Raw genomic sequence first — 55,568 nt, 5'->3', positions numbered from 1 at the left:
AAAAGTAGGCAAAAGAAAGCCGCTCACACCGCTAATTCTTGTATTCGCCCAGGGGCTCTCAACGTCTCCGTCCTTCGTGCGGCAATACACTTTTTCGTGCCCGTTGCCAGCGTGCTAACTGCACGCCTCACCCGCTTCGAATGCCCGCGTCACGAATTGCGTTACCAGAAAGTCCACGGCCGCCCAGGTGGCAAACGGTGTGTAGGCCGTCGCGACGGAAATGCACCACTCCGGACTGAAAAGCGGATCGGTGTCGTAGAAGCGCCAACGCATGCGGTGCGCCAACCGACACACAGTTTGCCACCTGGGCGGCGCAGACGAGTCGCTGCCGCTGGCTGTTTTACGAGCGATTGAAGTGGGTGATGCGCCTGTTAAAGACGCTGGCAACGCGCATGAAAAAGTGCGATGCCGCGTGGAGTGCGGGACCCGTTGAGGGCCCGCAGGTAAACACAAGAATTGGCGGTGTGAGCGGCTTTCTTTTGCCTACTTTTCTTTGCCGCTGCAAAGAAAAGTAGGTGCCGCCCCGCACAGGGGCGACGCTAGCAAACCGACATGAAATCGCGGACGCCACCGCAAAGCAAAAAAACCGTCACTCACAAAGTGACGCCAAGTCCCATCGAGGCTTAACGGTAAAAGCATAATCACTAACAGCCTGCGCGGGCCAGCGCTTCAACCTCAACGCACCGGCGAGAGCAATCATCGCCCCATTATCCGTACACAGCGACAGATCCGGATAATGCACATCAAACCCGCGCTTCTTCGCGGCAGAAGACAAAGCCTCCCGCAACTGCCGGTTGGCACCAACACCACCCGCCACCACGAGCCGCTTGAGCTTCGTTTTCTTCAAAGCCGCCAACGACTTGGCGGCCAGCACCTCGACGGCTGCATCGACGAAACCCCGCGCGAGATCCGCCTTGGCCTGCTCGCAGACATTGCTGCCCATCTTCTTCATCTGCGTCAGCACAGCCGTCTTCAGCCCGCTGAAACTGAAATCGAGGTCGCCGGAATGCAGCATGGGACGCGGCAGCACGACGGCGCCCGGCGTGCCGAATTCCGCCATCCGCGATACTTCCGGCCCGCCCGGATACCCAAGCCCGAGCAGCTTGGCGGTTTTATCGAAGGCCTCGCCCGCGGCATCATCGAGCGTTTCGCCCAGCGTCTCGTAGACGCCGACATCCGTCACGCGCATCAACTGCGTATGTCCGCCCGACACGAGCAGCGCGACGAACGGAAACGGCGGCGGCGCGTCGACCAGCAGCGGCGACAGCAAATGCCCTTCCAGATGATGAATGCCGATGGTCGGCTTGTCCCACGCCATCGCCAGCGAATTGGCGATGCTCGCGCCCACCAGCAACGCGCCCGCGAGCCCCGGACCCTGCGTGTACGCGATCGCGTCGATGTCGCCGCGCTTGCAGTCCGAACGCTCCAGCACTTCTTCGAGCAGCGGCAGCGCGCGCCGGATATGGTCGCGCGACGCCAGTTCGGGCACGACACCGCCGTACTCGCGATGCATCGCGATCTGCGAATGCAGCGCGTGCGCAAGCAGGCCGCGTTCCGTGTCGTAGAGCGCGAGGCCAGTTTCGTCGCAAGAACTTTCTATGCCGAGAACGAGCATGATTTCGACCGCCGATCGGGTGCCTGAAATGCCGCCCGAAACATCAAAAAGGAACCTGAAAGTATAGCAGCGCGGGCAAAGCGCCGCCGGACGCGCCGGTTACAATGCTGCCCCATGGAATCCTTCGATATCGCCGTAATCGGCGCGGGCGCGGCGGGCATGATGTGCGCAGCGGTGGCGGGGCAGCTCGGCCGCCGCGTCGTGCTGATCGACCACGCGCAGCGGCTCGCCGAGAAAATCCGCATCTCGGGCGGCGGCCGCTGCAACTTCACGAATCTGTACGCCGGTCCCGCCAACTATCTGTCGGCGAATCCGCATTTCTGCCGTTCCGCGCTGGCGCGCTACACGCCGCGCGATTTCATGGCGCTGCTCAAGCAGTATCGCGTGACGTGGCACGAGAAGCACAAAGGCCAGCTGTTCTGCGACCAGTCGAGCGACGCCGTCATCGACGTGCTCAAGAGCGAGTGCGACGCCGGCAACATCGCGTGGCGTCGGCCGCTCGCCGTCGAACAGGTGCGCCACGCCGACTCCGACGGCTTCGTGCTCGATACCCACGCCGGGCCGATCCGCGCACGCGCGCTCGTGATCGCGACGGGCGGGCTGTCCATTCCCAAGATCGGTGCGACCGATTTCGGCTACCGCGTCGCCAAACAGTTCGGCCACAAACTGATCGACACGCGCCCCGCGCTCGTGCCGCTCACCTTCGCCGCCGCCGACTGGCAGCCGTTCTCGGAGCTGTCGGGCGTATCGCTGGAAGTGCATCTGGCGACGGGCGCGAAGAAGACGGGCGGCGAGTTCGTCGAGGATCTGCTGCTGACGCATCGCGGGCTGTCGGGCCCCGGCGTGCTGCAGATTTCGAGCTACTGGCAGCCGGGCGAGCCCGTGCACATCAATCTGCTGCCCGAGCGGGACGCCATCGACGCGCTGCTGGAGGCGAAGAGCACGACGAAGCGCCAGATCGGCAGCCTGCTCGCCGAATGGGTGCCGACGCGCCTCGCGCACGTCTGGCTGCAGACGCATGGCGTGCCCGCCGACGCGCGTCTCGCCGATCTTCCCGACAAGGCACTGCGCCGCGTCGGCGAGGCGCTGTCGCGCTGGACGCTCACGCCGAACGGCACCGAGGGCTACAAGAAGGCCGAGGTGACGCGCGGCGGTGTCGATACGCGCGAGCTGTCGTCGGCGACGATGATGAGCGCCCGCGTGCCGGGCCTCTATTTCATCGGCGAGGCCGTCGATGTGACGGGCTGGCTGGGCGGCTACAACTTCCAGTGGGCGTGGGCGTCGGGCGTCGCGGCGGGGCAGGCGGCGGCGGAATTCGCGGGTGCCGCGTAGCCGTGCGCGGAGGGCCGCACAGCCTTGTATTCAGGGCTTGACAGTGTCATACGATTGTGCGAAACAGCTGCTATACTTTCCAATCTTTGCCACGCTCCGTTATTGAAAGATGACGACTATCCGCGTAAAAGAAAACGAGCCTTTTGAAGTCGCGATGCGCCGCTTCAAGCGCACGATTGAAAAGAACGGGTTGCTGACCGAACTCCGTGCGCGCGAGTTTTACGAGAAGCCGACATCCGAGCGAAAACGAAAGAAGGCAGCGGCGGTAAAGCGGCATTTCAAGCGTCTGCGCAGCCAGCAACTGCCCAAGAAGTTTTACTGATTCAACGTGAAGTCGTGGCTCTCGCACACTGTTTCCAGCGAAAGCGGCGGCTCACACAAGGTGACGGCGCGGGAGCTGGCCGGCGCTTGCGGTAATCGGCTCCGTAAGGCCGCATCCAGATGCACGGTTCATCGCGTATTTGGCACTAACCCGCTTGAGGAATCATCCCAAGCGGGTTTTTGCGCTCTGCACCGCGTCTTCACCCGTTTTTCAAACCTCCATGCATTCAGGTGAACGATGAGTCTCAAGGTCCGAATCAACGACGATATGAAAGCAGCGATGCGCGCACGCGAAACCGAGCGTCTCGGCACGATCCGTCTGCTGCTCGCTGCCATCAAGCAGCGTGAAGTCGACGATCGCGTGGAACTGGACGACGCCGCCGTCACGGCTGTCGTCGACAAGATGATCAAGCAGCGCAAGGATTCGATCGCCCAGTTCGAAACGGCTGGCCGCACGGATCTCGTCGACAAGGAAAAAGCCGAGCTCGACGTGCTGAGCGCGTACATGCCCGAGCAGCTGTCGGACGCGGAAATCGCCGCCGAAGTGCAGGCGGCCGTCGCGCAAGTCGGCGCCGCCGGCCCGCAGGACATGGGCAAGGTAATGGGCGTGCTCAAGCCGAAACTCGCCGGCAAGGCCGACATGACGGCCGTGTCCGCGCAGGTCAAGGCCGCGCTGTCGAAGTAAGCCGGTTATCGCCATTCGCCGTGCGCGCGCCCGTTCCGGCGTCGCGCATGGCCGGGTGCGGTCCGCACCCATGCCTCATCCCTTATAAGGCCGCGTCTGCACTGTGATTCCGCATTCCTTCCTGCAAGACCTGCTGAACCGCGTCGATATCGTCGACGTGGTCGGCAAGTACGTGCAGCTGAAAAAGGGCGGCGCGAACTTCATGGGACTCTGCCCGTTTCACAACGAAAAGAGCCCTTCGTTCACCGTTAGTCCGACTAAGCAGTTCTATCATTGTTTCGGCTGTGGCGCGCACGGCACGGCCATCGGCTTTCTGATGGAGCACGCGGGGCTGTCGTTCCCCGAAGCCGTCAACGACCTGGCGCAATCCGTGGGTCTGACCGTGCCGCAGGAACCTTCGCCGATGCGTGGCGGCGTTTCGGGCGGCGCGGGCGGCGAAGGCTACGCGCCGGCCGTATCGAAAGCCGTGACGACGGCGCTGTCCGACGTCATGCTGACGGCCAGCGATTTCTACAAGGCGCAGTTGCGCGGCGCGCCGAACGCGATCCAGTACCTGAAAAAGCGCGGGCTCACGGGCGAAATCGCGAAACGCTTCGGCTTGGGTTACGCGCCCGACGGCTGGCAGAATCTCGAAGTCGCATTCCCCAACTATCGGGACGATGCGCTCGTCGAATCGGGCCTCGTGATCGTCAGCGAGAAGTCCGACGCTCAGGGTCAGAACCGCCGCTACGACCGCTTCCGCGAGCGCGTCATGTTCCCCATCCGCAACGTGAAGGGCCAGGTGATCGGCTTTGGCGGACGCGTGCTGGACGGTGGCGAGCCCAAGTATTTGAATTCGCCCGAAACGCCTTTATTTAACAAAGGCAGCGAACTGTACGGCCTGTTCGAGGCGCGGCTCGCGATTCGCGAGCAGAAGTACGTGCTGGTCGTCGAAGGGTATATGGACGTGGTGGCGCTGGCGCAGTTGGGCTTCGAGAACGCGGTCGCGACGCTCGGCACCGCCTGCACGCCGATTCATGTGCAGAAACTGATGCGGCAGACGGATACCGTGGTGTTCAGCTTCGACGGCGACTCGGCGGGCCGGCGTGCGGCGCGCCGCGCGCTCGATGCCTGTCTGCCGCATGCCGCCGACAACCGCACTATCCGCTTCCTGTTCCTGCCGGCCGAACACGATCCCGACAGCTACGTCCGCGAATTCGGCACGCAAGCGTTTGCGGAACAGGTGCGCCGCGCGATGCCGCTGTCGCAGTTCCTGCTGAATGAAGTGCTGGCCGGCAAGGAACTCGATCAGCCGGAAGGCCGCGCCCGCGCGCTGTTCGACGCGAAGCCGCTGCTGCAGATGCTGCCCGCCAACGCGTTGCGCGCGCAGATCATGCATATGTTCGCTGACCGGCTCGACGTGCCGTTCGAGGAAGTCGCGGCGCTATGCGAAGTCGATGCGCGGATCGCCGCTGTAGCACGCAACGCGCCTGCCCGCAAAGATCGGCGCAGCGTCACGGGTCTGGAGCAGCGGGCGCTGCGCAATCTGGTCATGCACCCGCGCATCGTCGCTGTGCTGGACGAGGAAGAAGAGAAGGCGCTGCTGGCCGTCACGCGACACAGCGAGCTGTTCGAGGAAGTGACGACGCATGCCCGCGGGCTCGGCGACACGGCCGAATTCCAGTTGCTGTCGGACCTGTTGCGAAACGGGGCGAATGCCCCCACCTTCGAGGAAATCTTCCGGGAAATTCTGGACTATGATGAAAACGTCCGGGATCTGCTGTTGAAGAATCCCGAAGACGCCACAGTTGTTGAAGAGCGCCGCGAACACGAGCGCCTCGCCGGGGAAGAATTGAAAGCAGCCATTCTGAAGATGCGCTATGACGCATATAGCGAGCGGCTGACTCAACTCTCTCGCCAGTCGAGCCTCACTCCGGAGGAGCTCAGGGAGTATCAGGAACTGGACAGGACGCGTGCCGACATGAAGCGTCAGCGCGGGCAGTGAACGGAAAGGGCTGAGACCCCAAATGCTATAATTATAGGATTTCAGCGGTTTTGTTTTTCTCCAGGCAAAGGCGATAAAAGGCGATTGCAATGGTAAAGACTACAGGCGGAAAAATGGCGACAGGCAAGGGCTCCGAGGAGCCGAACAAGACCAGTGAGGTCAGTGCAGCCAGGTCCAGTTCTTCCGCCCGTACAGCGTCAGCCGAGACCGCCACGCCAGTTGCCCGGAAAAAAGCCTCGACCGCTTCGGCCGCGCGAGCGGCATCGGTGACCTCGAAGTCGGTGGCATCGGTCGCGAAGCGGCAGGGAGTCAGTAGCGAAAGGGAAGCGGATGTCGCGCAGGACGATGCGGCTCCCCGCGAGTCTTTGGTATCCACGGTTCAACCGGCTGTTGTCCAGCAGCCGGCAGTCGAGACTACAGCCGGTATGGCGAACTCCATGACGAAAAAGCTGAACGAAGTATCCGTCGATGACGACGCATCCCAGAGCGAAGAAGCTGCAGCAACCCCTGCTCCGGGCAAAGGCGAAAAGGCCAAGGCACGCGACCGCCGCGCAAAGGAGAAGGCGCTGCTCAAGGACGCGTTCGCGTCTTCGCAGCCTGGCACCGTCGAGGAGCTTGAAGAGCGTCGCTCGAAGCTGCGCGCGCTGATCAAGCTCGGCAAGGAGCGTGGCTTCCTGACCTACGGCGAGATCAACGACCACCTCCCGGACAACTTCACGGAAACCGAGGCGATCGAAGGGATCATCAGCACGTTCAACGACATGGGTGTCGCCGTCTACGAGCAGGCGCCGGATGCCGAAACGCTGCTGCTGAACGACAACGCGCCGAACGCTTCGTCGGACGACGAAGTGGAAGAGGAAGCCGAAGTCGCGCTGTCCACCGTCGATTCCGAATTCGGCCGCACGACCGACCCGGTGCGTATGTACATGCGCGAAATGGGCACGGTCGAACTGCTCACGCGCGAAGGCGAAATCGAAATCGCGAAGCGCATCGAAGACGGCCTCAAGCACATGGTGATGGCCATCTCCGCGTGCCCGACCACGATCGCCGACATCCTCGCGATGGCTGAGCGCGTCGCGAACGAAGAGATCCGCATCGACGAACTCGTCGACGGCCTGATCGACGTGAACGCCGAAGATACCGACGGCTTCTCCGAACAGGAAGCCGAAGCGATCGAAAGCGAAGACGAAGAAGAGGAAGAGGCCGACGAGGAAGAAGAGGAAGACGACGATGGCTCCGCGCAAGCGACGGCCAACGCCGCCCAGCTCGAAGAACTGAAACGCCTGTCGCTGGAAAAATTCGCGATGATCAGCGAATGGTTCGACAAGATGCGCCGCGCGTTCGAAAAGGAAGGCTACAAGTCGAAGTCTTACCTGAAGGCTCAGGAAACGATTCAGGAAGAACTGATGATGATCCGCTTCACCGCGCGTACGGTGGAGCGTCTGTGCGACACGCTGCGCGCGCAGGTGGACGAAGTGCGTCAGGTCGAGCGTCAGATTCTGCATACGGTCGTCGACAAGTGCGGCATGCCGCGCGCCGAATTCATCGCGCGCTTCCCGGGCAACGAGACGGATCTCGAATGGGCCGACAAGATCGTCGGCGAGAATCATGCGTACAGCGCGATCCTGTCGCGTAACGTGCCGGCTATCCGCGAACAGCAGCAGCGTCTGCTGGACCTGCAGGCGCGCGTCGTGCTGCCGCTCAAGGACCTGAAGGAAACCAACCGTCAGATGGCGGCGGGCGAACTGAAGGCGCGTCAGGCGAAGCGCGAAATGACCGAGGCGAACTTGCGTCTCGTGATCTCGATCGCGAAGAAGTACACGAACCGCGGTCTGCAGTTCCTGGATCTGATCCAGGAAGGCAACATCGGTTTGATGAAGGCCGTCGACAAGTTCGAATATCGCCGCGGCTACAAGTTCTCGACGTACGCGACGTGGTGGATTCGTCAGGCCATCACGCGTTCGATCGCGGACCAGGCGCGCACCATCCGTATTCCGGTTCACATGATCGAGACGATCAACAAGATGAACCGCATTTCGCGTCAGATTCTGCAGGAAACGGGCCTCGAGCCGGATCCGGCGACGCTGGCCGAGAAGATGGAGATGCCGGAAGACAAGATCCGCAAGATCATGAAGATCGCGAAAGAGCCGATCTCGATGGAAACGCCCATCGGCGACGACGACGATTCGCATCTCGGCGACTTTATCGAAGACACGAACACGGTTGCGCCGTCGGATGCCGCGCTGCACGCGAGCATGCGCGATGTCGTGAAGGACGTGCTCGATTCGCTGACGCCGCGCGAAGCGAAAGTGCTGCGCATGCGTTTCGGCATCGAAATGAGCACGGACCACACGCTCGAAGAAGTCGGCAAACAGTTCGACGTCACGCGTGAGCGTATCCGTCAGATCGAGGCGAAGGCGCTGCGCAAGCTGCGTCACCCGAGCCGTTCGGACAAACTGAAGTCGTTCCTCGAAGGAAACTGAGCGAGTCTGCTCGTACGCAATACCGGGGCTTCCCGATCGCTTTGTTCAGCGAAGCGATCCCGGAAGCCTCTTTTTTCGTGTAGTATGTCGGCCAATCGACGAACAGGCCCGGCCTTCAGACCGGGTCTTTTTGTTGGTCTTTCTCGTTGTTCATTGTTGTTTCCCCGCGCGCTTCCGTCGCGAAGCATCGTTGGGCCGGACGCCGTGCTGGTTGCAGGCAGCGGACTCATAATCCGCCTCCGAAAGGACATCGTGGGTTCGAATCCCACCCGGCCCACCAATCCCTTTTATATCGCGGATCCAGAATCGTCAGATCTGCTGTTCCCCGTTATCAGGCATCAAGCGCTCTCTGCATGAAGTCCCGAAAGCGTGACAGTCAAACCAGAGCGATCGACATTGTTTGCCATCCAAAGCGTTGCGTGATGCCGTTGCGCTATCTTTAAAGCGATCGCCAGGCCAAGACCGCTGCCATGTTCCTTGGTGCCCGTGCTGCGATAGAAGCGATCGAACACACGCTCACGCTCTTCGTCTGGAATGCCAGGTCCGCTGTCGGAAACCGCAACGCTGATCTGCTCGCCCTCGCGCTTGAGAACGACATCTATCTTTCCGCCCTTTGGCGTGTAGCGAATCGCATTGTCGATCAGATTGTTCAGCAACACTTCAATTCCCCCGGGCTCTGCATTCACTCGATATAGCTGATCCAGTTTCGCCGGTGTGCTGAACTCAAGGCCGAGGTCGATCTGTTTTGCCTCCGCGAGTGGCGAAATATCTGCGACTACCCGCTCGCATAATCGGCGCAGGTTGATCGGCTCGAATCGGCCGCCTGTTTGTGCTTCTTCACGAGCGAGCGTCAACAGTTGATTCACGAGATGGATGAGTCGATTCAACCGTCCCTCGATACGCTCGAAGGTTTGCTTGCTGCCAACCAGCGATCCATCCAGCTCGGCAGATTGCAACTGGAGCTTCAACGCGGCCAGCGGTGAACGCAATTCGTGCGCGGCATCGGCGACAAAGGTGCGTTGCGTTTGCGATGCAACGTCCAGTCGATGCAGCAAGTCGTTCAATTCATCGACCAATGGCGTGATTTCGACCGGCGTGCCTTCGGTGAGGTGCAAAGGCGCAAGAGAATCGAATGAACGCTTCGCTAATGCGCGCGAGATTTCCGAGAGCGGCGCCAGCCCTTTCCCAACGACGAACAGGACGATAGCGATAATAGTCGGGATGAACAGCAGCAGCGGTGCCAGCGTGCGTAAGGCGAGCCGTAGCGCGAGTTCCTCGCGCACCGATATCGGTTGTGCGATCTGAATGAAGCGGCCGTCCTGCCGGGTGCCGTACACGCGCCAGTGATATTCATCGTGTTCGATCGTGCGGAGCCCGGCAGGAAAGCGCGGAAGATCAACCCGTCCCAGTGATTTATAAACGCTGCCGCCTTCCGGATTCCAGACCTCGATGAAAAGGCGGTCCTCCGACAAACCTTCGAAGTCTGGTTTTCTTGCGAGCGCGGCATCGGTTGCACGAATATCGGTGGGTAGCGAATCGGCCACGGTGCGTAGCTCGTAGTCGAACAACTCGCTGGCTTCGTCGTGCGCCGTATAGAAAATGGCGTAGCCGGCGGTCAACGTCGATACAGCCAGTCCGGCGATCAACCATCCAAGCAGCCACCGCCGGATCGATGTCATTCGCATCGCATGAGGCGGTATCCGACGCCACGCACCGTCACGATCTGAGTAGGGCCGAGCTTGCGACGCAGGCCGTGCACATGCACCTCGATCGCATTGCTGCTGATTTCATCGCCCCATCCGTACAACTTGTCTTCGAGTTCCGACCGGGTAAAGACGCGCGTCGGCGCCTCGATAAGTGTCTGCAACAGGCTGAATTCTCTCGGCCCCAGCGCGAGCGGTTCACCGTTGAGCGTCGCTTCCCGGCTCGCGGGGTTGAGTGTGATGTTTCCGTGTGAATAGACTGGATTACCTTGTCCGGCGCGGCGACGCAGCAGCGCACGCACCCGCGCCGCCAGTTCATCCACGTCGAACGGCTTGACGAGATAGTCGTCTGCTCCGCCATCGAGTCCTGCAATACGGCTTTCGACAGCGTCGCGCGCCGTCAGGATGAGGACAGGCGCGCTTCCTCCGTCACGACGATAGCGACGAAGCACGTCGATTCCATCGGCTTTCGGCAATCCAAGATCAAGCAGGACGAGATCGTATAGATCGTGACTGAGCGACAACTCCGCTTCGCGCCCGTCACGCGCCCAATCGACCGCGTAACCGGCGTGCCGCATTGTTGTCGCAACCGACTCACCGATCATCTCGTCATCTTCCACCAGCAACAATCGCATTTCGCAAATTCTCCTAGATTGCTGGATTGTCGCGATCCTTTGCTTATCGATGGCTTAAAGGGAGAGATCACTGACTCGTCAGCTTTTCGAAGATCATTCTCTCGATGCAAAGCTTAAGAGTCGCTTAAGGTCGATGCGGTGCGCGCTTACCGGGTTGCGTCAGCCCTTTCCGCTCATGCGATCGAACATCGCGAGAAGATCGGTTAGCGTCTTCTTGCACTTTGCCTGGCTCGGCGAGCTTTCGCGCAGCGCTTCGAGCGCGTCGTCGATCGACTTGTCCAGTTTGTGCCAGTCAGCGGCCGCTCGCGGCTTCAGCGCGGGCTCGGCATCGTCCCAGCTTGTTTCGAGATCCTTGATCCGTTTCTTTGCGCCGGTCAGGTCGTTTGCATCGACCAGCTTCGACGTGTCGGCAGCAATGACGCGGAACTTCGAAAGATCGCCCAGCTTCGAGGTTTCTGTCGCTGCATCGGCGGACGAGACAGGCGATAGCGCGGCGACCCATTGAGGGACATTCGCGGTGAACGAGTGGCCTGCGATGACGACCGCGGTCGTTGCGATCAGAAGTCCGGATTTGATAATGGTCTTCTTCATTGTTGAAACCTCCATGTTGTAGACGACGTGCTTGAGTAAAGTCGCTCAGGTAGCGCTTGCCTTGCTGTGCCGCGTCCTCGTTGCTGTGTGCAGGATGACGAGAATGACGATCACCGAGAGAAAGACGACGCTGGTAACGATAGTCCCCATACCCATCCCGCCATATTCCCGGGATTGCGAGAGAAGATCACCGAGCGAGGCGCCAAAAGGTCGGGTCAGGATGTAGGCAAGCCAGAACGTCAACACGCGATTTGCGCCGAGGTAAGCGGCCATGCCCATCATGACAAGCAGAAACCCGAACACCAGCACGCCGAGACTGAACCCCAGGCCGATTGCTTCCGTTGCAAGATCGCCGGCTGCCGTCCCGAGCGCGAAAGTGACGAGGATCGCGGCCCAGTAAAACAGTTCGCGCTTGCGCGTCACGATGGTGTGAATGGAGAGGGTCTTTTCGTTCCGGTACCAGATTTCGAAGATCAGGCCGAGCAGGACGCCGAATACGGCAGTGCTGACATACAGGCTCACACCGAGAACATCGGTGAGTACGTCGGTCAGTTGCGTGCCGACGACACTGACCAGCACCACGGTCAGCCAATATATCCACGGAACATAAGCTCGCTGCTTCAGTTGAGTGACAAGCGCGGCAGCGAGTAACGTCAGCATGATCGCTATCGTTACGGTCGTGCCCAGACCGACATGGACGGCGAGATAGTCGGCGCCCGTTTCGCCGACAGTGGTGGACAGGATCTTGATTGTCCAGAACGCGATCGTGACTTCCGGGACCTTGTTCTGCAACAGTGCGTGATGTTCACGTGACATTCCTTTGCACCCCTTTTCCTCATAACGAGTTGTTCGACACGATCCAAAAAAACGCTGGATATTCGTGGCGAATCATGAGGGGATGCACCTTATCGAATGCTTAGGGAAACACAGGATTTGCACGTTGTCTTCGCGGGAGACTCATTCTTCCTTTCCTTATGTGATGCTTAAAAGTCGCGGAAAAGATCTGTGCGAATGGCAAGTCCGTTAGATAACGGAATCGTAATTACATCGCCAGCGTGCGGTTATCGTCGTATCGGGACAATTGATCCTGTCGTTCAGCCACTAGCTGATTCCAGCAGATAAGGATTCTTTAAGTTGACCGACCTAATCTGAAAGTGCAGCTGCATCGTTTCAATTCGATCGCAGATATCTACGTGTCCACTTATTGCTCACCATTGGAGAGTTCGATGAAAACTTCATTCACTATTTCACTGATCGTTGCTGCGCTCACGATGCCGATGATCTCTTACGCCAAGGTCGATTCGAATGGAACGACCCGCGATGAAGTCAAGGCGCAGGTCGCACAGGCGGAGAAGGACGGAACGCTGCATCAATCGAAGGTGCACTATCCGCAATATGATCAGAATGCGTCCGCGGCGGGACGGCAATCCTCGAGCGAATACGGAACCATGCCGTTGAACTTCTCGCAGTCCGGATCGCCGGCGAAGGCCGCAACAAACAGCAAGCTGTTCGAGCACCACTGATGGTGCAACGTCCGCGCAAGTGAGTGCTGCTGGCACTCACTCAGCGGATCGTTTAGCGCGCGATAGCCCAGTCGATCGCAGCGTCGAAGAGCCGCTGACCTGCCGAAGAGAGATTCGCAAACGAGTCGTTGCTCATGAAGAACATCACACGTCTTGCGGGGGCGAGCGTTTCGTAGTCCATTGTTGCCCCTGTTTCGTACGTGAAAATCGCTGCCTTGTCGGGCTGACCATACACGGTTGCGATGATTGACGCGCCGAGTCCTGGCTTGCCCCAACTCATTGCAGCCTGTTTTCCGTACACGTTGATTGTTCCGGCCGGCAGGCCCGCTGAAACAGGGTGAGGCGCATTCACCATCCACAGATAACGTTCTTTATCTGTCTCGCCGAAATCGACGTCGTGGCGCTTGCCGCTCATCGCGAGATCGTCGAGCAGATCGTTTTCCCATGTGACGAGCGGCACAGGTAGTGCGCGCCATCCAGGAAGCACATCCTTGGACGAAACCGTCGACGAGATGATGATCAGACTGGCGTCGCGCGCGAGATCCGGCCGAAAGTTCTGGTCGACGAGTTGAACCGAATAGCCTCGTGCGTTGAGATGTGCAGCAATCCGCTCGTCGACGGCGATGTTGGGGCCGTTGAGTTGAACGACCATGACGATCTTGTTGCGCGCATCGTCTGCCTTGGCGCGAGCCATACGCGGCATGATGGATGCGGCTGCCAGGCCGAGCGCGGAGAGAAGCGCAGTTCTACGTTTCATCACAGGTTCCTCGCGCGTCAGAATTCGAGCGTGGAGAGGAGCGACACTTGCCGCGCATCGCCGACTGCAACGAAATAGCGGTTGGCGCTCGACGGGTAATAGGTTTTGTTGAAGAGGTTCTTGACGTTCAACTGAAACGATAGATTGCGTCCGCCCCACTTCGTGTTGTACGTCGCGAATGCATCGGCGACGGTGTAGGCGGGCAGCGTGAAGCTGTTCGCGGAATCACCCGGACGCTCGCCCACGTAATGCGCACCCGCGCCGACGCGCAACTGGTCTCCGCCAAAGATCGCGCCGAAGTCATAGACAGCAGCAAGCGACGCCGTATGCTGCGCGACGTTCCACAACCGGTTGCCGGCATAGAGCGGGTCTTCCGTCGTTTTGGCGTCGATATACGCATAGCTGGCAATGACGCTCCAGTGCTGTCCAATCTGTCCCGCGACATCCAGTTCGACGCCACGCGAGCGCGCCTTGCCGGAAGTGCGCCAGTCGGTCTGCTTGGTCGTGTCGTTGTATTGCGAAACCAGCACGTTCGATTTATCGATGTTGAAGAGCGCGAGCGTGCCTGTCAGCCCTGCGGGCATCGCGACTTTCGCGCCGACTTCCCACGATGTCGCCTCTTCAGGCAGCACAGACGAATTGATCACGACGCCCGAGCTGAGCGGCGCAATCGTCGAAGTGGGTTTCAGCGATTGCGTATAGCTGCCATAGAGCGAGAAGTTCTCCGTCCACTTGTAGACGATGCCCGCACGCGGCAGCCATTTGGTGCCGTTCAGGTCGGTGTTGATCTGGAACGGACGGCCGCGTCCCGCGACCTGGTTATACGACATAAAGCGCGCGCCGCCGACGAGTATCCACTTGTCGGTCAGATGCAGGCTGTCCTGAAGGAATAGCGATGAGTCATGCAGCGTGTCGGTCTGATCGCTGTCGCTCGCGGAGACGGTCGTGGATGGACTTTCAAGCCCATACACAGGGTGCAGATAGTTGAACGTGTATTTCGTCGCCTGCCGCAACAGGTCCTTGCGATAGATGCGCCGGTACTCGTCGTCGACGCCGATCTGCAGATCGTTGCGCAAGCCGGCAACGTTGAAATGCCCATCGACATACGCGATCGCATAGCTGTCCGTGCTGAGCGCGCCGTGAGTGGCGTCGTTGCTGCGCGAAAGCACGCCCGTCGTGCTGTTGACGCCCTGCACGCGCAATTGTCCGGCGTCGTAGGTTTCGCGGTTGTAGCTGTAGCCGAAATGCGCCTTCCAGTCCGCGTTGATCTGGTGATCGACAGTCAGTTGCGCGAGATGCGATTCACCGTCCATTTCGTTGAACGGTTCGTCGAGGCGTTCGCGCGCGGGAATCGCCAGAGGTTCATTTGTCTTCGGATCGAGCGCGGTGCCGCGATCGAACGGATAAAGAAACTTTCTGTACTCGTACGACAGCACGATCTGCGTATCGCGTCCGTACCAAGCAAGCGACGGCGCAACGAGGGTTTCGCGATGCTCGCCGAAGTTGCGCCAATACTGTTCGTTGGTGTGGTCGACGATGAGGCGGTACGCGAGACCCGAATCGCCGATTGGACCCGTCAGATCGACCGTGCCGCCGCCGCCATTGCGGCCGTGGCCATACGTCGAACCGAGCACCGAGACGGCATGATAAGGCGTGAGCAGCGGCTGCTTGCTGACCACGTTCACGACGCCGCCGGGATCCATGATGCCGTAGAGCAGGGACGCCGGCCCTTTGAGCACTTCGACGCTGTCGGCGGCCGCGTTGAGGCCGCGGCCCTGCACGAGCGGCATGCCGTTGTGCATGATCGAGCCGTCACGATTGCCGCCAAAGCCGCGCTTGAGCAGCGTGTCCTGAGTGCCCGCGAGCGTGTTGCCCTGGACGATGCCGCTGACGTTCGCCAGTGCATCGTCGAGGTTGCGTGGGCGCTGATCGTGCAGCACTTGCGCGGGTACGACGTTGATGGCTTGCGGCGTGTCGATGACGGGGATGTCGGAGCGCGTCACGTTCGCTTCGGGCGGCGGCCTGTAGCTGCCCGCACTGATGCCCGTCGAGCTGACCTTCATGACGGGCAGCACCGTGCTGTCGTCCAGTTCGACATTGCTCGCATCTTCGACGAGCGTGTAGCTGCCGTTCGTCTGCTCGACAGCCGATACGCCCGTGCCGCGCAGCAGTTGCGTCAGGCCCTGCTGCGTATCGTATTCGCCGCGCAGACCCGCGCTGTGACGGTTCGCGGTGAGCGCACTCGGGTACGACAACATGATCCGCGCTTGCTGGCCGAACTGATTGAGCGCACTTTCGAGCGGGCCGGCAGCGACGTCGAACGTCTTGCGTGTGATGGATTGCGTCGTTTGAGTGGCATCGGCGGCGCGGACTGCGGGCGATGCAGCCGACGCAAAGATCGCAGCCGCAGCGAGGCCGATGACATGCCTGTTGCGGGTTCCTGTAGAAAATCCCATGTTTTACGAAGCTCGAGGAGGTAGATGATCTGGTGTTCTCATCTGCCTTGTCCCGCGAGAATCGAAAACAGCTCAAAACCTGCAAATATTTTTTGGCGAACGGCTCGTCAAGTTACGAATGCGCTGGCTTCACCGTGACCCAGTAGCGTGTGACGTACTCCACTCGGACGGGCAGCGAACTCGCTAGCGCGCCGAGTACGCGGTCCGTGTCTGCGAGCGGGTAGGTGCCCGAAAGACGGAAATCGGCGATCGACGGATCGCAGCGCAGATAGCCGTCGCGATAGCGCCCGAGTTCCGATAGAAAATCGGCAAGGCGCATGTTGCTCGCAACCAGCATCCCTTGTGTCCACGCGGCTGCGTCGGCGGTGATCGGCTCGATCGGCATGGTCTGCGTCGCCGTGAAGCGCATCCGCTCTCCCGCGCGCACGACCTTGAATTCGGCTGGCGCCTGGGTCGGCCCGGCTTTGACGGCGCCTTCGTACACGTCGAGCCGTGTCGTCGCGCTTTCCTGTCTGAGCGAAAAGCGTGTGCCGAGCGGGATCGAGATGCCTTCCGCAGTCTGCGCGACGAACGGGCGCGGAGTGGGGCCGTCGTCGTGTCCGGTGACGATCATGATTTCGCCGCGGAGCAGAACGATGCGCCGCTCCGTCTGCGAGAAACGGATATCGACTGCACTCGCGGTATTGAGCGTGAGCCGCGTACCGTCAGTGAGCCTGACATCGCGCTGTTCGCCCGTACCTGTACGCAAATCGGCGCTCCAGCCGCGCCACGCGATCTGATCGCGCGCAACCCACGCCGTGCCGCCCGCAAAGAAAAGCAGCATCAGCGCCTTGACGCCGGCGCGCCGTGCACGCGAATGCGGACGCATCAATGCAGCGCGCGCCGCGCCCGTTCCTGGACCTTCGTTGAGCGTCTGAAAGCGCTGGCTGACAGACTGAATGTGCTGCCACGCGCGGTCGTGATCGACATGCTGCACGCGCCATTGTTCGAATGCGCGTCGCTGCGACTCCGTCACTGTGCCGGACTGCAGATCGAGCCACCATTCGACCGCGCGTCGCGCGACCGTGGGTTCGATGCCGTGTGGCGTACCGACGTTCATCGCTTCAATCCAGTTGCATCGCGAAGAAGCACTGACCTGCTGCCTTGAGCAGATGGCGCTTCACGGTCGCGATGGAAATGTGCAGCGCGGCGGCGATTTCCGCGTGCGTTGCGCCGTCGAGTTGCGACATCAGAAATGCGCGTTTGACTGGCACGGGCAGACCGTCGAGCAGGGCGTCGATTTCACACAACGTTTCGAGCAGTATCGCGCGCTCTTCAGGCGACGGCGCCAGTGATTCCGGCACGAGCGCGAGCGCTTCGAGATACGCGCGCTCGATCTGCTCGCGGCGCCAGTGATTCGCGAGGACGCGTTGCGCGACGGTCGTCAGGAACGCGCGCGGCTCCAGCAGTTCAAGCGGCTCGTCGCGCGCGAGCAGACGCATGAACGTGTCATGCGCAAGATCGGCGGCACGATGCGCGCAACCCAGCTTGCGCCGCAGCCACGTGTGAAGCCAGCCGTGATGGGCGACGTAGAGGTCTTCGACCTCAAGGCGCAAGGAAAGGTTATCTGCCGACATTCGCGATCTTCCGCACGAAACGGTAAGCGGAAATTAAGCTGGTAAATGAGAACTATTCCTATTATGGCACAGGATGGATGCGCGCTGCATTCAATCAACGACGACGTATCGTCGCGATGCAAAAAAAAGGGCCCGGCAATATTTCCGGGCCCTCGAAGAGGTAGTTGGGGCGAGCGATCGGAGCACAGACGTACCGTCGATGCCCGCTAATCAACCACCTGCGTGGACGGTGTGCCGAAGCAGTGAGACAAGCATAACGGCCGATCCCTTATAAAACTCTTAAGCTTTCCGGCGCGGCAACCCGTGCGCTGTCCGCCAACGCTCCTGGTTCACCGCGTCCGGCCGACGCCTGAACGCAGTCGGGTCCATGCCGTGCATCGCATGGAAAGCCTGTGAGAAGTTGCTTCGACTCGAGAACCCGACCATCCTCGCGACCCCTGCTACTGGCAGCGTGGTCGTCGCCAGCAATTCGGCTGCTTTTCGTAGCCGAACGAGCTTCAACATGCTCATCGGCGGTTGCCCGAACGCTTTCATGAACTGGGCGGCAAAGGCCGACCGGCTCATCCCTGCGATATCGGCCAGGCGCTCTACAGTCCACGGCGATGCCGGGCGTTCAAAGATTGCTTCGAGCGCGCCTGCGAGCCGCTTGTCGGCAAAGCCGGTTGCCCACGGAAGTTCTGCGCCCCCAGCGTCGATCTGTTGCCGCATCACCATGATCAAACACTGCTTGAGCAGTGCCTCTATCAGTGCTCGCGAGCCGAGCCCAGGCCGCGCGGATTCCGCCAGCAGCAAGACGAACTGATTCTTCAAACTCGAGCGCCCGTCGAACTGTGCGATCAGCGGTCGACGTGTCGAGCCGAACGGATCCGTGCCGTGATTCGTGTCGAGTTTCAATTCACCGCATGCCGTGGCGACGCCGGCGACGCCTTCACCCGTCTGGATGGTCGGCACCGTTTCTCGTGAAGGCCAGTCGGTCAGACGCCCGTGGTTCGTTTCGCTGCCGGGCAATGGATGCCCGCTTTCGATCGCGTAGGCGATGCCAGGCGGCAATAGAACGAAACTGTGCGAGCTGAGTGCAATGCGTTCGCCGCTTTGCGTCACGAGTGCGCCGCTGCCTTCCATGCAGTAGTGAAGGCTCGCCGTTGCACAGGCGTCGAAGCGGGCACTCCATCCGTCACGGATATCGCAGAGGGTGAAATTCGCCACGCCGATGTCCATTGCGGCAAGGAAGCGTTCGAGGACGGGAAGCTCGAAAATCGCGCGACTAGTCATGGATGAATTCGAACCAAATCGAGACCAAATGGAACGGGCGTCTCTCTACTATAAGCATGCAGGCCATTGATTACAGGAGAAACCCATGTTCGATATGAAGCATCTTAGCCGACTCAAGAAGCTGGACGAAAACGCACCGGAAGCGATGAAAACCTTCTGGGCATTTGACAAAGCGGTCTTTGCGGAAGGCGCATTGAGCGTACAGCAGAAGCAGCTGATTGCCGTCGCGGTCGCGTTGACGACGCAGTGCCCGTACTGCATCGAACTGCACACAAAAGCGGCGCGCGATGCGGGCGCCGATGAAGCGCAACTGTCCGAAGCTGCGCTCGTGGCTGCGGCCATCCGCGCAGGCGGCGCCGTGACACACGCTTCGCATCTGTTCCGCGGCTAAGGCCGGTAGGGAGTCCGGTAGGGAGTCCGGTTGTGGACCGGACTCCCGAATCGGCATGAAGCGTCGTCGTTGCCTGGGACTAAGCCTCTCGCGATGTACGCGCACGAAACGCAAACCAGCACGCCGCAGCACCCAAACCGGCGATCATCCCGCCGAACGTTCCGATCCACGCTATCCCATAGTCCCTGGCAACATGATTGCCGAACAGCGCACCCGCACCGATCGCCACGTTGTACAGCCCGGAAAATATCGAAACGGCGAGATCGGTTGCATTGGGCGCGAGTCGTAATACCCACGCCTGCATGCCGAGGCCGAAGCAGATAATCGCGCCTCCCCATACGAAGGAATGCACGGACAACGTCACGATGCTCAACGAGCACGGGAAAAGTATCAGCAGACATGCAGCGATCGTGATCACGGCGCCTTGCATGAAGCGGTCAGGTTGATCCGGATAGAGCCGGTTGAAGCAGAGAGCGGCGGGAATCCCGGCCGCGCCGAACAACGTCAGGATGAAGGTGATGCGGCTGTTGCTCGCGTGATTGACGTGCTGGATAAACGGTTCGACGTAGGTGTACGCGGTGAAATGCGCCGAGACCACCAGCAGCGTGACGAGATAGAGGCACATCAGCGTCGGATTTCTGAGCAGAACGGGCAGACTGCGCAGCGAGCCGGCCTGTTCGCTTGGAAGCTGCGGCAGCGTGGCGCGCAGCAACAGAAGGACGGCAACGGCCGCGACGGCAATCACCTGGAACGTCATGCGCCAGCCCAACGCTTCTCCGATCATCCGTCCGATCGGGATGCCCGCCACCATCGCCAGCGACGTCCCCGTTGCAAGCAGTCCGAGCGCGCGGCTCTTCTTGTCGGGAGGCGCGAGTCTGACGACCAGCGAGACGGATATCGACCAGAAGATCGCGTGCGCGCAGGCAATGCCCAATCGTCCGATGACGAGCACGGAGAAATTCCATGCGATGCCCGTCACGATATGGCAACCGACGAAAAGCAGCAGCACCCACGTGAGCAGTTTGCGACGCTCGATATGACGCGTGAGGATCGTCAATGGCAGCGATACGAGTGCGACGGCCCAGGCATAGATGGTCAGCATCACGCCGACATCGGTCGGCTGCATGCCGAGACTGTCGCCGATCGAACTGAGCAATGCGACGGGAACGAACTCCGTGGTGTTGAAGATGAAGGCTGACAGCGCAAGCGCCATCACGCCCCACCACGAATGTTTTGCTGCGATGGAATCAGAAGTTGACATTGCCGGTTGGGCAAACGGGACCGAGTAATACCAAAGAATGGCCGTAACCGCGGATGATCTGCGGTTGCGCCATCCATGAAAAAGCCCGCACTGTGGCGGGCGAAATCCATATCAGGAAGATACGGAGGAGACGGGGTTAAGTATAAACCCGTATCTTACGGATGCAAGCGGGCTTCTTCTTCGGTCCAGGAGAGAAGCGCGCTTGCCGTGTGCCTTATGCTCGCCGCATCACGATCTCGGCGGCGTTTCAACCGACACGCCCGTCTCCGGATTGAGGAACAGCTTGCGCGGATAGCGGCTCTCGCCCCGGCGATTGAAGTCGAACATGCCCATGATGCTGCCTGCTTTGGCGTCGAACGAGCCGCCGCCGATACGTCGCCCGTCGAGCCAGTTGTCTTCGATAAAGCGCACCACCGACGACTGATCGATCAGCGTATGGTCGACGAAATTTTCCTTTGCCCACGGCGAAATCACGATAAACGGCGTGCGCGTGCCGGGACCGCAACGGCCGTTCACGGGCTTACCGCTCACGCCGTCCATTGCCGCGCCCGTTCCGCAGATGCCCGAGCCGTTCAGCTGGTCGGCAACGGAGTCGTACGATGCGCTCGTCGGCATCGTGTACGCATGGTCGTACCAGCCATCGGAGTCATCCCAGGCGACGATCACGGCGGTCGATTCCCATTCCTTCTGCTGCTGCAGGAAGTTGAGCACCTTCGTCACAAAGGCCTGCTCGTCGAGCGGGTCCGAATAGCCGGCATGGCCGTCCTGATAAGCGGGCGCTTTAAGAAAGTTCACTGCCGGGAAATTGCCTGCCTTGACTGCGTTGAAAAAGTCGTCGGTATCGTACTGATGGTTGGCGGGATCCGGCGTGCGGCCATCGCGTTGCGTGCTGTGTCCGATCGCGGCGATCGAGCTCGGGCGCAGATGCTTCGGATTCGATGTGGACGCGTAATACTGGAACCAGTTGTGATGCGGGATGTAGTCGGCGGTGGCCGAGTTCACGACGTTCGATAGCGTGCTGCGCTGACACCCCGTCGTGCCGTTGCTATTCTTCGTCGCCAGGTTGAATCCGCCCATGAAGCCGCCCCACGAAATATTGCGGGCATTCAGCAGATCGCCGATGTTCTTGCCGGTCATCAAGGCCGTGTCGGTCGCGCTCGAACACAGGTCGTTGGCGGGATCGACGTCGTTGATCATCGTGAATCCGCCCTGGCCGTCGTTGACGTAATACGAACCCGCCACCGAAGGTTGCTTCGTCGTCAGCACAACCTTCATGCCGTTCGTCTGTCCCGAGACGACTTCGAGTGCGCCCGGCGTCGACGGTCCGTATGTCGACGTGTACGCGTTGTCGCTCATCGCGAACCGCTGCGCGTAGTTCCACAGCGCCGTGACTGTGTTGCCGTCGAAATAGCCCATCACCTGGCCAGCCGTGCCGAACGCGCCCGCGCCGCCCGTCGACCCTTTACCCGTGTACTTCGGGAAGAGATCGGCTGCGCCATTGTCATAGGCTTGCTGCTCTGCCGTGTACGCGTGATTCTGGTCGGCGGTCGCGGCCTGCGTACGGTCGAGTCGGAACGGGTTCGACGCCGCCGCGCCGTTCGCCGTATTGGTCGCATTCGGATTGTTGTTCAGCAGCGCTCCCGAGAGCCCGTTGACGTCGGGCGTGCCCGGCGAAGCCCTGAATGACGGCTCGCCGCGCGGATTGGTTGCATGCGGGTAGGTCGCGAAGTAGTGGTCGAACGAAATGTTCTCGCCATAGATCACGACCAGATGTTTGATTGGCGTAGCGGTGTGGACTTCGTCGTGGTGATTGTTCTTGTCATGCCCGTCTTCGTCTCCCGCGCTCCATGCGACGGATGACGCGAATGCGGCCATTGCGATTGAACTGAGTGCTATCTGACGCCATTTCATATACGGCTCCTGTGGGGGGATTCGTATTGCGGGAATCACCGCGTTGCCCTGGCATGGGGCAATCGAACGCATCACGTCATGGATGTCGCTGACGATTCGGCCGGCTACGCGGCATTGAGTCGAGACAAGCGAACTGATTAAAGCATCGACGTGTGAAGGCTCGGCGTCAGAGTCCTTACGAAATATTGTCGCGAGTATTGAGGTATGTGACGGACCGCAATCTGCGATCTGGCGGTGAATGAAGCCTGGGCGTCGGACGGCACGCCCGAGCTTTCAGATCTCGCTCGACAATGCGACCGCGCGATCCACCATCTGCGGCGCAAGTCCAAGGTAGTTGGCGGGATCGGTCATACGGTCGATTGCCGCGCGATCGAAGTGCTTCGTCACCTCGGGCAGTGCGGCGAGCGCTTCGGCGAGCGTGCCGCCGTGTTCGTTGACCGTCCGGCACGCATCGTACACGATGTCGTGCGCCTGCTGACGTCCTGTATATGGCGCCATCTGCATCATCACGGCTTCGGCAACGATGAGTCCCTTGCTGATGCCGAGGTTGTGTTTCATCCGTTCTGTATCGACGATCAGTCCGCCGAGCGCGAACTTCGCCTGATGCAGCGCGCCCGACGTCAGAATGAAACTCTCGGGTATCGCGATCCATTCGGCGTGCCACGGTCCCGTCGCGCGCTCGAAGTCCTGGATCATCGCGTCGATCATCAACCCTGCTTGCTGGCGCACCGCTTTGGCTGCGGCGAGCATGAGTTCGCTCGAAATCGGATTGCGCTTTTGCGGCATCGTGCTGCTCGCGCCGCGTCCTTTGACGAACGGTTCGTACACTTCGCCGAATTCGTTCGACGCCATGATCATGATGTCGGTCGCAATCTTGCCGAGCGAGCCGGTGACGAGCGCGAGCAGATTGACGGCTTCCGCGAATCCGTCACGCGCGACGTGCCATGTCGTCGCGGGCACGCCGAGTCGCAGCTCGGCGGCGAGCGCACGCTGCACGTCGAAGCCCTTGTCGCCGAGCGACGCGAGCGTGCCCGCTGCACCCGCGAACTCGACGACGGCCACGCGCTGGCGCAATTCGCTAAGGCGCTGCTGATGACGGTCGAACATCGCGAGCCAGATCGCCGCCTTATAACCGAACGTAACGGGCAAGGCTTGCTGCAAATGCGTGCGGCCTGCCATCGGTGTATCGCGATGCTTCTTCGCGAGATCGACGAGAATGCCGCGCAATTCGCGGATGTCGGCATCGATCGAATCGAGCGCGTCGCGCACCTGAAGTGCGACGGCCGTATCCATGATGTCCTGCGTCGTCGCGCCCCAATGCACGTAGCGCCCTGCATCGCCGCACATAGCGACGAGCTGACGCACGAGCGGCAGGATCGGATAGCCGACGATATCCGTCTCCTCGCGCATATGATCGAAGTCGACGCGATCGATCTGCGATTCGCGTGCGATGGTTTCGGCGGCATCGGCGGGAATCACGCCGACGTGTGCTTCGGCTTTCGCTAGCGCGACTTCGACATCGATATAGCGCTGAATCAGCGCGTGATCCGAAAAGATCGCGCGCATTTTTGCGGTGCCAAACGCGTCGCGAAACAGGATCGAATCGACGACGGTACTGGAAAAGGGAACGTTACGGCTGTTCATGACGGTCCTGGTCTTGCAAGAGAAGTGGGTCGAATACGATGCGCGCGCGATATCAGCCGGCAAGCTGTGCAAGCCAGGGACGCAGTCCGTCCTTCTCTTCGAGCCCGAAGCCCGGCGCATCCGTCGGACGCACGCGGCCGCCGCCGACGCCGCAGCGATCCGGATAGCCGCCGAACGGCTGGAACACGCCGGGATAAGCCTCGCAGCCGCCGAGTTCGAGTCCTGCTGCAACGTGCATGTTGATCAGATGTCCGCCATGCGGATGCAGCTGATTGCGGTTGAAGCCGCGCTGCTCCATCACGTCGATCATCCTGGCGAATTCTGTGAGGCCATAGCAAAGGCCCGTGTCCATCTGGAAGATATCGAGGCCGGGACGCATGCCGCCGAACAGCGTCAGGTTGTTGACGTCCTGCACCGAGAACAGGTTTTCGCCCGTCGCAATGCGGCCTGAATACGCTTCGGCGACTTGCCGGTTGAGGTCGTAATCGAGCGGATCGCCGATCTCTTCGTACCAGCGCAGCGCGTAAGGCGTGATGGCTTTTGCGTAGTCGAGCGCAGTCTGCAGATCGAAACGCCCGTTTGCATCGACGGCCAGCCGTTGTCCATCGCCGACAACTTCGAGGGCCGCTTCGATACGCGCAACATCGTCCTCAAGTGAGGCGCCGCCGATTTTCATCTTGAACGTTTCGTAGCCCATCTCCTGATAGCTACGCATTTCGTCCTGCAAGCGTTTGATGCTGTCGCCCGGATAGTAGTAGCCGCCCGCTGCATACACGGTCACGCCTTCGCGATTGCCTTTGCGCTTGAAATGGCGGGCAATCGTCACGTGTGCAGGCTCGTCGGCGAGCTTCGCGTTCAGATCCCACACGGCAAGCTCGATGGCCGCTGCCGCCGCCGCGCGGTCGCCATGACCGCCCGGCTTTTCGTTGCGCATGATGGTCTGCAGCACTTTGGCCGCATCGAAGAACTCGCCCGATTTATCCAGCAGCGATTCGGGCGCAGCGGCTTCGAGGCGCGGCATCATGCGGTCGCGCAGAATGCCGCTCTGTGCGTATCGACCGATCGAATCGAATGCAAAGCCCGTGACGGGTTTGCCGTTGCGGATCACATCGGTTTGCAGCGCGACGAGCGACACCGTGTGCTCCGAAAAATTGACGTACGCATTCGCGACGTTGCCTTCGAGTAGAACCGACACTTCCCTGATAGCCGTAATACGCATTGCTTTTCTCCGCTGATACAAGAATTCAGATGACTTTGCCGACGGTCGTCCCGAACACGCGGCGGTATTCTTCGCGCGCCGCATCCGGATCGAATTCGCCCGTCGACTTCGCGATGACGAGCGTGGCGACGCTGTTGCCCATCGCGTTGCAGATACAGACGGCCTGCGACGTGAAGCGATTGATGCCGAACAGAAGCGGCAAGCCTTCGATGGGCAAGAGGCCCGATGCCGTCACGGTGGCGGCGAATACGATGAACGTGCCGCCCGAAACCGTCGCTGCGCCTTTCGATGTGAGCAACATCAGGACAAGCAGCCCAAGCTGCTGATGCAGATCGAGAGGAATGCCGTACGCGTTCGCCAGAAACATCACGCACAAAGGCATATAAACCGAGGTGCCGTCGAGGTTGAATGCGTAGCCTGTCGGCAGCACGAGCCCTGTGGTTTGACGCGAGCAGCCAAGGCGTTCGAGCTTTTCGAAGAAGCGCGGCAGCGCGCTTTCCGACGAAGCCGTCGCGAACAGCAGAAAGATTTCGTCCTTGAAATAGCGGAGAAATCTGAAGACATTGAAGCCATAGAGCCGCAGCACGATGCCGAGTACGACCACGACAAAGAACGCAAGCGACAGATACAGCACCAGCAACAGATAACCGAGCGAGAGAACGGCATTCATGCCGCTGCTGCCGATAGCGAATGCAATCGATCCAAACGCGCCGAGCGGCGCAAACTTCATGATCACGTCGACGAACTTGAAGAAGAGATCGGACATCCGGTTCAGCGCGCCTTCGACGCTCGCACGCTGCTCGTTGTTGAGCATCAGCAACGCTGCGCCGAGACCGATCGAAATGACGAGTACCTGAAGCAGTGAACCGTTCGCGAACGCGCCGACGAAGTTGTCGGGGAAGATCGTCAGGATGAAATGCTCGAACGACGTGAAGCCGCCTTTGCCGTATTGCGCGTGCGCTGCCGCGGCGGCATCGGCGTTTTGCGTCAGATGCATGCCCGTGCCGACGCCTGAGAAGTTCGCGATGACCATCGTGATCGCAAGCGCGATGGTCGACACGACTTCGAAGTAGATCAGCGCGCGCAACCCGATGCGGCCGACGTTCTTCAGATCGCCGGCCGCGGCGATGCCGAGCACGACGTTCAGGAACACCAGCGGCGCAACGACCATCTTGATCAGCCGCAAGAAGATATCGCCGAGGATCTTCATATCGACGGCAAGCTTCGGCGCGATGAAGCCGAGCGCCAGCCCCAGCACGATGCCCGCCACGATCTGAAAACCGAGCCTCAGATAAATGGGCGGCCGGCGTTTGGCTGGCGCGCTGTGCTCCATGGTCGGGCTTCCTGCAACTTCGCTGTGCTGGGCCATTCGTGTCTCCGTCTGGACGGCGAGCCGCGCCGGATCGCGCGCCCTATATTGTCCGTACATATTCAATAAGTACGGACAATATGCCTCGTCCTTGGGAGCGTCAACCCAGGGTTACAACGGATGCCGCGCATCCGCCGACGCCCGAGCCCGGCGCGGGGCGCCAACGCATAAGGCTCGCGTTACAATCGCGCCGTGGCCCGAAACGGCATGGCTGAGGCGAAAGAGCACACGCATGAAACCCCGATACGCGGAACTGGCCGAGGAACTGATCCAGGCAATCGGCGCAGGAAAGTTCGAGGTTGGATCGTCACTTCCGAGTGAAGTCGACCTGTCGGAACAGTACGGCGTCAGCCGTGCGACTGTTCGCTCGGCGCTGGAGCGCGTTCAGGAACTCGGGCTGATTTCGCGCCGCAAGCGTGCGGGCATTCGTGTCGAGTCAGCGAAACCGAAGGCGGCGTTTTCGCACAATATGTCGAGTGTCGAAGACCTCGTGCAGTTTGCGGTCGTGACGGAGCGGCATGTGCGCTCCGTCACGGAACTGTCGGCGAGTCCGTCGCTTGCCGGCAAGCTCGGTGTCGATGCGGGCACGCGGCTGCTGCGCGTCGAAATGCTGCGCGTCGATCCGTCGAAACCGGATGCGCCGCTGTGCTGGACGGATGTTTATCTCGAGGCCGCACTGGGCGCCGGCATCAAACGCGAATTGCGCAACAGCACGGGGTTGATCTGCGACATGGTGGAGCGGCGCTTCGGGCGCTCGGTGCACAACGTGCGGCAGGAAATCAGGGCGATCGGCGTGCCTGACAATCTCGCCGAACCGCTTGGCGTGAAGCCCGATTCTCACGCGCTGGAAATCGTGCGGCGCTATCTGGATTCGCGCGGACTCGTGTTCGAAGCGACGGTCAGCGTGTTTCCCGCCGACAGATACTCGTATGCGCTGGAATTGATGAGGCAGGGTTAGCGCGGCCCTTTGCACCCGACCATAACAATGCAAGCGCCCAGCGCCACCGTCCCCATCTCGCTCGTCAACGGGTTTCTTGCCGCCGCCGGCGCGCAACCCGATGTCGTGCAGCGCTATCTCGCGCAGGCCGGCATCACGCCCGAACTGCGTAGCGCATCGGGCGCGCGCGTGACGGAAGAGCAGTTCTCGACGCTCTATCGCACGCTCGCCATCGAACTCGACGACGAAATGCCCGGCATTTTCAGCCGGCCGCTACGCAGCGGCACACTGAAATTTCTTTGCCTGAGCCTGCTCGATGCGTCGAATCTGGACACAGCACTACATCGCTTCTGCCAGTTCTTTCATATCGTGCTCGACGACTTCCGTTTCGAGTCGCGTCGTGACCATCTGATGGCGCAGGTCGAACTGCGTCCGAACGCGGCGTTTGGCGGCATCGGGCCGCTGGGCCAGGAACTGATGCTCAAGCTCGCGCATGGCGTCGCTTCATGGCTGATCGGACAGAAAATCCCGCTCCTGCAGGTCGATTTCGCGTGTCCGCAGCCGCCGCATGCATTCGATCACCGCTATTTCTTTTCCGGGCCGGTGCGCTTCGGCTGTGACGCCACGCTGATGCGCTTCAGCGCCGCGTTTCTCGATATGCCGATCCGCCAGAGCAAGCGCAACCTGCGCAAATTTCTCGCCCGTTCGCCGGGCGAGTGGATCTTCGAATCGTTCAGCGAGCAACGCGTGAGCCATCGCGTGCGGCAGTATCTTGCTGGCGAATTGCCCGATCTGCCGACCATCGACGAGGCCGCGAAGAATCTGAATTGCTCGGTGCGCACGTTGTGCAGACGGTTATCGTCGGAAGAAACGACGTTTCAACTGCTCAAGGACGAACTGCGTCGCGATATCGCGATCCAGCGTCTGACCGACACGCAGGACGCGATCGCCATGATCGCGGGCGATATCGGATTCGACGATCCGAGCGCGTTTCATCGCGCGTTCCGTCACTGGACGGGCAGCACGCCCGGAACCTATCGGCGGCCTGTTCAGGCTGGGTAAACCCAGGTGGGACGGGCATCCCCCCAATCGAAGTGGCCAGATTTGTCAGTACCCGGGCCGGTTTGGACAGTCAGCGCGCGGGATATGCCGGTACGATCGACACGTACTGTCACCGCTCGGTCTCTCCTGTTTCGGGCGTCGTGGCACTGATCCACTGAATGCCTGATTGGAAGAATCACCATGACTTACATCGCCCCCGTCAAAGACATGCTGTTCGTGCTCGAAGAACTGAGCGGCATCGACGAAATTGCGAAACTGCCCGGCTTCGAGGAGGCGGGTCTCGAAACGGCACAGGCCGTGCTCGAAGAATCCGCGAAGCTGTGCGGTGAGGTGCTGGCGCCGCTGAACGTTGAAGGCGACCGCAATCCGAGTAGCTGGAAGGACGGTAAGGTCACGGCGACGCCCGGTTTCGCCGATGCGTTTCGCCAGTTCTCCGCGGGTGGTTGGCAAGGCGTGCAGCACCCTGTCGAATACGAAGGGCAGGGGCTGCCGAAGCTGATCGCGACGGCGTGCATCGAAATGCTCAATGCGTCGAATCTGTCGTTTGCGCTGTGTCCTTTATTGACCGACGGCGCAATCGAAGCGCTGCTCACCGCAGGCAGCGAAGCGCAAAAGCAGACCTACGTGCCCAAGCTGATCTCCGGCGAATGGACGGGCACGATGAATCTCACCGAGCCGCAAGCCGGCTCCGATCTCGCGATGGTACGCACGCGTGCCGAGCCGCAAGGCGATGGTTCGTACAAGGTGTTCGGCACGAAGATTTTCATCACGTGGGGCGAACACGACATGGCGGACAACATCGTGCACTTGGTGCTCGCGCGCACGCCCGATGCGCCCGAAGGCGTGAAGGGCATTTCGCTGTTCCTCGTGCCGAAGTTTCTTGTGAACGAAGACGGCTCGCTCGGGGAGCGCAACGATGTGCATTGCGTGTCGATCGAACATAAGCTCGGGATCAAGGCTAGCCCGACTGCTGTTCTGCAGTTCGGTGATCATGGTGGCGCAATCGGTCATCTGATCGGCGAAGAGAATCGCGGCCTCGAATACATGTTCATCATGATGAACGCGGCGCGGTTTGCGGTCGGCATGCAGGGTGTGGCCGTCGCGGACCGTGCGTATCAGAAGGCCGTCGCGTATGCGAAAGAGCGCGTGCAGAGCCGTCCCGTCGATGGTTCGGCGAAGCAGGCCGTGTCGATCATTCATCACCCCGATGTGCGCCGGATGCTCTCGACGATGCGCGCTTTGACGGAAGGCTCGCGTGCGCTCGCGTATGTCGCCGCATCGCACAGCGACGTCGCGCATCATCACGCCGACGAAGCGAAGCGCGCAGAGCATCAGGCAATCTACGAATACCTGGTGCCGATCGTGAAGGGTTGGAGCACGGAGCTTTCCGTCGATGTGGCGAGCCTCGGCGTGCAGGTGCACGGCGGCATGGGTTTCATCGAGGAAACGGGTGCGGCGCAGTACTACCGTGACGCACGTATCCTGCCGATTTACGAAGGCACGACAGCGATTCAGGCGAATGATCTTGTTGGTCGAAAGACTTTGCGCGATGGCGGCGCGGTTGCAAGCAAGCTGCTCGCGGGCATCGCACAGACGGTCGAAGCACTGAAGCAGCAGAAGGGCGCAGCATTCGAGTCGATGCAAAAGCATCTGTCGCGTGGACATGATGCGTTGCAATCGACGGTAGCATTCGTCGTGGCGAATGCGAAGAGCGATCCGAACGCGGTGTTTGCTGGCAGCGTGCCGTATCTGAAGCTCGCGGGGATCGTGCTGGGCGGCTGGCAGATGGCGCGCGCGATGCTGGCCGCGCAGGCGAAGCTCGACAACGACAGCTCGTTCTACGGCGCAAAAATCGCAACTGCGCAATTCTTTGCGGAACACGTGCTGCCGCAGGCAGTGGCGCTCGAAGCATCGATCGTCAGCACGAAGGGCGGCGAAGGCGTGCTGGCGCTGCACGAAGACCAGTTCTGAAATCGGAGAAGCCTTGTTCAGAAGACCCGCAGACCGAAGCGCGTCAGACCGGAGTCATCTGATGCGTTGAACTGAACGCATGCGAATTCGATGCGAGTCAGTCCGACGCGCCGTCAAGCTTTGTCAAGAGTGCATCTGTAATGTGTACGTCAGCATGCAGTGACCGTAGACTTGAATCACGACGCGTCGATCAACGGTTCTGTTTCTGTCTACCTGAAAGGGCAACTCAATGAAAAGGTTTGCTGTCGTAGCTTTGCTCGCGTCGTCGCTTCTCTCTTTTGCGCAGACGGCTTTCGCCGATTCGGATTCCGAGTGCACTTATTCCATGCGCTGTGACAAAAGCGGCTGCCACCCGAGCCAGTCCTGTCCCGGCGATATCTGGGCTCTCTAACTCGCCGAAAAGCTACATCGCGGAATGATTCCGCGTTCACACCAGGCCGCCGATACACCATCGGCGGCCTGGTCGTTTCGATAACGGCTTCATCATTCTGAGCAACGCGGCAGCTTGTTCGACTGCCTCATCGTCGCACCTCAAAAGCGCACTCACTCCACCTTCGCGCTCAATCCCTTCAAGCCCTTGATCACGACGAGCAACGCGCGGCCGTGCTCTTCCGAGCCGTCCCACGCGTCGACGATCGCATTGCGCAGCAGTTCGTTGTAACCGCCTGCTCGCGCGCCCGCATGGCGCGCCTCCACACCGTAGAAACTGCATAGCTTATTGAATGACGCGCTCCGGCGTATGCGTCGTCCTTTCGACAGCCGCAATCGCGATACGGTCGGCTGGCTCACCCCGGAAAGCCTCGCAATTTCGCTGGACGAGCGCGTGTCCGCCATCAACCGGCGTAACAGATCCTGTACGGGAAATTCGCTCTTCGGGGCTTCCATTCCATGCATTATATCTATACATTAACGCTTGTTGAATGGATGTCACCTATCGCCGATGGCTCGCGAGGTTGCGAGTCGAAAGGCCGTCCCGAGGAAGTTGATGACACTGAAGCACCTACCGCCCACGTTCTGCTGGATCAAGACAGGCACCGAATCCAGCGAGGAACTCCCCACCATCGTTCTCCAGAAAGAATGGGAGCGGCGGCTGGGTGGCGGGCGCTTTCTGTGGGGCGTCGGCCAGCCGCTCGGCAATAGCGCGCAGGTCGCGGCGCATCGCACGGGCTCGCTGCTCGCGCTTTTTTCTCCGGCATCGAGCAAGCCTCGTCCCAGCGGACGCAAGCGCGAAGACATGGTGTTGTGGAATGCGTGGGTCGACAGCGCGGGCCAGGTGCGGCAGTTGCCGCCGCATGCGTTCATCGTCAGCCGCTCGGTGCTGCCGTCGGGAAGTAAGAGGGAGCAGCACTACGCACTGGTTTGCTCGTCGCCCACCGAACTGAGCATGGGCACGCGGCTGCACGTGTATCCGGAGCATCTGCGCAGCGTCAGCACGGGCAAGCCGCTCGGCGCCGCGCAAGCCACGGCCGTCGTCGATTGCATCGCGCGTGCGGGCGAGCAGAGCGGCAAGCGTTACCCCGTCGCTCTCGCGGTCGAACTGGATGCGCCGTATGTCGTGCGCCTCACGCAGCCTTGCGTTCTCAAGGCGCGCGATTTCGCGGAGGTCAACAAGGCCACGCGCGACGGCGACTTTGCCGCGTTCATCGAGCTGGTCGGACGCTTGCGCACGCGCCCGCCGCAAGAGCGCGTGCGGGGCTTCACGCGCGACCTCTTCGAGACGCCGCCCGTCGAAGCCATGGCTGCATTCAACGCGGCGCATGCGCAAGGAAGTTTCCCGGAGAATACTGCCCGCGCGACGGGCGCATAAAACCTGGGAACACTGAATATGCGGTACTCGCGCATAAAAAATGCGCACATTTGTTGCAGTTCAGACCTGGCGTTCTGCGGCGTGCGGAGAGAAAATCGATAGCGCACGGCTGCGGGTCACGGTCGTGCATCAGGTCCGATCAGAGTCGTCGGCGCGCAGCGTTCCGCAGGCGCGCAATCCACGCTTTCGCAAGCTCAAACCAGATGGAGGAATGCCTATGTCGGCAGTCTTGCACTCGCGGCAGGCTCAGGCCGCGAAGCGTTTTGTCGAAGCGACGCGAAATGTCGATCAGGCGTTTCGCGCCGTGCGCCGCGATCCCGAAGATGGCGTGTCCGCCGACGAACACGCGGCCGCTGTCGCGCAACTCGATCGCGCGCTCGACGAACTTGCCCGCGCGCAGGCGCTGTTCGATTCGGTGGTTCGCATCGACGCGCGGCGGCGCAATTGAATCCGCCCGTCATGGCTTCGCCCGTACGAATGGATTGCTGATCTCGTCACACTTCGAATCGCACGAGCAATGTCTACTTCAATCGCAAAACTCGATGGCCAGGCGCGGGAACGCCTGATCGCGTGGATCCAGCACCGGATGGAAGAATTCGGCATCACGGTCGACGCGCTCCAGCGCTCGCTTGCCGAGGACGAACAAAGCGTACGCGCCATCCGCTATCAGGATGCAATGGGCCATGTCTGGGACGGACAGGGCGATCTGCCCGAATGGCTGCGCCGCGCGGTCGCGTCGGGCCAGAGCATCGACTTCTTCCGCTGCGAAGGCTAGAGCGACCGCCTGAGCATCAGGCTGCGCCGCCGTCGTCGTGACCTTCCTGCGGCACGACTTCCAGCCGATAACCCACGCCGTAAATCGAACGGATCATGTCGTGATCCGGCCGCACCGTCTGCAACTTTCGGCGCAGATTCTTCACGTGTGAATCGACGGTACGATCCGCGACCACGCGATGATCGTCATACAGCTGCCGCAGCAAATGGTCGCGCGAATAGATGCGGCCGGGCGTCGAATGCAGCAGGGCCAGCAGCCTGATTTCGATCGGCGTGAGATTGAGATCCTTGCCGTCGAGCGACGCGACGTGCCGGTCCAGATCGATCGACAAACCGCTCACCGCCGGCTCCGCACCCGCGCCGCGCGGCGCGCCCGACAGCGCATCGATCCGACGCAAAATCGCCTTCACGCGCGCCACCACTTCACGCGGACTGAACGGCTTGCACACGTAGTCGTCGGCACCGAGTTCGAGGCCTAGCAAACGGTCGATTTCATCGACGCGCGCCGTCAGGATGATCACAGGCACATCCGAAAACGTGCGCAATTCGCGGCAGATTTCGAGTCCGCCGCGCCCCGGCAACATCAGATCGAGCAGAATCAGCGAAGGCGGATTGGCGCGCACGGAAGCGATCACGTCGCGGCCGTCGGCGATCACGTGGGTGTCGAAGCTCTCGGCGCGCAGATAGTCGGTGAGCAGCGCGGACAGCTTCGGCTCGTCTTCGACGATCAGCACCGAAGCGGGTGACCGGGCAAATGAATGGGCAAGTGAATGGTCAGTCATCTTTGGCTTCAAACGTAGCGAACCGCACGGCGATCCACAGTCCTCCGAGCGGCGAACGCAACGCGTCGATCGTGCCGCCATGCTGGCTCACGATATGTTTGCACAACGCGAGCCCGAGTCCGGCGCCGCCGCTCTGGCGGCTGCGCGACGCATCGACGCGAAACAGCCGGTCGAACAGATGCGGCAGCAAAGGCTCGGGCACGGCGGGATGCGAGTCCTGCACGTCGATGTGGATTTCGCGCTCGTGCCGCGCGACGGCGACGCGCACCTTGCCGCCTTCATCCGTATAGCGCAGCGCGTTTTCGAGGAGGTTCTTCATCAGCTGCGTCAGACGGTACGGGTCGCCGAGCAGGACGACGCTCGCTTCGCCGATATCCGTTTCCAGCGCGATCTTCTTGTCGGCGAGACGGTCGCGGAACGATTCGGCGGCCGCTTCGACGATGGGCGCCACGTCGAGCCTGACTTCCTCGAATGACAGCTCGCCGATATCGGCCAGCGACAGTTCGTACAGGTCGTCGATCAGCTGGCTCAGCAGCGCGACTTCCGCCTGCAGCGACGCGAGCGTCGTGCGGTTCGGTTTGCGCACGCCGTCTTCGATCGCCTCGAGTTCGCCGCGCAGCACGGCGAGCGGCGTGCGCAATTCATGCGAAATATCCGCGATGAAATTGCGGCGCGAGCGTTCCGCATTGCCGAGCGAGATCGCGAGACGGTTGAAGTCGGCGGCGAGATCGTGCAGTTCGTCGCTGCCCGTGTCAGGCACGCGAATCGAATAGTCGCCGCTCGCGAGGCGATGCGTCGCGAGCACGAGGCGGCGCACGGGCGCGAGCAGCACGCGCGCGAGCACGACGGCGACACACGCGGCCAGCAACGCGGCGAATCCGACGATGATCCACGTCGTGCGAACCTGCTGCGCCTGAAATTGACGGTCGGCGGAATGAAACAGCACTTCCGGTCCGGCGACGACCAGCCAGCCGATCACCTTGCCATCCACCGTCAGCGGTTCGCGCGGCGTATCGGGCGGCGGCGGCGGGCCCTTTTGCAGCACGCTCTGCAGGTTCACGTCGTAGACCCGGAACGGTGGATGACGTCCGCCCTGCGGACCCATATCAGGGCCCATGCCCGGACCCTGGCCCGGCCCCGGCATGCCGCGCATGTCGGGCGGCGCGCCGGGATCGCCGGGCGGCGGGCCTTGCTGTGCGGCGTTGCCGGCGTTCATGCCCGGCGCGTCGTCGGGCGGCGGGCCATCGTGCGGCGCGTTCATGTCGGACGGACCGGGCGGCATGCCTGCGTCGGCGAGTTCGGGAATGGTGGCCACGGCCGTTGCCTGGGTTCTGGCGAAATCCCAGCTACGGTGTTGAGTCCAGGCGGTTTCCAGTTCCTGCTTCAGGCGTGTGGAATTCGAATGCGACTGGCGCTGCAGATAGCCGAGGAAGCCCTGTTCGAAGCTCCAGCGCACGGCGAGACCCATCGTGACGGCCACGAGTATGCAGGCCGCCGAAATCGCGACGAAGAGCTTCGACGTGATGCCGACTCTCATGGCGAGTCCCCACGGCCGCCGCTTTTCATGCTTCACACCTGTTTTTCCCTGTCGACCAGATCGGACGTCGCGGCGAAGGCCGGCGCCCGTAGGCTGGTTGCTGTCGAATTAGCCGTCGAACTAGCTGTCGATTAGCTGTCACGCCGCTATTGTGACGCGAGCGGCGCAAGTACGGACGACCGTTCGGCAATCTCCACACATTCTCCTTATTTTTCACCGTCTTGCCTCCACAGTTGCTCTCTATCATGGGCACCGTTCAAATGGGAGAAGGACGGAGTACACCATGACCATCCATCTGCTCGTCGTCGAGCCGAATCAGGAAAGCCGCGACGTGCTGCGCTCGCATGTGCAGCAGCACAAGATCGAGATGTCCGTCCTGTACAACACGGAGTCGCTCGAGCGGCGTCTCGAAGTGGAAGTGCCTTCGTTGATTGTCATGCGTCATAGCTTGCCGGAAGTGGACGGACTGGCTGCGCTGCGGCGCGTGCGTTCGCTGGGCTACGATCTTCCCGTGATTATCGTCAGCAAGTCCGACGATGTTGTCGACAAGGTGCTCGCGTTCGAACTCGGCGCAAACGACTATGTTGTCGATCCGCACGATCCACGCGAGATGATTGCGCGAGTCCGCAACGCGCTGCGTTCGGGCGCGCCGTCGCATGCGCCGCTGAATATCGAGCGCGAGCCGATCTCGTTCGACGATTTCGACGTCGACGTTGCCGACCGCGTGCTCACGCGCGGCGGCGTGGAAGTGCCGCTGCGCAGTACGGAATTCGCATTGCTCGTGGTGCTCGCTTCGCATCCGATGAAAGTGCTGTCGCGTGTGCGTATTCTCAACATGTTGCGCCGACATTGCAGCGTGACGGAACGCGGACTCGACGTCGTCGTGTTCAGATTGCGGGCCGCATTGAAACTGTCGCCGACGGGGCGTCAGTACATCAAGACGTTGCGCGGCGAGGGCTATATGTTCGCACCGGATGATGCGCTGCCGAAGCACGCATCGGATGAGCATGCGCACAGCGAAGACCATACGCGCATGCTCGATCTCGCGGGGCCTGTGATTGTGGATGAGCGGATGCGGTTTGAAGGTGCGGCGCGGCTTGCGGTGTAGAGAGCATTTCTTCGTATCGTTTTGCCAGAAACAAAAAAGCCCGCTCGAAAGCGGGCTTTTTTGCATCGCTGCATTTCAAAACGACGTCCCGATCTGAAACTGGAACACCTGGTACTTGTCATTCTGATGCCGCACGAGCGGGAAGCCGAGCGAGAGCTTGAGCGGACCAATCGGCGAAATCCACTCGAGTCCAGCGCCATAGCTGTATCGCAAGCCGTTCGCGCCTGTGCTGTTGCCTTCGTTGCCCCACACGTTGCCCGCATCGAGGAAGGTGAAGACACGCAGCGTGCGATCCCAGCCGCTGCCCGGCAGCGGGAACGTCATCTCGACATTGGCGACGACCATCTTCGAGCCGCCGATCGAATCGCCCGTCGACGAATCGCGCGGTCCCAGCGAACTCGATTCATAGCCGCGCACCGAACCGATACCGCCTGCGTAGTAATTCTTGAAGATCGGATACGCCTTGCCCGCGAAGCCGTTGCCGTAACCGGCCTGCAAATTGAGGCCCAAAATGAAGCCGCGCGCGAACGAGTAGTAATACTGGCTTTGAATATCGGCCTTGTAGTACTCGGTTTCGCCCGCCGGAGTGCCGACTTCGCCATTCGCCTGCAACATGTAACCGCGGCTCGGCACGAGCACGCTGTCGCGTGCATCGCGTGACCAGGCCGCCGTAACGGGCACGTTGTTGACGACGCGGCCGAATTCCTTCACGTAGTCGAGATACGCTTGCGGCGTCGACGAATCGGTATTGAAGCGATCCTGCTCGATGCCGAGCCCGAAGTAGACGGTATCGATCTCCGAAAACGGAATGCCGAACTTCAGGTCCGCGCCGAGCGAGACGATACGAAAGCTCTCGTCATTGCTGTAGTACAACGGATAACTCGTGCGGTAGTAAACATCCGATATGCGCTTGATGCCGTCGACAGTGAAGTACGGATCCGTCTGCGTGACGGACAGCGTGCGATACGTTTTTGCCGTATTCACGTTGACGGCGAGACTCGTGCCCGAGCCGAACACGTTGTCCTGCGACACGCCCGCCGACAGCACTACCTTGTCCGACGAAGAAAAGCCCGCGCCGAGCGTGATCGCGCCCGTCGGCTTTTCCGACACCTTGACGTCGACATCGACCTGATCGTCCGAACCCGGCACGGGCACCGTCGTCACGTCGACATCGGTGAAATAGCCGAGACGGCTCACGCGATCCTTTGACAGCGTCAACCGGTTCGAATCGAACCACGAGCTTTCGAGCTGGCGCATTTCGCGGCGGATCACTTCATCGCGCGTGCGCGTGTTGCCTTCCACGTTCACTTGCCGCACATACACACGCTTGCCGGGATCGACCTGCAACGTGAGATCGACGGTGTGCTTATCAGGGTCGATCTGCGGCACGGCGTTGACGGTCGCGAAGGCATAGCCGTATTCGCCGAGCCGATCCACGACGGCCTTCGTCGTCGCCTTGAGCCGTTCTTCCGAGAACTTGTCCCCGGGTTTGATGGCGACCAGTGCCTTCAGTTCGGCTTCGCGATTGAGCATATCGCCCGCGAGACGGATACCCGTGATCGTGTACGGCTCGCCTTCGTGCAGGTTGAGCGTCAGATACATCTCCTTCTTGTCGGGCGTCAGCGAGACCTGCGTCGAGTCGATCCTGAACTCCAGATAGCCGCGATTCAGATAGTACGAACGCAGCCGGTCGAGATCGGCGCCCAGTTTCTCTTTCGCGTAGAGATCGTTCTTCGTGTACCAGGAGAACCAGTTCGGCGTCGACAGTTCCATTTCGTCGCGCAGCGTGCTTTCCGAAAACACGTGATTGCCGATGAAATTAATCTGCCGGATCTTCGCGTTCGGTCCTTCGATGACGGAGAACAGCACCGACACGCGTCCGCTGTCGATCGGCGTCGTCGTGGTCTGCACTTCTGCTGCGTAGTAGCCGCGCGTCAGATATTGCCGCTTCAGTTCCTGTTCGGCCTTGTCGATCAGCGCCTTGTCGAAAGGACGGCCGCGCGACAGACCGACGGCACGCAGCGCCTTCGTCAGATTGTCTTTCTCGAACTCGTGAATGCCCGCGAAATCGATGTCTGCGATCGCAGGTCGCTCGATCACGCGCACCACGACGACATCGCCATCCAGTGACACGTTGACGTCGTTGAAGAGACCCGTGTCGTAGATCGCGCGCACGGCTTGTGAGGCTTTGTCGTCGGTGAAGACGTCGCCGCGCCGGATGGGCAGATTGGCGAGCAGCGTGCCCGCCTCGATGCGCTTCAGGCCTTCGAGCCGGATGTCCTTCACGACGACGGACTCGTCCGCATGCGCGAGCGAGGGTGTCAGTGCCGTTGCATAGACCGTGATCGCACTGGCGAGACAGATAGTTGATGCTCTTTGTTTCATCGAAGATCTTGTTGAGAACCCGCTTGAGTAGCGACAGGGTTCGATGCGCGCGAGGGCAAACCGGACGCGACCGACTGTGGAAAGCCGCGAGTATAGGAACGGGACCCCTTGCGCGGGGTTACGCCGAACTTTCTGAATATTTGTTGCTTCGTGAAAGGAATGACGCAACGCCAAGCACGGACGCGTGCTGCAATGGAGATGCCGTGCAGGCGAGGAAAGTTGCCGCTAAGAATCGGTAGGGTCGCGGTAACGCGTTGAAGGCGAAGGTGGCGGTATCGTGCCGTCTCCACCAACCTTCGCCTCTTCGCCATGCTCGAACATATCGATCCCGCCGTACTGGTTGCTGTGTTGCGCGCCAGCTCCGCACCGCTTTTCTCCGCCTGGATGGCACGGGCCGCTTCGTATGAACCGTGGGTCGAAGACACGCGTGCGCAACCTCAAGGCGAAACCGACGTGAACGCAAGTGCGGCCGAGGTGCTGCATGTCTGAGAACACAACACACGTCGTCGACACGATCACCGATCTTCAGTTGACGGAAGACGGCCTCTATCTGCTGCTGCACGGCAATCAGCCGACGACGGCGATTCATCGTTCCGTGCTCTATCATCTGCTGGTCGCGCTGCCGAATGCCATCGAACATTCGGACCGCGTGATCAACAGGAACGATCACACGGCCTTCGCGTATCAGAGCTATGGCTGGGAGATCGGGCGGCTCAACGGAACGGAGGTCGCAGTTCTTCGCTTCCGGCTCGCGTCCGCCCGTCAATCAGACGCCACGATTTCGCTTTGATATTCCGACGAGAAGTCCAGGGCCTCGCAATCAGGCCCATTGCCGCATTGGTGTTCTGCCTGCTGGCGCCCATGCCCGGTTACGCGCAACTTGCCGGCGACGCTGCCAGCGCCGAACGTCTGTCCGATGCATGGAGCTTGCGGCTCGCGCCTCAACTCGCTGAAACACCGAATCAGCCGGATGTGAAGCCGATAACGTTCGCACTGGGCGACAACGTGACAGGTACCGTCGACACCGACGTATCGCTGAAGGGCGACGCCGAACTGCGCCGCTATGGATTCGTCGTCAAAGGCGATGCGCTGCATTATGACGTCGACCGTGATACAGCCGACGCGGTTGGCCACGTCGGCATTGTGTCGAAAGGGGACGAGTTTAATGGGCCGTATGGTCAACTGCATGTCGATGCAAACGAAGGCTTCATTGCGCAGCCGAAGTACCGCTTCTATCTGAGCGGCGGTTGGGGCAGCGGCGCGCGCGCGGATCTGCTCGACAACGAGCGCTCGAAGATCGTAGACGGCACGTACAGCACCTGTGCATGCGAGACGAACCCGGCGTGGTACATCCGCGCGTCACAGTTCACGATGGACAGCGGCGCGGACGAAGGCGTCGCGCACAACGGCGTGTTGTACTTCCAGAACATTCCCTTGCTCGCGAGTCCGTGGCTGTCGTTTCCGCTCGATGGCGCGCGACGCAGCGGCCTGCTGTCGCCGACGTGGTCGATGAGTTCGAAGAATGGCGTGGACATCACCGTTCCTTACTACTTCAACATCGCACCGAACTACGACCTGACGATAGCGCCGCGCTACATGTCGAAGCGCGGCGAAATGCTGAGTGCCGACTATCGGTATCTGACCAGTACCTCGGCCGGTTCGCTTTCCATCGCGTGGCTGCCGAACGACATGATCACGCACGAGCGCCGCTATTCGATCGACCTCGATCACGTCTGGAACATCGGCTCCGGCTTCAGCGCGTACGTGAATTACAACCGTGTGTCGGACGCGAATGTCTCGACCGATCTCGGTTCGGGCAGCGCTTTTCCGACCAGTTCCACCACGCTCTATCAGCAGGAAGCGGGCGTCAGATACAACAGCGGACCGTGGTCGGTGCTGGCACGCGAGCAGCACTGGCAGTCGTTTTCCAGCGATACGACGTATAACCGCGAGCCGCAGGTCAACGTGCATTACAACCGCTACGACGTCGGCGGCTTCGACTATGGATTCGAGGCCGATGCAACGCGCTTCACGCTTTCTTCGGACGATGCGACGCAAGGCACGCGTTTCGTGTTCAATCCTTTCGTCAGCTATCCGATCGTGCGGCCGGGCTGGTTCTTTACGCCGACCATCAAGTGGCATTTCGCGTCGTACGATCTGACTTCGATTGCATCCGACGCGCCCGCAGGCCAGCCGCGCAATGTGAACGTGAGCATTCCGACGCTCACGCTCGATTCGGGCATGACGTTCGAACGCGCGGTGAGTCTCTTCGGCAGGTCTTATATCCAGACGCTCGAGCCGCGCCTCTTCTATGTCTATACGCCATATCGCGATCAAACCTATGTGCCGCTGTTCGATACGACGGAAGCCGATTTCGGTCTCGGCGAGCTGTTTCGCGACAATGCGTTCGTGGGCAATGACCGCGTGTCCGATGCGAACCGCGTGACGGCCGCGTTGACGTCGCGCTTCATCGATGCGGCAACGGGCGACGAGCGCGCGCGCTTCGTCATTGCACAGCGCTACGATTTCCGTCAGCCGCGCGTGACGCTCTACGACACGGAAAGTACGGCGAACGTCGCGCGCACCAGCCTGATACTCGGCAGTTCATTGAAGGTCGCGACGGACACGAACATCGAGAACGCGCTGCAATACAGCCAGGCGAACAACTATCTGACGCAAGGTTCCGTCGGCCTCGCGTGGTCGCCCGCGACGGCGCATGTGTTCAACGTCGCGTACCGCTACACGCGTGCGAACACGACGCTCGATTATCAACCGGTGAACCAGATCATCGTATCGGGTCAATGGCCGTTGATGAAGAACGTGGCGAGCGTCGCGCGCGTCAATTACGACATGAGCACGCACCGCCTGATTGCGGGCCTTCTCGGGGTGCAATACGACGCGCAATGCTGGTCGCTCGCATTGGCGTTCGAAAAGTACACGAACTCGACGGGCAGCACGACGCCGAGCACCGGCACGCGCGTGATGATGCAACTTCAGCTGAAGGGACTGTCGCGCAGCGATCGCGGCCTGCTGGATCAGTTCAAGGCCGACGTGCCCGGCTATTCGTCTGCGCCCGCCGATGATGCGCCTGTTTCGCGCTTTAGCGACTATCAGTAAACAGCGAGTCAGCAGCGCGCCAGGCGGCGGAAATTTTGCGTAAGGCGCGCGACGGATACAAGACCGTTACGGCATGCGAATTTGATGCAGTATGTGACGCTTTCCAAAGACGTCAATTCGCCATGCAAGTCGTCGTCTGCCTGACTTCGTTCAATCGCACGGACTGCGCGCGCATTTCGATGGAAATCGTCAAGCTGAACTGGCCGCGCAAGTGGCCTGTCGTGCATGCATGCGCGGACCCGGCCTATACGCGCTACATCGAAGACATTCTGGTGATGCGCGAGCCCAAACCGCTGACACGCGGCGCGCTCGATCTGCTCGTTGCATCGATGCAGACAGCCGTCGAGAAGCTCAAGGCAGACTACATCGTTCATCTCGAAGCCGATACGTGGGTCTTCGATCAGAACGTGATCCTGCGCTATCTGGAAAGGCTGGATGAAGATCCGCACGCGATGATTGCCGCGTCGTCGTGGAGCACGGATCGCGTGCCCGAATGGAGCCGTTCACACGATCCACGGCGACGCTTGCGCGCCCGTCTAGCACTGCTGTTGAGGCGCGTGGGATCGCGTTATGGCATTCGCGACCGGAAGTCTCTTTCGACGCAGTTCTTCATCGCGAAGAGCACGCCCGCCATGCTCGATCTGCTGCTGTCTTTGCGTCCCGACGATGGCGACATCCTCGAAAAGCTCCTGTATGAAGCGGTAACCGGGCGCTTCGGTCATCGCGCGGTGCTGGGCATGCACGAACGTGAACCCGTGCACCCGCAATTCAGGGACGTGTGCGAACCGCTGAGTCTCGTGTGTCATCACTGGCCGAGTGCAGCCGACGCGCCCGGTCCTGATGCGTTCGACCGCTTGCGCGGCAAGAAGGAATGGCTGCAAGCCGCCAGGCTGACCACGCATGGACCGCACATGAAGCGCCTTTTGTCGGAAGCGGATCTGCGCTACTACAACGGCGACGCGAAGCGCACGTAGTGCACGTGCGCTGCTTGCCGGGAAATGCGCAGAAAGTTTTCATGAATCTCATGTGACAAACGCAAACCTATAATCGCGCTGAAATCGCATTGACGTCATGGACAGCAAGGTCTGTGACGTCGCGGCAAGGATGTCATCCGGGCGTCGGATCCACGTCATTCATTGAGAGCAACAACCATGCAGCACGCTAACGAGCCGGTTTTGAACGTAGCGGTGACGTCGTCACCTGCGTTGGGCGACTCGCTGCTGCTGATGACCGTCGCGCGCAATCTGCAATTGAGCGGCAAGCGGGTGACCGTCTTCAGCGCGCACATGAACGCGTTACGCGCATGGTTTCCGGGAATGGACATCCGGCCTGCTCTCAACGACGACGATGTGAACACGCTGCTGCCGTCATTCGATACCGTCATCCAGCTTCACGCCGACCGTCCTGTGCTGCGTCTCGAACAACGTCATCCGAACGCGATCGTGCTCGAACATCTGTGCCGCGCGCGTTCGCCGGAAGCGATGGCGGCGCGTCTTGCGCACTATTGCCGCGAGTCGCTGCGCCTGCATCACGCAGAGGCGGGCAACGGTCTTGCGGTGCCGGCGGGGCTGAAGCATCGCAAGCATGCGCTGCGTGTCGCGATTCATCCGACGGCCAGTACGGACGACAAGCGCTGGCTCGCGCCGCGCTTCCTGAGCCTTGCGTTGCGCCTGAAGTCGAAGGGCTTCGAGCCGCACTTCATCGTGAGCGACGGCGAACGCGCCGACTGGGAACACGTTCAGCAATATGGCATCGGTTTGCCGCGCCTCGGTTCGCTCGACAACGTTGCTGCATGGCTCGTCGAATGCGGCTGGTTCATCGGCAACGATTCGGGCATCGGTCATCTCGCCTCGTGTCTCCAGGTGCCTACGTTATCGCTATTCATGCGCAAAGGTATCGCGCGAACGTGGCGTCCGGGTTGGGGCGCAGGCAAGGTGCTGGTCGGCGGCGCGTGGCTTCCCACTGGTCGTCTCAAGGAGCGTTGCTGGAAATACGCGCTGTCGGTGAACCGCGTGCTGCGCGTATTCGATCAGCTTCGACGCGAGGCGGCCTGATATGGATGCACAGTTGCCGGCGTGTGTGCGCATCGCGTCGATCAGGCGCGTCGCGTTCATGATGTCGAATGCGATCGGCGATACGCTGATCTCGATGGTGATCGTGCAGAACCTGCGCGCGAGCGGCATCGACGTCTGCGTGTTCGGCACGCATGTTCATGCATTGCGTCACTGGTTTCCGCATGTCGAGATTCATCCGCTGCCGCATGAGGCCGATTGCGCAGCGCTGCTCGAACCATTCGATGCCGTCGTGCAGATGCACAGACATCAACCGTTTGCGCAGCTTGCCTATGCGCATCCGCATGTGATCGATCTGCACGATGTCGAATACGGCACCTGGTCCGGCTGCATGGCCGAGCGCTTTGCGCAGTTCAGCCGCACGCAGTTCGGCGTCGCGGCGAGTACGACGAACAACGGCATCGTCGCGCCCGCGACGCTCAAGCATCGGCGGTTCCGGCATCGCGTGGTCATTCATCCGGAAGCGAGCACCGACGACAAGCGCTGGTCGCGCGAAAGCTTCATCGCACTCGCGAGGCGTCTGCAAGCGCTCGGCTATGAAGTGTGTTTCGTGATCGCGCCCAGTGAGCGTGCGCGCTGGAGCGGGCTCGAACAACGCGGCATCGCGGCGCCCGAATTCGACGATCTGCATGCGCTCGCGTGCTGGCTCTACGAATCTGGCTGGTTTATCGGCAACGACTCGGGCATCGGCCACCTCGCGTCGAATCTGTCGATTCCCACCGTGAGCCTGTTCAGGCGTCGCGCCGTCGCCGAGCGTTGGCGGCCCGCGTGGGGCACCGTGCGCGTCGTGCTGCCTCGGCAATGGATTCCCACTGCGCGGCTCAAGGAAAAGTTCTGGCGTCAGGCGTTGACGTGTCGACGCGTTGTCACTGTATTCAGGCAATTGGCGGAGCAGGCCTAAAGAACGCGCGATGTGTCCTGACATCGGAAGCGCGATGACTTGCCAGTGCCGTTTGGTGAAGCTCGAAAAGAAGCATGAAAATCGGATTGTCGTGCAATGCACTGAAGTACAGCGGGGGCCTCGAACGCTATGCGATCGAGGTGACACGGGGACTCGTCGCCGCCGGGATCAAGCTGGCCGTGTTCGGCCGCGCATTCGATCCCAAGTTGCCGGAAAGCCGGCTCGTCGAACCGCATCGGATCAACGTTTCGTTTCTGCCGGGCAAATGGCGCGACGAATGGTTTTCGCGGCGCCTGAGCGCGATGCGGCGCGACGCGAAAGTGGATGTGCTGATCGGCTGCAATCGCGTCGAAGCGTCGGAGATCGCGATTTGCGGCGGCACGCATCTGGGTTTCCTCAGCGCGACGGGACGGCGGCCATCGTTCTTCGACCGCCGGCAGATTGCGCTGGAGCGCCGTCAATACCGGCGGGCGCGCTTCGTCGTCGCGCATTCGCCGCAGATGCGCGATGAACTGCGGCATCTGTACGGCGTCGACGATGCGAAGATCCGCGTGCTGTATCCGCCCGTCGACAACGGCCGCTTTTCGCCCGTTACCAGTGACGAGCGCCGCGCATTGCGCAAACGTTTTGGCTTCGCCGACGACGAAATCGTATTGCTGTTTCCGTCGAGCAGTCACGAACGCAAAGGCTTGCCGCTGATCGAAGCCGCGCTGCGCGATCTCGATCTGCCCATCGTCGTGGCCGTAGCGGGTCGTCCGCCCGAGCGCACGTCGAAGCGGCTGCGCTACATCGGCTATGTGAATACGATCGAAGAAGGCTACCGCGCGGCGGACTATACGATCCTCGCGTCGAGCTACGAACCGTTTGGACTCGTGGGCGTGGAATCGGTGATGTGCGGCACGCCCGTGATTCTGTCGTCGAACATCGGCTGTCATGACGTGATCGCGCCGGAAGCCAAGCTCGTCTTCGCACCGAACGATGTCGACAGCTTGCGTCGCGTGCTGGCGCAGGCGGTGTCCGACGCACGCGGAGAAAGGCCGTCGACGCCGGCGTTTTCGCGCGATGCCGTGCTCTACGATCCGGGCCTCGGCCGTCATGTGTCGGATCTGCTCGCACTGGCGGATCAGGCTTGCGAGTGGCCCTGACAGGAAGCTAGCGGGCGTCCGCGACCCGGCGCGTGGACGGCGACACGCGCAGACTGCGCAGCGTCAGCACGATCAGCGCACCCATCACGACGGCCGTGAACAGATAGAGCCCGGCGGGGCCCGCGAACGCCATCATCGCGGACGCGAGCGTCGGGCCGCCGCTCGCGCCCAGCGAAAAGATCAGCAGCAGTCCTGCGCTGACGGCGATACGTTCGTCGGCGGGAATGCAGTCGTTCACGTAGGACGTGACGACGCCATACATCGAGAACGCGATCGCGACGTACAGATAGCCGAGCGCCTCGATCAGCACGCCATCGCGCAACACGAACAGCAGCACGCTCAGCAAACCCGCGAGCGCGGCGAGAGATAGCAGCACCTTGCGCCGGTCGAACAGATCGGCGAGCCGCGCGACGGGCCATTGCGGCACGAGCGCCGCGAGCAGCGCGAAGCCCATGAAGTGCGACACGTCCGGCACCGAATAGCCGACGCGTCGCATGAACACCGGCTGCATCGTGTAGAACGCGCTGTTGAGCAGGCCTGCCGCAAGGCACGCGACCACGCCGAGCGGCGCCCAGCGATAGATGGTCTGCAAGCCCGACAGACCGCGCGCGAGACGCGAGCGGCCCGAGGCGCTCGCGTGCGTGGCGGGCGCGGCGACGGGACCGGGCGCCGTGCCCGCAAGCGCAACGGGAATCAGCGACGCGGTGAACAGCGCAGCGACGGCGCTGAAGAGTTCGAAGCCGGATGGATCGGCGAGACCGATCAGAAACTGACCGATGCCGACGCCGAGATAGTTGGTGATCAGATACGCGGAAAACACGCGTCCGCGCTGTGCATTGCTCGCCACCTGATGCAGCCAGCTTTCCACCACCGTGAAAATGCCGACGAGGCAAAAGCCGGTGATGAAGCGCAACGCCGCCCAGGTCGCGGCCTCGTTCCACACCGCATAGCCGAGCGCGCAGCACGCCGACGCCGCCGCGAACGTGACGAACGCGCGATGATGCCCGACGCGGCCGATAAGCGAGCCGCCATAGAGCGCGCCTAGCATGAAGCCGATGTAGTACGAGGACTGCACGAAGCCGACGACGATCGACGGCGCCTGCTGCTGGATCAGCCGCAACGAGATCAGCGTGCCGAGCAGGCCGTTACCCGTGATGAGAATCGCGTAGCCGAGCAGCAGGATCGCGGTCGCGCGCAGGCTGCTGAAGGGAGGCGGCGGCGCGGGAACAGGCGCGACGGAAGCAGCGAGTGACGGACCGCTTTCGACGAAATCGGCGAGCGGTTGGCTGTCATGCAGGGAGAATGCGCCGCACGGCGAGGTCGCCTGATCGTGTGCCTGTTTCATTCGTACTCGATGTGGTTCGTCTTGCGCGGCACCCGGATAGCGACGTGTTGCGGGCTCGTCTTGTGGAATGTAGCGGCCCGCGGTGCGGCTGGCACAGCAAGGATACGACATCGGCTTGCAGTAAAGCGACTTTCTTTAGCGAGCCTGTTGCGGTGTCGCGCGAGCCATACGGTCGGCGGGTCAGCGGGTCAGCGGGTCAGCGGGTCAGCGCGATTCGCGCGACGGCGCTACCATGGACGCTCCCCGCGTCCCGAGTCTGCTGTGCGTAGTGATCGCCCTTAAAGGAGCCGCCGATCATGCCCAAGCACGTGAGCACCGAATTGCTGGACATCGCCTATGAAGAAACAGGCGAACCCGAAGGTTGGCCCGTCGTCCTGCTGCACGGCTTTCCCTACGATATCCACGCTTACGACGAGGTCGCGCCGATTCTCGCCGGTCACGGCGCACGCGTGATCGTGCCGTATCTGCGCGGCTATGGGCCGACGCGCTTCCTGTCCGCCGATACACCGCGCTCCGGCCAGCAGGCCGCGTTGGCCGCCGATCTGCTGGCGCTGCTCGACGCGCTGCAGATCGAGCGCGCGCTGCTCGGCGGCTACGATTGGGGCGGGCGCGCCGCGTGCATCGTTGCCGCGCTTTATCCGCAGCGCGTGCAAGGGCTCGTGACGGTCAATGGCTACAACATCCAGAACATCGCGGCATCGGCTAAGCCCGCGTTGCCGGAAAACGAGCTGCGTCACTGGTATCAATACTATTTTCACGGCGAACGCGGCCGCGCCGGGCTCGCGGAAAATCGCCGCGGATTGTGCCGTCTGCTATGGACGCTCTGGTCGCCGACCTGGCAATTCGACGACGCGTGCTACGAACGCACGGCGGCCTCGTTCGATCACCCCGATTTCGTCGACGTCGTGATTCATTCGTACCGGCATCGCTACGCGCTGGTGGACGGCGATCCGCGTTACGACGCGATGGAGCGGCAGCTCGCCGCGCAACCACCTATCACCGTGCCCGTCATTTCGATCGATGGCAGCGCGGACGGCGTGATGCCGATCGGCGGATCGGTGCATCATGCGCCGCATTTCACCGGGTCATACGAACACCGCGTAATCGACAACGTGGGGCACAACCCGCCGCAGGAAGCGCCCGCCGCATTCGCCGACGCTTTGCTCGCGGTGCGAACGCGCGCCATGTGGTAAGTTTTGACGGTTCAATTCCATACAGAAGAGCGTTGCCTATGAAAGTCGCCGTAATGGGCGCGGGCGCGGTGGGCTGCTATTACGGCGGCATGCTGGCGCGCGCGGGACATGAAGTCGTATTGATCGGACGCCCGCAACATGTCGAAGCCATCGAGCGTCGCGGTTTGCGCCTCGAAACGCAGTCGTTCGACGAACACATCCCGCTTGCGGCGAGCACGCACGCGAGCGCAGTGCAGGGCGCGAAGCTCGTGCTGTTCTGCGTGAAATCCACGGACACGGAAAGCGCGGCCCTCGAAATCAAGCCCTTTCTCGCGCCCGATACGTTGGTGCTGTCGCTGCAGAACGGCGTCGAGAACGCCGACGAAGTGCGCAAGGTCGTGCCGCAGGAAGTAGCCGCCGCCGTCGTCTACGTCGCGACGGAAATGGCGGGGCCGGGGCACGTGCGTCATCACGGACGCGGCGAACTGGTGATCGAACCGTCGAAAGCCAGCGCGGAAGTCGCGCAGACCTTGATCGCGGCAGGCGTGCCCACTGAAATCTCCGACAACGTGCGCGGCGCGCTGTGGGCGAAGCTGATCCTCAATTGCGCGTACAACGCGTTGTCGGCGATCACACAGTTGCCGTACGGCCGGCTCGTGCAAGGCGTGGGCGTGACGACCGTGATGCGCGATATCGTCGACGAATGTCTTGCCGTCGCGAAGGCCGACGGCGTCACGATTCCCGGCGACGTCGACAAGGCCGTGCGCATGATCGCCGAAACGATGCCGAAGCAGTATTCGTCGACGGCACAGGATCTGTCACGCGGCAAGCGCAGCGAAATCGATCACCTGAATGGATTGATCGTGCGACGCGGCGAAGCGCTCGGCGTTGCGACGCCGTCGAATCGTCTGCTGCATACGCTCGTCAAGCTGATCGAGAGCAAGTAGAAAGGCTTTGAAGTGGCGCGCACGCGTTTCATGCGCGCGCGCAGCATGGTATGAGTGCTATTCGGCGTTCGCCAGATAATCGAACGCCACTTCGCCGATATCCAGCGTCAGATGCGCGATGACCTGACGCGCGCCCACGACGCGCCGCACGGGCAGATCCGCAACGGGCGCGAGCGCGTGATGCCGCAGTTCGAGCGCGGCCGGTCCCGCCCACGCGCCGAGCACCGTCACGTCGCGCAGAAAGAAGCGCACCAGTTCGCATACGCGCGCCGTGCCGTCGACATGCGGGATCACTTTCAACAGATAGTTCGGCGTATCGGCGAGTTTGGCGCGCTCGGTTTCCATATCGAGCGTCCAGTGCTTGTAGCCCATCGTGCCCGTCGCGATGCGCTGCGTGCCGTAATCGAGCGTGCCGAGCAGCGTGTCGTTGCCGTCCACGCTGATATGCGGGCGCGCAAGCTTCTTCGGAAAGCCCCAGATTTCGCGGCCCGCTGCAATCGGGCCTTCGTCGTCGAGATACATCGAATGCGTGTAGTTGCCGAGCCGGCCTTCCGTGTCGCGCACGGAAATGACCTGGCCGCTTTCGGTGTAATCGCCGAAGCCCGACGAATCGGGCATACGGATGAACTCGTAATGCACCAGCGCGTTTTCAGGTTTGAGCGGTGCGGGTACGACAGCGGCTATTGCGTCAGGATCGCTTTCGTACGAAATAATGAAGTACTCGCGGTTCACGAATCGAAACGGAGGACGCGGAAAAGCGGGATTGTGTACGGGCATCGCAAAAGCGTTCTTGCGGATCGAGTCCAGGTCCATTGAGGTTCTCCCGATAAGCAGCGCACACTGCGCGGGTCAATGGTAAAGCGATTGCGCACGTAACGGTGTGTCCGTTCGATGGCAATTCGCGCGCGCACGCTAGCGGTGCGCGAGAATGTTCACGAGCTTGTCGAACGGGTCGCGCACATAAAAGCGCCGTACGCCCCACGGTTCGTCGACGGGACCGTATTCGATCGCAAACCCTGCGGCTTGCATCGCGGCGAACGCGGCGTCCACGTCGTCGACCTCGATCGACAGATCGGGCACGGGCGTGCCCGATCCGCCTTCCTGCGCGAAGCTGATCTGCACGGTCATCGGCTGGTTCGAACCATACGTGCGAATCCAGCCATGATCCATCAGCAATTCGAGGCCGAGAACCTCGTGATAAAAGCGCTGCGCCTGCGCGATGTTTTGTGTCTCGACATTCGCGACGATGCGGTTCACCTTCATTGCCCGTCCTCGTTGATTGCGTTATTGCAACTGTGCCTGCTCTTCACGGTATAGCGCAATCTCTTCGTTCAACGCTTTCGCGACGTGAGGGCGTTGCACGATGCGATGGTAATACGCATCGACGGCGGGCCATTGCGCGAGATCGACGTCGCAGTGTTTTGCCCAGTTCAGCACGGTGGTCAGATACGCGTCCGCGACGGTGAAGTCGTCTAACAGATACGTGTGCGTCGACAGATGCGACTGCAAATAGTCGAGCCGTCGGGCGACCTTTTGGCGCGCGTAGTCATGCGGTGCAGCGGGATCCAGCAGCGGCACGAACACGCCCTTGTGCAGTTCGGTGCTGATGAAGCCGAGCCATTGCTGAAGCTTTGCGCGCTCCGCTGTGCCCGCGACGGGCGCCAGCCGCGCAGCCGGAAATTGATCGGCGACATACGGCAGGATTGCCGTGTTCTCGGTCAGCAGCCAGCCTTCGTCTGTGCGCAGCACGGGCACCTGGCCTAGCGCGTTGACCGGATAGAAATCGGAGCCGTCGCGCAGCTTCTTCTTTTTCGTGTCCACCTGAATGAAGCCGGCTTGAGCGCCCGCTTCGTACAACGTGATGCGCGTGGCGAGCGAGCACGCAAGCGGTGAAAAATACAGATCCATGACGACGTCTCCTGATCGCTGGTTTGTTTTTGTACTATAGTGAACAAAAATCGACAGTGCCAGATATTTATATGCGAGACAGTACAAAAAACGAGAAGCGTGCGCGCGGGCGGCCACGTGCATACGATGCCGACGACGCGCTCGGCAATGCCACCGATGCATTCTGGCTCAGCGGCTATTCGGGCACTTCGCTCGATACGCTCAGCGATGCGACAGGAATGAATCGTCCGAGTCTGTATGCGGCGTTCGGCGACAAGCACGCGCTCTATCTGAGCACACTGGACCGCTACGTCGAAGCGGGCGTGCACGGCATGCAGCTCGCGCTTCGCGACGACATTCCGCTCGCGCAAGCGTTACAACGCGTCTACGACGCGGCGCTTGCGCTCTATTTGCCGACAGGCGATGCGCCGCGTGGATGCTTTCTGATTGGCACAGCCGTCGTCGAATCGAAAGTGGATGAAGACGTGCGCACCAGATTGGCGCAAGGACTCAAAGCGTTCGATCGCGAGTTCGAGAAACGCATCCGGCGTGCACAGACGGATGGCGAACTTGCCGCAGATGCCGATGCGCCGGTGCTGGCGCGCGTTGCGTCGGCGATCATGCATAGCCTTGCATTGCGTTCGCGCGCAGGCGATTCGCGCGCGTCGTTGCGAGCGACGGCGGCCCAAGGCGTCGCGCTGATTTGTGGCGTGCACAACGACGGCGCTGCAAAAGATGCATCAATTAAAGGTCCACGAAAACAGATAAAGAAATAATGGTTTGATTGCTGATTCATGCACCTTTCATGAAACCGGCTGGTACAGCGTTTGCGCTATTAAACGTGTACTACCTACTTCATGGAGGAAGTCATGAAACTGCTCAAGCAAGCTGCCATTCTCGCTGCCGTGATGGGTGTTTCCGCTACGGCTTTCGCGCAAACCACCGTCCAGCCGGACCAGCCGGCGACGCGTGGTGAAGTGAGGCAGGATCTGAGGAACGTCGAAAACGAGGGCTATCGTCCGGGCGACGGCGACCGCACGAATTACCCTGCCAATGCGCAGGCTGCGGAACGTCGGCTGTCCGATCAGCAAGGCCAAAGCGAAAGCTACGGTGGCGTGGTGAGCGGATCGGCGGCGACGGGCTATGCGCAACCGATGATGCGTCCGCGTCATAACGACGGGACGAAGGACGTCTACTTCGGTCAGTAATGTATTGCGCGTAAGGGCTTGAACGAAAGGCGGGTTGCATGAACATGCACCCCGCTTTTCTATTGAATGTTCTCTATTGAACGTTCAATTGGCAGGAATGGTGACGACAGGCGCCTTGCTGTTCGTATCAGCTTCCGCAAGCGCCATCAGATTCTGCACGACGGTGAACGCGTATTTCGAATCGAAGTCCGCCCGATCGACCCAGTATGTCGACGGGCCGTAACGTACGGAGACATAGGCATCGGCGGGCGGCTTGTTGCCCGACTGCACGACGATCGTCGGCCGCGTTTCGCCGCCGACCAGCGATACCGTCGGTTTGGTCGCGCCGTTACTGATCGAATCGTTGGGCACCTGCACCTGTGCGCCGAGATCGGTGAGGATGCCGAGAACCGAGCGCGTCAGCATCGCAATCTGATCGCCGCCGTGCGACGACTGTCCGTAAACGATTTCAAAGTTGCCGCTATTGGACTTCAGATGCAGCAGCTTGCGCACGAGCATCAGATCGGGCACTGCCTTCGCCTCGCCCGTCGTCGTGGCCGTACCGAGCACGAGATAGACGTGCTGCTCGTTGTTCTCGCTGCGCGACTCGACATTCAGTTCGCCCGCCAGCTGCAAACGGCGCAGCGCCTGAATCAGCTGGAAGAACTGCGGCGATCCCGCGCTGTCTTCGCCGCCTAGTGCGGTGCCGTTCTGCAAACCGCCTATCGATTGCGCGGAGATGCGCAGCAGCAGGTCGATCGGAATGCCGCCTTCGGCGAGGGGCAGCACGAGCGTCGGCGCTAACGGACGAATATATGCCTGCGCATAGGCTTCGCCCGTGGTCGGTGTGAAGGTGAAGGTCGGATGGTTCGAGTACGACATCGTTCCTGTTGCCGATGCGTAGTTCGGTACGCTGCCCGAACCTGCATTGAGCGTCGATGAAGCGGATGCATCGACGTTGTAGGCCGCGATGATCTGGCTCACGGTCAGGAAAGAAGGCGCATCGGCATAACGAAGCCCGATCATGGCTGCGAGGATTTCCCGCTTCTTTGCTTCGCCGAGTGCACGCGAGTAGTCGACCTGATCCGCTTTCAGCCGCGAGGGACCGATGCTCGTGCATCCCGCAAACAGAGTGAGCGCGCAACAGGCTAACAGACCAGGAAGTGTTTTCATCGGAGTAGAAAATTGTGCAGGGTGGCTGGGTCGACTACGTCGTTTCGGTAAAGACGTTCGTGGCGAGTCAGCACGTTGCATGCCGCGCCTGGATGCGACGGCAACTGCGTGTATGGAATGCGTGTTGCTCGCGGTAGCGAGTGGCTGGCTTGGCTAGCGGAAAACGAGGGAGTGCAACATGGCACGCATGACGAAGGAACAGCCCAACACGATGGACGAACCCGGCGGGCCCGAAGCGCCATTGCCTGCCGGCGAGAAGACCAACAGCACTGGCAACGTGCGCAAGGACAGGGCCGCGCACGGCGAGCCGACCGATGCCGATTTCGAGCCGCCCATCGTTCCCGGCGATACGAAGAGCGCGCCGGATCGGTAGCGCATTCGGGTAGCGCATTCGCGAAGAATAAAAAAAGCCCGCTCGAAAGCGGGCCGAAAATGCGCCTGACGCGGGGATCGCGTCCGGTTTCCTACAAACTGTTGCTCGCGCGCGGCGGTTCAGGCCGCGTGCGACGTGTTTCCTGTACTGCGCGTCACGACGTGCGCGTTGGCTTCGGCCATATCGACTGCCTGTTGCACCGTTTTCCAGATGCTCTCGTAGAAGGCGTTCGCTGCAGTGATCGCCGAGTTCATGGCGGACACCGCGACTTCCGCCCCTGCGGGCGCGCGTTGCACGGCATCGTCGAGATCGGCGCGAACGGTGCCGATCTGCGTTTCATATTGCGCCGTTGCATGCCTGACGATGGCCGCCTGCGTGCCCGAGACAATGCCGAACAGCTGCTGGTTATAGAGCGCGATGCGTTCCACTGACGACAGGTCGCTTCGGCTCACGGCTGCGAGGCCGGGCATTTCGCCGTTGGCGAGCGCATTCATCGCGCGCTGCGTGCTGTCGCGCAGAAAGTGCAGGTTCAATTGAACGAGCTTTTCAAAGCCGTTCACCGCCTCGTTCGTGACGTTGAAGAACGTCTGAACGCCGGCTTTCTGTGCGGCAGTCACTTCGTCGACGGTAGTGAGCATCGAAAAGCCTCGCAAGGTTGAATGCACAAAGGGTACGAAGGGCAAAAAAGGCCATCGGGCATCGATACGAATGAAGATCGATGCCTGCTGGTCATATAGCGTGTATTGCCGGGTTTCGGTCGCCTGATGGCCCTGATGTCCGTTAGACGGACATTGCCGGGGCGCCGCCGCCCAGGCGGGCGAGTAATGCAAGGCCGCGATCCGTGAGGCGCGGCAGCGCGCTGGCCTGGGACGCACCGATGGTGATGAACTCGCGGCTGGCAAGCGCGAGCAGATCGGCTTCGTCGAAACCCGACTGGGTGGTTGCGTCCTTAATCAGCATGAGCGTCGCAAATTCGTGTGGGCTCAGCACGTGTATCTCCTGAAAGGCGCATGGCCTCCGTTCGCGGCATGGGTGAACTGCGAATGCATTCGCGAACGGTAAATATGTTTGGAAGTTTGTTGCCCGGGATGCTTATGGCATCGGCGGGGATCTAATCC

The 55,568-nt window shown here is 61.1% G+C and carries 54 protein-coding genes and 1 tRNA gene; 27 read left to right on the top strand and 28 right to left on the bottom strand.

Annotated elements, in window-relative coordinates; genetic code table 11:
• Positions 1-114: 114 nt before the first annotated feature.
• Complete coding sequence (locus tag QEN71_RS15220; RefSeq protein WP_201651240.1) at positions 115-273, bottom strand: hypothetical protein; 159 nt, start codon at positions 271-273, stop codon at positions 115-117.
• Positions 274-589: 316 nt separating this feature from the next.
• A complete protein-coding gene (gene tsaD, locus QEN71_RS15215) occupies positions 590-1,615 on the bottom strand; it encodes a tRNA (adenosine(37)-N6)-threonylcarbamoyltransferase complex transferase subunit TsaD (protein WP_201651239.1) in 1,026 nt (341 codons plus the stop codon).
• A 114-nt stretch (positions 1,616-1,729) separates the two neighbouring features.
• On the opposite strand from tsaD, the gene QEN71_RS15210 reads away from it, so the two are divergent.
• The 4 genes from QEN71_RS15210 (at position 1,730) to dnaG (ending at position 5,937) form a co-directional block, all read left to right on the top strand.
• Positions 1,730-2,947 carry a BaiN/RdsA family NAD(P)/FAD-dependent oxidoreductase gene (locus tag QEN71_RS15210; protein ID WP_201651238.1) on the top strand — a complete coding sequence of 406 codons (1,218 nt, stop codon included), beginning with the start codon at positions 1,730-1,732 and terminating at the stop codon, positions 2,945-2,947.
• Between the two features lie 109 nt (positions 2,948-3,056).
• Positions 3,057-3,269 (top strand): 30S ribosomal protein S21, encoded by a 213-nt coding sequence (gene rpsU / locus QEN71_RS15205; RefSeq protein ID WP_012403240.1) that lies wholly within the window; start codon positions 3,057-3,059, stop codon positions 3,267-3,269.
• Positions 3,270-3,506: 237 nt separating this feature from the next.
• Positions 3,507-3,953, top strand: coding sequence for a GatB/YqeY domain-containing protein (locus QEN71_RS15200; protein WP_201651237.1), 447 nt, complete (start codon positions 3,507-3,509; stop codon positions 3,951-3,953).
• A gap of 103 nt (positions 3,954-4,056) precedes the next feature.
• Positions 4,057-5,937 carry a DNA primase gene (dnaG, locus tag QEN71_RS15195; protein WP_201651236.1) on the top strand — a complete coding sequence of 627 codons (1,881 nt, stop codon included), beginning with the start codon at positions 4,057-4,059 and terminating at the stop codon, positions 5,935-5,937.
• Positions 5,938-5,968: 31 nt separating this feature from the next.
• On the opposite strand, the gene QEN71_RS15190 is transcribed toward dnaG, so the two are convergent.
• Positions 5,969-6,313, bottom strand: a complete 345-nt coding sequence (locus QEN71_RS15190) for a hypothetical protein (protein ID WP_223957065.1) — start codon at positions 6,311-6,313, stop codon at positions 5,969-5,971.
• Between the two features lie 61 nt (positions 6,314-6,374).
• On the opposite strand from QEN71_RS15190, the gene rpoD reads away from it, so the two are divergent.
• Both rpoD and QEN71_RS15180 read left to right on the top strand, forming a co-directional pair.
• Positions 6,375-8,420 carry an RNA polymerase sigma factor RpoD gene (gene rpoD, locus QEN71_RS15185; RefSeq protein ID WP_223957066.1) on the top strand — a complete coding sequence of 682 codons (2,046 nt, stop codon included), beginning with the start codon at positions 6,375-6,377 and terminating at the stop codon, positions 8,418-8,420.
• 192 nt (positions 8,421-8,612) lie between these two features.
• Positions 8,613-8,700, top strand: a tRNA-Ile gene (locus QEN71_RS15180).
• Positions 8,701-8,758: 58 nt separating this feature from the next.
• Here QEN71_RS15180 and QEN71_RS15175 read toward each other — a convergent pair.
• The 4 genes from QEN71_RS15175 to QEN71_RS15160 form a co-directional block, all read right to left on the bottom strand.
• A complete protein-coding gene (locus QEN71_RS15175; protein WP_201651234.1) occupies positions 8,759-10,099 on the bottom strand; it encodes a sensor histidine kinase in 1,341 nt (446 codons plus the stop codon).
• Entirely contained in the window at positions 10,096-10,758 is a 663-nt protein-coding gene (locus QEN71_RS15170) for a response regulator (protein ID WP_201651233.1), read from the bottom strand. Before QEN71_RS15170 ends, QEN71_RS15175 begins: the two co-directional genes overlap by 4 nt.
• Before the next feature lie 159 nt (positions 10,759-10,917).
• Complete coding sequence (locus tag QEN71_RS15165) at positions 10,918-11,349, bottom strand: hypothetical protein (protein WP_201651232.1); 432 nt, start codon at positions 11,347-11,349, stop codon at positions 10,918-10,920.
• A 45-nt stretch (positions 11,350-11,394) separates the two neighbouring features.
• Positions 11,395-12,165, bottom strand: a complete 771-nt coding sequence (locus QEN71_RS15160; protein WP_201651231.1) for a COG4705 family protein — start codon at positions 12,163-12,165, stop codon at positions 11,395-11,397.
• 410 nt (positions 12,166-12,575) lie between these two features.
• Here QEN71_RS15160 and QEN71_RS15155 point away from each other — a divergent pair, with 410 nt between their 5' ends.
• Complete coding sequence (locus tag QEN71_RS15155; RefSeq protein ID WP_201651259.1) at positions 12,576-12,872, top strand: DUF4148 domain-containing protein; 297 nt, start codon at positions 12,576-12,578, stop codon at positions 12,870-12,872.
• Positions 12,873-12,924: 52 nt separating this feature from the next.
• On the opposite strand, the gene QEN71_RS15150 is transcribed toward QEN71_RS15155, so the two are convergent.
• From QEN71_RS15150 to QEN71_RS15130, 5 genes are all read right to left on the bottom strand, one after another.
• Entirely contained in the window at positions 12,925-13,575 is a 651-nt protein-coding gene (locus QEN71_RS15150; protein ID WP_223957136.1) for a hypothetical protein, read from the bottom strand.
• 71 nt (positions 13,576-13,646) lie between these two features.
• Positions 13,647-16,085: a TonB-dependent siderophore receptor gene (locus QEN71_RS15145; RefSeq protein ID WP_233471829.1), complete on the bottom strand. Its 2,439-nt coding sequence runs from the start codon at positions 16,083-16,085 to the stop codon at positions 13,647-13,649.
• 112 nt (positions 16,086-16,197) lie between these two features.
• Positions 16,198-17,184, bottom strand: a complete 987-nt coding sequence (locus QEN71_RS15140; protein WP_201651229.1) for a FecR domain-containing protein — start codon at positions 17,182-17,184, stop codon at positions 16,198-16,200.
• Between the two features lie 4 nt (positions 17,185-17,188).
• Positions 17,189-17,701: a sigma-70 family RNA polymerase sigma factor gene (locus tag QEN71_RS15135; RefSeq protein ID WP_201651228.1), complete on the bottom strand. Its 513-nt coding sequence runs from the start codon at positions 17,699-17,701 to the stop codon at positions 17,189-17,191.
• A 279-nt stretch (positions 17,702-17,980) separates the two neighbouring features.
• Complete coding sequence (locus QEN71_RS15130; RefSeq protein ID WP_233471836.1) at positions 17,981-18,919, bottom strand: helix-turn-helix domain-containing protein; 939 nt, start codon at positions 18,917-18,919, stop codon at positions 17,981-17,983.
• A gap of 139 nt (positions 18,920-19,058) precedes the next feature.
• Here QEN71_RS15130 and QEN71_RS15125 point away from each other — a divergent pair, with 139 nt between their 5' ends.
• Positions 19,059-19,364, top strand: a complete 306-nt coding sequence (locus QEN71_RS15125) for a carboxymuconolactone decarboxylase family protein (RefSeq protein ID WP_201651226.1) — start codon at positions 19,059-19,061, stop codon at positions 19,362-19,364.
• A 79-nt stretch (positions 19,365-19,443) separates the two neighbouring features.
• On the opposite strand, the gene QEN71_RS15120 is transcribed toward QEN71_RS15125, so the two are convergent.
• From QEN71_RS15120 to QEN71_RS15100, 5 genes are all read right to left on the bottom strand, one after another.
• Positions 19,444-20,625, bottom strand: a complete 1,182-nt coding sequence (locus QEN71_RS15120; RefSeq protein WP_201651225.1) for a sugar transporter — start codon at positions 20,623-20,625, stop codon at positions 19,444-19,446.
• Positions 20,626-20,853: 228 nt separating this feature from the next.
• Complete coding sequence (locus QEN71_RS15115) at positions 20,854-22,536, bottom strand: phospholipase C (RefSeq protein ID WP_201651224.1); 1,683 nt, start codon at positions 22,534-22,536, stop codon at positions 20,854-20,856.
• Positions 22,537-22,809: 273 nt separating this feature from the next.
• Positions 22,810-24,180: a 3-carboxy-cis,cis-muconate cycloisomerase gene (gene pcaB, locus QEN71_RS15110; protein WP_201651223.1), complete on the bottom strand. Its 1,371-nt coding sequence runs from the start codon at positions 24,178-24,180 to the stop codon at positions 22,810-22,812.
• 52 nt (positions 24,181-24,232) lie between these two features.
• Positions 24,233-25,399 carry a mandelate racemase/muconate lactonizing enzyme family protein gene (locus QEN71_RS15105; RefSeq protein ID WP_201651222.1) on the bottom strand — a complete coding sequence of 389 codons (1,167 nt, stop codon included), beginning with the start codon at positions 25,397-25,399 and terminating at the stop codon, positions 24,233-24,235.
• Between the two features lie 25 nt (positions 25,400-25,424).
• The gene (locus QEN71_RS15100; RefSeq protein WP_201651221.1) at positions 25,425-26,768 is read right to left on the bottom strand and encodes a cation:dicarboxylate symporter family transporter; all 1,344 of its coding nucleotides are present in this window, start codon (positions 26,766-26,768) and stop codon (positions 25,425-25,427) included.
• Positions 26,769-27,000: 232 nt separating this feature from the next.
• Between QEN71_RS15100 and QEN71_RS15095 the strand changes: the two genes are divergently transcribed.
• The 3 genes from QEN71_RS15095 to QEN71_RS15085 all read left to right on the top strand — a co-directional run bounded on the left by QEN71_RS15095 (position 27,001) and on the right by QEN71_RS15085 (position 30,738).
• Complete coding sequence (locus QEN71_RS15095) at positions 27,001-27,726, top strand: GntR family transcriptional regulator (protein WP_223957079.1); 726 nt, start codon at positions 27,001-27,003, stop codon at positions 27,724-27,726.
• Positions 27,727-27,753: 27 nt separating this feature from the next.
• Complete coding sequence (locus tag QEN71_RS15090; RefSeq protein WP_201651219.1) at positions 27,754-28,767, top strand: AraC family transcriptional regulator; 1,014 nt, start codon at positions 27,754-27,756, stop codon at positions 28,765-28,767.
• Between the two features lie 180 nt (positions 28,768-28,947).
• Positions 28,948-30,738 carry an acyl-CoA dehydrogenase gene (locus tag QEN71_RS15085; RefSeq protein WP_201651218.1) on the top strand — a complete coding sequence of 597 codons (1,791 nt, stop codon included), beginning with the start codon at positions 28,948-28,950 and terminating at the stop codon, positions 30,736-30,738.
• A 543-nt stretch (positions 30,739-31,281) separates the two neighbouring features.
• On the opposite strand, the gene QEN71_RS15080 is transcribed toward QEN71_RS15085, so the two are convergent.
• Positions 31,282-31,623 carry a helix-turn-helix domain-containing protein gene (locus tag QEN71_RS15080; RefSeq protein WP_201651217.1) on the bottom strand — a complete coding sequence of 114 codons (342 nt, stop codon included), beginning with the start codon at positions 31,621-31,623 and terminating at the stop codon, positions 31,282-31,284.
• Between the two features lie 100 nt (positions 31,624-31,723).
• Between QEN71_RS15080 and QEN71_RS15075 the strand changes: the two genes are divergently transcribed.
• The 3 genes from QEN71_RS15075 to QEN71_RS15065 all read left to right on the top strand — a co-directional run bounded on the left by QEN71_RS15075 (position 31,724) and on the right by QEN71_RS15065 (position 33,320).
• Positions 31,724-32,545, top strand: a complete 822-nt coding sequence (locus QEN71_RS15075; protein WP_201651216.1) for a hypothetical protein — start codon at positions 31,724-31,726, stop codon at positions 32,543-32,545.
• A gap of 217 nt (positions 32,546-32,762) precedes the next feature.
• Positions 32,763-32,993, top strand: a complete 231-nt coding sequence (locus tag QEN71_RS15070) for a hypothetical protein (RefSeq protein WP_201651215.1) — start codon at positions 32,763-32,765, stop codon at positions 32,991-32,993.
• A gap of 69 nt (positions 32,994-33,062) precedes the next feature.
• Positions 33,063-33,320, top strand: coding sequence for an H-NS family nucleoid-associated regulatory protein (locus tag QEN71_RS15065; RefSeq protein ID WP_201651214.1), 258 nt, complete (start codon positions 33,063-33,065; stop codon positions 33,318-33,320).
• 16 nt (positions 33,321-33,336) lie between these two features.
• Here QEN71_RS15065 and QEN71_RS15060 read toward each other — a convergent pair whose 3' ends face one another.
• Positions 33,337-34,101, bottom strand: a complete 765-nt coding sequence (locus QEN71_RS15060) for a response regulator (RefSeq protein WP_201651213.1) — start codon at positions 34,099-34,101, stop codon at positions 33,337-33,339.
• A complete protein-coding gene (locus tag QEN71_RS15055; protein ID WP_201651257.1) occupies positions 34,094-35,638 on the bottom strand; it encodes an ATP-binding protein in 1,545 nt (514 codons plus the stop codon). The genes QEN71_RS15060 and QEN71_RS15055 overlap by 8 nt, the downstream gene beginning before the upstream one ends.
• A 283-nt stretch (positions 35,639-35,921) precedes the next feature.
• On the opposite strand from QEN71_RS15055, the gene QEN71_RS15050 reads away from it, so the two are divergent.
• Positions 35,922-36,746, top strand: a complete 825-nt coding sequence (locus QEN71_RS15050; protein ID WP_201651212.1) for a response regulator — start codon at positions 35,922-35,924, stop codon at positions 36,744-36,746.
• Between the two features lie 75 nt (positions 36,747-36,821).
• On the opposite strand, the gene bamA is transcribed toward QEN71_RS15050, so the two are convergent.
• On the bottom strand, positions 36,822-39,131 hold the full coding sequence (bamA, locus tag QEN71_RS15045) for an outer membrane protein assembly factor BamA (RefSeq protein WP_201651211.1): 2,310 nt from the start codon (positions 39,129-39,131) through the stop codon (positions 36,822-36,824).
• Between the two features lie 309 nt (positions 39,132-39,440).
• Between bamA and QEN71_RS15040 the strand changes: the two genes are divergently transcribed.
• From QEN71_RS15040 to QEN71_RS15010, 7 genes are all read left to right on the top strand, one after another.
• Complete coding sequence (locus tag QEN71_RS15040; RefSeq protein WP_201651210.1) at positions 39,441-39,620, top strand: hypothetical protein; 180 nt, start codon at positions 39,441-39,443, stop codon at positions 39,618-39,620.
• Positions 39,613-39,921: a hypothetical protein gene (locus tag QEN71_RS15035; protein WP_233471828.1), complete on the top strand. Its 309-nt coding sequence runs from the start codon at positions 39,613-39,615 to the stop codon at positions 39,919-39,921. The genes QEN71_RS15040 and QEN71_RS15035 overlap by 8 nt, the downstream gene beginning before the upstream one ends.
• 71 nt (positions 39,922-39,992) lie before the next feature.
• A complete protein-coding gene (locus QEN71_RS15030; protein WP_233471835.1) occupies positions 39,993-42,248 on the top strand; it encodes an LPS-assembly protein LptD in 2,256 nt (751 codons plus the stop codon).
• 122 nt (positions 42,249-42,370) lie between these two features.
• Positions 42,371-43,222 (top strand): hypothetical protein, encoded by an 852-nt coding sequence (locus QEN71_RS15025; RefSeq protein WP_201651209.1) that lies wholly within the window; start codon positions 42,371-42,373, stop codon positions 43,220-43,222.
• A gap of 177 nt (positions 43,223-43,399) precedes the next feature.
• The gene (locus tag QEN71_RS15020) at positions 43,400-44,302 is read left to right on the top strand and encodes a glycosyltransferase family 9 protein (protein WP_201651208.1); all 903 of its coding nucleotides are present in this window, start codon (positions 43,400-43,402) and stop codon (positions 44,300-44,302) included.
• Between the two features lies 1 nt (position 44,303).
• On the top strand, positions 44,304-45,221 hold the full coding sequence (locus tag QEN71_RS15015) for a glycosyltransferase family 9 protein (protein ID WP_201651207.1): 918 nt from the start codon (positions 44,304-44,306) through the stop codon (positions 45,219-45,221).
• Positions 45,222-45,295: 74 nt separating this feature from the next.
• Positions 45,296-46,366, top strand: coding sequence for a glycosyltransferase family 4 protein (locus QEN71_RS15010; RefSeq protein ID WP_201651206.1), 1,071 nt, complete (start codon positions 45,296-45,298; stop codon positions 46,364-46,366).
• Between the two features lie 7 nt (positions 46,367-46,373).
• Here QEN71_RS15010 and QEN71_RS15005 read toward each other — a convergent pair whose 3' ends face one another.
• On the bottom strand, positions 46,374-47,711 hold the full coding sequence (locus tag QEN71_RS15005; RefSeq protein WP_201651205.1) for an MFS transporter: 1,338 nt from the start codon (positions 47,709-47,711) through the stop codon (positions 46,374-46,376).
• Between the two features lie 296 nt (positions 47,712-48,007).
• Between QEN71_RS15005 and QEN71_RS15000 the strand changes: the two genes are divergently transcribed.
• Together QEN71_RS15000 and QEN71_RS14995 are read left to right on the top strand one after the other, a co-directional pair.
• A complete protein-coding gene (locus QEN71_RS15000; protein ID WP_201651204.1) occupies positions 48,008-48,904 on the top strand; it encodes an alpha/beta fold hydrolase in 897 nt (298 codons plus the stop codon).
• Between the two features lie 38 nt (positions 48,905-48,942).
• A complete protein-coding gene (locus QEN71_RS14995) occupies positions 48,943-49,830 on the top strand; it encodes a ketopantoate reductase family protein (protein WP_201651203.1) in 888 nt (295 codons plus the stop codon).
• 57 nt (positions 49,831-49,887) lie between these two features.
• Here the strand turns inward: QEN71_RS14995 and QEN71_RS14990 are convergent, their stop codons facing one another.
• The 3 genes from QEN71_RS14990 to QEN71_RS14980 all read right to left on the bottom strand — a co-directional run bounded on the left by QEN71_RS14990 (position 49,888) and on the right by QEN71_RS14980 (position 51,738).
• Positions 49,888-50,643: an acetoacetate decarboxylase gene (locus tag QEN71_RS14990; protein ID WP_201651202.1), complete on the bottom strand. Its 756-nt coding sequence runs from the start codon at positions 50,641-50,643 to the stop codon at positions 49,888-49,890.
• 99 nt (positions 50,644-50,742) lie between these two features.
• Entirely contained in the window at positions 50,743-51,093 is a 351-nt protein-coding gene (locus QEN71_RS14985) for a VOC family protein (RefSeq protein WP_201651201.1), read from the bottom strand.
• Between the two features lie 21 nt (positions 51,094-51,114).
• On the bottom strand, positions 51,115-51,738 hold the full coding sequence (locus tag QEN71_RS14980) for a glutathione binding-like protein (RefSeq protein WP_201651200.1): 624 nt from the start codon (positions 51,736-51,738) through the stop codon (positions 51,115-51,117).
• Positions 51,739-51,809: 71 nt separating this feature from the next.
• Here QEN71_RS14980 and QEN71_RS14975 point away from each other — a divergent pair, with 71 nt between their 5' ends.
• A complete protein-coding gene (locus QEN71_RS14975; protein ID WP_233471826.1) occupies positions 51,810-52,493 on the top strand; it encodes a TetR/AcrR family transcriptional regulator in 684 nt (227 codons plus the stop codon).
• A 93-nt stretch (positions 52,494-52,586) separates the two neighbouring features.
• Positions 52,587-52,925, top strand: coding sequence for a DUF4148 domain-containing protein (locus QEN71_RS14970; RefSeq protein ID WP_201651199.1), 339 nt, complete (start codon positions 52,587-52,589; stop codon positions 52,923-52,925).
• 84 nt (positions 52,926-53,009) lie between these two features.
• Here QEN71_RS14970 and QEN71_RS14965 read toward each other — a convergent pair whose 3' ends face one another.
• Positions 53,010-54,077, bottom strand: a complete 1,068-nt coding sequence (locus QEN71_RS14965) for a hypothetical protein (protein WP_201651198.1) — start codon at positions 54,075-54,077, stop codon at positions 53,010-53,012.
• A 178-nt stretch (positions 54,078-54,255) separates the two neighbouring features.
• Between QEN71_RS14965 and QEN71_RS14960 the strand changes: the two genes are divergently transcribed.
• On the top strand, positions 54,256-54,450 hold the full coding sequence (locus tag QEN71_RS14960) for a hypothetical protein (RefSeq protein WP_201651197.1): 195 nt from the start codon (positions 54,256-54,258) through the stop codon (positions 54,448-54,450).
• Positions 54,451-54,569: 119 nt separating this feature from the next.
• Here QEN71_RS14960 and QEN71_RS14955 read toward each other — a convergent pair whose 3' ends face one another.
• Together QEN71_RS14955 and QEN71_RS14950 are read right to left on the bottom strand one after the other, a co-directional pair.
• Positions 54,570-55,088 (bottom strand): phasin family protein, encoded by a 519-nt coding sequence (locus tag QEN71_RS14955; RefSeq protein WP_201651196.1) that lies wholly within the window; start codon positions 55,086-55,088, stop codon positions 54,570-54,572.
• A gap of 142 nt (positions 55,089-55,230) precedes the next feature.
• The gene (locus tag QEN71_RS14950) at positions 55,231-55,440 is read right to left on the bottom strand and encodes a hypothetical protein (protein ID WP_201651195.1); all 210 of its coding nucleotides are present in this window, start codon (positions 55,438-55,440) and stop codon (positions 55,231-55,233) included.
• Positions 55,441-55,568 lie beyond the last annotated feature (128 nt).

The sequence above is a fragment of the Paraburkholderia sabiae genome, from assembly GCF_030412785.1.
Lineage (GTDB): Bacteria > Pseudomonadota > Gammaproteobacteria > Burkholderiales > Burkholderiaceae > Paraburkholderia > Paraburkholderia sabiae.
This window is presented reverse-complemented; position numbering and strand designations above follow the sequence as displayed.

What these genes read in the sequence shown, in the direction of transcription:
- QEN71_RS15145 (WP_233471829.1), bottom strand. Translation starts at nt 16,085, where the DNA reads ATGGGATTTTCTACAGGAACCCGCAACAGGCATGTCATCGGCCTCGCT.
- QEN71_RS15095 (WP_223957079.1), top strand. Translation starts at nt 27,001, where the DNA reads ATGAAACCCCGATACGCGGAACTGGCCGAGGAACTGATCCAGGCAATC.
- QEN71_RS15055 (WP_201651257.1), bottom strand. Translation starts at nt 35,638, where the DNA reads ATGAGAGTCGGCATCACGTCGAAGCTCTTCGTCGCGATTTCGGCGGCC.
- QEN71_RS14990 (WP_201651202.1), bottom strand. Translation starts at nt 50,643, where the DNA reads ATGGACCTGGACTCGATCCGCAAGAACGCTTTTGCGATGCCCGTACAC.
- QEN71_RS14965 (WP_201651198.1), bottom strand. Translation starts at nt 54,077, where the DNA reads ATGAAAACACTTCCTGGTCTGTTAGCCTGTTGCGCGCTCACTCTGTTT.
- QEN71_RS15105 (WP_201651222.1), bottom strand. Translation starts at nt 25,399, where the DNA reads ATGCGTATTACGGCTATCAGGGAAGTGTCGGTTCTACTCGAAGGCAAC.
- QEN71_RS15115 (WP_201651224.1), bottom strand. Translation starts at nt 22,536, where the DNA reads ATGAAATGGCGTCAGATAGCACTCAGTTCAATCGCAATGGCCGCATTC.
- QEN71_RS15200 (WP_201651237.1), top strand. Translation starts at nt 3,507, where the DNA reads ATGAGTCTCAAGGTCCGAATCAACGACGATATGAAAGCAGCGATGCGC.
- QEN71_RS15085 (WP_201651218.1), top strand. Translation starts at nt 28,948, where the DNA reads ATGACTTACATCGCCCCCGTCAAAGACATGCTGTTCGTGCTCGAAGAA.
- QEN71_RS14975 (WP_233471826.1), top strand. Translation starts at nt 51,810, where the DNA reads ATGCGAGACAGTACAAAAAACGAGAAGCGTGCGCGCGGGCGGCCACGT.
- QEN71_RS14985 (WP_201651201.1), bottom strand. Translation starts at nt 51,093, where the DNA reads ATGAAGGTGAACCGCATCGTCGCGAATGTCGAGACACAAAACATCGCG.
- QEN71_RS15130 (WP_233471836.1), bottom strand. Translation starts at nt 18,919, where the DNA reads ATGGACATCGGCGTGGCGAATTTCACCCTCTGCGATATCCGTGACGGA.
- QEN71_RS15090 (WP_201651219.1), top strand. Translation starts at nt 27,754, where the DNA reads ATGCAAGCGCCCAGCGCCACCGTCCCCATCTCGCTCGTCAACGGGTTT.
- QEN71_RS15150 (WP_223957136.1), bottom strand. Translation starts at nt 13,575, where the DNA reads ATGCCGCGTATGGCTCGCGCCAAGGCAGACGATGCGCGCAACAAGATC.
- QEN71_RS15175 (WP_201651234.1), bottom strand. Translation starts at nt 10,099, where the DNA reads ATGACATCGATCCGGCGGTGGCTGCTTGGATGGTTGATCGCCGGACTG.
- QEN71_RS15080 (WP_201651217.1), bottom strand. Translation starts at nt 31,623, where the DNA reads ATGGAAGCCCCGAAGAGCGAATTTCCCGTACAGGATCTGTTACGCCGG.
- rpsU (WP_012403240.1), top strand. Translation starts at nt 3,057, where the DNA reads ATGACGACTATCCGCGTAAAAGAAAACGAGCCTTTTGAAGTCGCGATG.
- QEN71_RS14960 (WP_201651197.1), top strand. Translation starts at nt 54,256, where the DNA reads ATGGCACGCATGACGAAGGAACAGCCCAACACGATGGACGAACCCGGC.
- QEN71_RS15020 (WP_201651208.1), top strand. Translation starts at nt 43,400, where the DNA reads ATGCAGCACGCTAACGAGCCGGTTTTGAACGTAGCGGTGACGTCGTCA.
- QEN71_RS15030 (WP_233471835.1), top strand. Translation starts at nt 39,993, where the DNA reads ATGCCCGGTTACGCGCAACTTGCCGGCGACGCTGCCAGCGCCGAACGT.
- QEN71_RS15210 (WP_201651238.1), top strand. Translation starts at nt 1,730, where the DNA reads ATGGAATCCTTCGATATCGCCGTAATCGGCGCGGGCGCGGCGGGCATG.
- QEN71_RS14995 (WP_201651203.1), top strand. Translation starts at nt 48,943, where the DNA reads ATGAAAGTCGCCGTAATGGGCGCGGGCGCGGTGGGCTGCTATTACGGC.
- QEN71_RS15040 (WP_201651210.1), top strand. Translation starts at nt 39,441, where the DNA reads ATGCTCGAACATATCGATCCCGCCGTACTGGTTGCTGTGTTGCGCGCC.
- QEN71_RS15135 (WP_201651228.1), bottom strand. Translation starts at nt 17,701, where the DNA reads ATGTCGGCAGATAACCTTTCCTTGCGCCTTGAGGTCGAAGACCTCTAC.
- QEN71_RS15125 (WP_201651226.1), top strand. Translation starts at nt 19,059, where the DNA reads ATGTTCGATATGAAGCATCTTAGCCGACTCAAGAAGCTGGACGAAAAC.
- bamA (WP_201651211.1), bottom strand. Translation starts at nt 39,131, where the DNA reads ATGAAACAAAGAGCATCAACTATCTGTCTCGCCAGTGCGATCACGGTC.
- QEN71_RS15155 (WP_201651259.1), top strand. Translation starts at nt 12,576, where the DNA reads ATGAAAACTTCATTCACTATTTCACTGATCGTTGCTGCGCTCACGATG.
- pcaB (WP_201651223.1), bottom strand. Translation starts at nt 24,180, where the DNA reads ATGAACAGCCGTAACGTTCCCTTTTCCAGTACCGTCGTCGATTCGATC.
- QEN71_RS15025 (WP_201651209.1), top strand. Translation starts at nt 42,371, where the DNA reads ATGCAAGTCGTCGTCTGCCTGACTTCGTTCAATCGCACGGACTGCGCG.
- QEN71_RS15015 (WP_201651207.1), top strand. Translation starts at nt 44,304, where the DNA reads ATGGATGCACAGTTGCCGGCGTGTGTGCGCATCGCGTCGATCAGGCGC.
- QEN71_RS14955 (WP_201651196.1), bottom strand. Translation starts at nt 55,088, where the DNA reads ATGCTCACTACCGTCGACGAAGTGACTGCCGCACAGAAAGCCGGCGTT.
- rpoD (WP_223957066.1), top strand. Translation starts at nt 6,375, where the DNA reads ATGACGAAAAAGCTGAACGAAGTATCCGTCGATGACGACGCATCCCAG.
- QEN71_RS15170 (WP_201651233.1), bottom strand. Translation starts at nt 10,758, where the DNA reads ATGCGATTGTTGCTGGTGGAAGATGACGAGATGATCGGTGAGTCGGTT.
- QEN71_RS15100 (WP_201651221.1), bottom strand. Translation starts at nt 26,768, where the DNA reads ATGGCCCAGCACAGCGAAGTTGCAGGAAGCCCGACCATGGAGCACAGC.
- QEN71_RS14980 (WP_201651200.1), bottom strand. Translation starts at nt 51,738, where the DNA reads ATGGATCTGTATTTTTCACCGCTTGCGTGCTCGCTCGCCACGCGCATC.
- QEN71_RS15160 (WP_201651231.1), bottom strand. Translation starts at nt 12,165, where the DNA reads ATGTCACGTGAACATCACGCACTGTTGCAGAACAAGGTCCCGGAAGTC.
- QEN71_RS15075 (WP_201651216.1), top strand. Translation starts at nt 31,724, where the DNA reads ATGACACTGAAGCACCTACCGCCCACGTTCTGCTGGATCAAGACAGGC.
- QEN71_RS15065 (WP_201651214.1), top strand. Translation starts at nt 33,063, where the DNA reads ATGTCTACTTCAATCGCAAAACTCGATGGCCAGGCGCGGGAACGCCTG.
- QEN71_RS15220 (WP_201651240.1), bottom strand. Translation starts at nt 273, where the DNA reads ATGCGTTGGCGCTTCTACGACACCGATCCGCTTTTCAGTCCGGAGTGG.
- QEN71_RS15005 (WP_201651205.1), bottom strand. Translation starts at nt 47,711, where the DNA reads ATGAAACAGGCACACGATCAGGCGACCTCGCCGTGCGGCGCATTCTCC.
- QEN71_RS15000 (WP_201651204.1), top strand. Translation starts at nt 48,008, where the DNA reads ATGCCCAAGCACGTGAGCACCGAATTGCTGGACATCGCCTATGAAGAA.
- QEN71_RS15070 (WP_201651215.1), top strand. Translation starts at nt 32,763, where the DNA reads ATGTCGGCAGTCTTGCACTCGCGGCAGGCTCAGGCCGCGAAGCGTTTT.
- QEN71_RS15120 (WP_201651225.1), bottom strand. Translation starts at nt 20,625, where the DNA reads ATGTCAACTTCTGATTCCATCGCAGCAAAACATTCGTGGTGGGGCGTG.
- QEN71_RS15165 (WP_201651232.1), bottom strand. Translation starts at nt 11,349, where the DNA reads ATGAAGAAGACCATTATCAAATCCGGACTTCTGATCGCAACGACCGCG.
- QEN71_RS15140 (WP_201651229.1), bottom strand. Translation starts at nt 17,184, where the DNA reads ATGAACGTCGGTACGCCACACGGCATCGAACCCACGGTCGCGCGACGC.
- QEN71_RS15010 (WP_201651206.1), top strand. Translation starts at nt 45,296, where the DNA reads ATGAAAATCGGATTGTCGTGCAATGCACTGAAGTACAGCGGGGGCCTC.
- QEN71_RS15060 (WP_201651213.1), bottom strand. Translation starts at nt 34,101, where the DNA reads ATGACTGACCATTCACTTGCCCATTCATTTGCCCGGTCACCCGCTTCG.
- QEN71_RS15035 (WP_233471828.1), top strand. Translation starts at nt 39,613, where the DNA reads ATGTCTGAGAACACAACACACGTCGTCGACACGATCACCGATCTTCAG.
- QEN71_RS15050 (WP_201651212.1), top strand. Translation starts at nt 35,922, where the DNA reads ATGACCATCCATCTGCTCGTCGTCGAGCCGAATCAGGAAAGCCGCGAC.
- QEN71_RS14970 (WP_201651199.1), top strand. Translation starts at nt 52,587, where the DNA reads ATGAAACTGCTCAAGCAAGCTGCCATTCTCGCTGCCGTGATGGGTGTT.
- tsaD (WP_201651239.1), bottom strand. Translation starts at nt 1,615, where the DNA reads ATGCTCGTTCTCGGCATAGAAAGTTCTTGCGACGAAACTGGCCTCGCG.